49 protein-coding genes and 1 pseudogene (1 of these 50 running past the window's edge) are annotated in these 57,671 nt (G+C 71.2%); 31 read left to right on the top strand and 19 right to left on the bottom strand.

Going from position 1 to position 57,671, the window contains the following annotated elements; translation table 11 throughout:
* Positions 1-459: the 3' end of an imidazolonepropionase gene (gene hutI, locus Q8A52_RS03945; RefSeq protein ID WP_316748859.1), read on the top strand. The gene continues 717 nt to the left of window position 1, outside the view; 459 of the gene's 1,176 nt are visible here — the last part of the coding sequence; its start codon lies beyond the left edge, outside the window; it ends in the stop codon at positions 457-459.
* A gap of 44 nt (positions 460-503) precedes the next feature.
* Here hutI and Q8A52_RS03940 read toward each other — a convergent pair whose 3' ends face one another.
* Together Q8A52_RS03940 and Q8A52_RS03935 are read right to left on the bottom strand one after the other, a co-directional pair.
* Positions 504-2,048, bottom strand: coding sequence for an RICIN domain-containing protein (locus Q8A52_RS03940; RefSeq protein ID WP_316748857.1), 1,545 nt, complete (start codon positions 2,046-2,048; stop codon positions 504-506).
* Positions 2,049-2,263: 215 nt separating this feature from the next.
* Positions 2,264-3,139, bottom strand: a complete 876-nt coding sequence (locus Q8A52_RS03935; protein ID WP_316748855.1) for an RNA polymerase sigma factor SigF — start codon at positions 3,137-3,139, stop codon at positions 2,264-2,266.
* Between the two features lie 305 nt (positions 3,140-3,444).
* On the opposite strand from Q8A52_RS03935, the gene Q8A52_RS03930 reads away from it, so the two are divergent.
* From Q8A52_RS03930 to Q8A52_RS03905, 6 genes are all read left to right on the top strand, one after another.
* Positions 3,445-3,822 (top strand): STAS domain-containing protein, encoded by a 378-nt coding sequence (locus tag Q8A52_RS03930; RefSeq protein WP_316748853.1) that lies wholly within the window; start codon positions 3,445-3,447, stop codon positions 3,820-3,822.
* A 234-nt stretch (positions 3,823-4,056) separates the two neighbouring features.
* On the top strand, positions 4,057-4,662 hold the full coding sequence (locus Q8A52_RS03925) for an ATP-binding protein (RefSeq protein ID WP_316748851.1): 606 nt from the start codon (positions 4,057-4,059) through the stop codon (positions 4,660-4,662).
* A 150-nt stretch (positions 4,663-4,812) separates the two neighbouring features.
* The gene (locus Q8A52_RS03920; protein ID WP_316748850.1) at positions 4,813-5,505 is read left to right on the top strand and encodes an LPXTG cell wall anchor domain-containing protein; all 693 of its coding nucleotides are present in this window, start codon (positions 4,813-4,815) and stop codon (positions 5,503-5,505) included.
* Positions 5,506-5,534: 29 nt separating this feature from the next.
* Complete coding sequence (locus Q8A52_RS03915) at positions 5,535-6,464, top strand: hypothetical protein (RefSeq protein WP_316748848.1); 930 nt, start codon at positions 5,535-5,537, stop codon at positions 6,462-6,464.
* A complete protein-coding gene (locus tag Q8A52_RS03910; protein ID WP_316748846.1) occupies positions 6,461-7,543 on the top strand; it encodes a hypothetical protein in 1,083 nt (360 codons plus the stop codon). The genes Q8A52_RS03915 and Q8A52_RS03910 overlap by 4 nt, the downstream gene beginning before the upstream one ends.
* Entirely contained in the window at positions 7,540-8,850 is a 1,311-nt protein-coding gene (locus Q8A52_RS03905) for a hypothetical protein (protein ID WP_316748844.1), read from the top strand. The genes Q8A52_RS03910 and Q8A52_RS03905 overlap by 4 nt, the downstream gene beginning before the upstream one ends.
* An 84-nt stretch (positions 8,851-8,934) precedes the next feature.
* Here the strand turns inward: Q8A52_RS03905 and Q8A52_RS03900 are convergent, their stop codons facing one another.
* The gene (locus Q8A52_RS03900) at positions 8,935-10,431 is read right to left on the bottom strand and encodes an oligopeptide:H+ symporter (protein ID WP_316748842.1); all 1,497 of its coding nucleotides are present in this window, start codon (positions 10,429-10,431) and stop codon (positions 8,935-8,937) included.
* A 493-nt stretch (positions 10,432-10,924) separates the two neighbouring features.
* On the opposite strand from Q8A52_RS03900, the gene Q8A52_RS03895 reads away from it, so the two are divergent.
* A complete protein-coding gene (locus Q8A52_RS03895; protein WP_018566970.1) occupies positions 10,925-11,602 on the top strand; it encodes a response regulator transcription factor in 678 nt (225 codons plus the stop codon).
* 145 nt (positions 11,603-11,747) lie between these two features.
* On the top strand, positions 11,748-13,019 hold the full coding sequence (locus Q8A52_RS03890) for an ATP-binding protein (protein WP_316748840.1): 1,272 nt from the start codon (positions 11,748-11,750) through the stop codon (positions 13,017-13,019).
* A gap of 97 nt (positions 13,020-13,116) precedes the next feature.
* On the opposite strand, the gene Q8A52_RS03885 is transcribed toward Q8A52_RS03890, so the two are convergent.
* Positions 13,117-13,620, bottom strand: coding sequence for a GtrA family protein (locus Q8A52_RS03885; RefSeq protein WP_316748838.1), 504 nt, complete (start codon positions 13,618-13,620; stop codon positions 13,117-13,119).
* Positions 13,621-13,827: 207 nt separating this feature from the next.
* Here Q8A52_RS03885 and Q8A52_RS03880 point away from each other — a divergent pair, with 207 nt between their 5' ends.
* From Q8A52_RS03880 to Q8A52_RS03865, 4 genes are all read left to right on the top strand, one after another.
* Positions 13,828-14,967 (top strand): 5-(carboxyamino)imidazole ribonucleotide synthase, encoded by a 1,140-nt coding sequence (locus Q8A52_RS03880; RefSeq protein WP_316748836.1) that lies wholly within the window; start codon positions 13,828-13,830, stop codon positions 14,965-14,967.
* Positions 14,964-15,491: a 5-(carboxyamino)imidazole ribonucleotide mutase gene (gene purE / locus Q8A52_RS03875; protein ID WP_316748834.1), complete on the top strand. Its 528-nt coding sequence runs from the start codon at positions 14,964-14,966 to the stop codon at positions 15,489-15,491. Before Q8A52_RS03880 ends, purE begins: the two co-directional genes overlap by 4 nt.
* A gap of 5 nt (positions 15,492-15,496) precedes the next feature.
* Positions 15,497-16,675, top strand: coding sequence for a dipeptidase (locus Q8A52_RS03870; RefSeq protein WP_316748833.1), 1,179 nt, complete (start codon positions 15,497-15,499; stop codon positions 16,673-16,675).
* A 177-nt stretch (positions 16,676-16,852) separates the two neighbouring features.
* Positions 16,853-17,971 carry a dipeptidase gene (locus Q8A52_RS03865; protein ID WP_316748831.1) on the top strand — a complete coding sequence of 373 codons (1,119 nt, stop codon included), beginning with the start codon at positions 16,853-16,855 and terminating at the stop codon, positions 17,969-17,971.
* Between the two features lie 11 nt (positions 17,972-17,982).
* Here the strand turns inward: Q8A52_RS03865 and Q8A52_RS03860 are convergent, their stop codons facing one another.
* Positions 17,983-18,342: a VOC family protein gene (locus Q8A52_RS03860; RefSeq protein WP_316748829.1), complete on the bottom strand. Its 360-nt coding sequence runs from the start codon at positions 18,340-18,342 to the stop codon at positions 17,983-17,985.
* Positions 18,343-18,482: 140 nt separating this feature from the next.
* Between Q8A52_RS03860 and Q8A52_RS03855 the strand changes: the two genes are divergently transcribed.
* Entirely contained in the window at positions 18,483-19,004 is a 522-nt protein-coding gene (locus Q8A52_RS03855) for a CGNR zinc finger domain-containing protein (protein ID WP_316748827.1), read from the top strand.
* A 166-nt stretch (positions 19,005-19,170) separates the two neighbouring features.
* On the opposite strand, the gene Q8A52_RS03850 is transcribed toward Q8A52_RS03855, so the two are convergent.
* The gene (locus Q8A52_RS03850) at positions 19,171-20,514 is read right to left on the bottom strand and encodes a UDP-glucose dehydrogenase family protein (protein WP_316748825.1); all 1,344 of its coding nucleotides are present in this window, start codon (positions 20,512-20,514) and stop codon (positions 19,171-19,173) included.
* Positions 20,515-20,693: 179 nt separating this feature from the next.
* Between Q8A52_RS03850 and Q8A52_RS03845 the strand changes: the two genes are divergently transcribed.
* The 3 genes and pseudogenes from Q8A52_RS03845 to Q8A52_RS03835 all read left to right on the top strand — a co-directional run.
* Positions 20,694-21,851 carry an acyl-CoA dehydrogenase gene (locus Q8A52_RS03845; RefSeq protein WP_316748823.1) on the top strand — a complete coding sequence of 386 codons (1,158 nt, stop codon included), beginning with the start codon at positions 20,694-20,696 and terminating at the stop codon, positions 21,849-21,851.
* Between the two features lie 156 nt (positions 21,852-22,007).
* On the top strand, positions 22,008-22,370 hold the full coding sequence (locus Q8A52_RS03840) for a four-helix bundle copper-binding protein (RefSeq protein ID WP_316748820.1): 363 nt from the start codon (positions 22,008-22,010) through the stop codon (positions 22,368-22,370).
* A gap of 141 nt (positions 22,371-22,511) precedes the next feature.
* A pseudogene (locus tag Q8A52_RS03835) lies at positions 22,512-22,637 on the top strand (SAM-dependent methyltransferase); the annotation flags it as partial.
* A 379-nt stretch (positions 22,638-23,016) separates the two neighbouring features.
* Here the strand turns inward: Q8A52_RS03835 and Q8A52_RS03830 are convergent.
* Positions 23,017-24,333 carry an LCP family protein gene (locus Q8A52_RS03830; protein ID WP_316748819.1) on the bottom strand — a complete coding sequence of 439 codons (1,317 nt, stop codon included), beginning with the start codon at positions 24,331-24,333 and terminating at the stop codon, positions 23,017-23,019.
* 119 nt (positions 24,334-24,452) lie between these two features.
* Here Q8A52_RS03830 and Q8A52_RS03825 point away from each other — a divergent pair, with 119 nt between their 5' ends.
* Complete coding sequence (locus Q8A52_RS03825; protein WP_316748817.1) at positions 24,453-25,010, top strand: acyl-CoA thioesterase; 558 nt, start codon at positions 24,453-24,455, stop codon at positions 25,008-25,010.
* Positions 25,011-25,028: 18 nt separating this feature from the next.
* Here the strand turns inward: Q8A52_RS03825 and Q8A52_RS03820 are convergent, their stop codons facing one another.
* Complete coding sequence (locus tag Q8A52_RS03820) at positions 25,029-26,507, bottom strand: LCP family protein (RefSeq protein WP_316748814.1); 1,479 nt, start codon at positions 26,505-26,507, stop codon at positions 25,029-25,031.
* Positions 26,508-26,645: 138 nt separating this feature from the next.
* On the opposite strand from Q8A52_RS03820, the gene Q8A52_RS03815 reads away from it, so the two are divergent.
* Entirely contained in the window at positions 26,646-27,674 is a 1,029-nt protein-coding gene (locus Q8A52_RS03815; protein ID WP_316748812.1) for a glycosyltransferase family 2 protein, read from the top strand.
* Between the two features lie 27 nt (positions 27,675-27,701).
* Here the strand turns inward: Q8A52_RS03815 and Q8A52_RS03810 are convergent, their stop codons facing one another.
* The 5 genes from Q8A52_RS03810 to Q8A52_RS03790 form a co-directional block, all read right to left on the bottom strand.
* A complete protein-coding gene (locus tag Q8A52_RS03810) occupies positions 27,702-29,378 on the bottom strand; it encodes an LCP family protein (protein WP_316748810.1) in 1,677 nt (558 codons plus the stop codon).
* A gap of 165 nt (positions 29,379-29,543) precedes the next feature.
* Positions 29,544-31,136 carry an LCP family protein gene (locus Q8A52_RS03805; RefSeq protein ID WP_316748808.1) on the bottom strand — a complete coding sequence of 531 codons (1,593 nt, stop codon included), beginning with the start codon at positions 31,134-31,136 and terminating at the stop codon, positions 29,544-29,546.
* Positions 31,137-31,264: 128 nt separating this feature from the next.
* A complete protein-coding gene (locus Q8A52_RS03800; protein WP_316748806.1) occupies positions 31,265-32,995 on the bottom strand; it encodes an LCP family protein in 1,731 nt (576 codons plus the stop codon).
* A gap of 232 nt (positions 32,996-33,227) precedes the next feature.
* Entirely contained in the window at positions 33,228-34,421 is a 1,194-nt protein-coding gene (locus Q8A52_RS03795; protein WP_316748804.1) for an LCP family protein, read from the bottom strand.
* 652 nt (positions 34,422-35,073) lie between these two features.
* Positions 35,074-35,829 (bottom strand): TIGR03089 family protein, encoded by a 756-nt coding sequence (locus Q8A52_RS03790; RefSeq protein ID WP_316748802.1) that lies wholly within the window; start codon positions 35,827-35,829, stop codon positions 35,074-35,076.
* Between the two features lie 129 nt (positions 35,830-35,958).
* Here Q8A52_RS03790 and Q8A52_RS03785 point away from each other — a divergent pair, with 129 nt between their 5' ends.
* Together Q8A52_RS03785 and manB are read left to right on the top strand one after the other, a co-directional pair.
* On the top strand, positions 35,959-37,398 hold the full coding sequence (locus tag Q8A52_RS03785) for a peptidoglycan recognition protein family protein (RefSeq protein WP_316748800.1): 1,440 nt from the start codon (positions 35,959-35,961) through the stop codon (positions 37,396-37,398).
* 161 nt (positions 37,399-37,559) lie between these two features.
* Positions 37,560-38,642 (top strand): mannose-1-phosphate guanylyltransferase, encoded by a 1,083-nt coding sequence (manB, locus tag Q8A52_RS03780; protein WP_316748798.1) that lies wholly within the window; start codon positions 37,560-37,562, stop codon positions 38,640-38,642.
* Positions 38,643-38,789: 147 nt separating this feature from the next.
* Here the strand turns inward: manB and Q8A52_RS03775 are convergent, their stop codons facing one another.
* The 4 genes from Q8A52_RS03775 to Q8A52_RS03760 are packed head-to-tail and all read right to left on the bottom strand — an operon-like array spanning position 38,790 to position 42,733.
* A complete protein-coding gene (locus tag Q8A52_RS03775) occupies positions 38,790-39,800 on the bottom strand; it encodes a DNA-3-methyladenine glycosylase family protein (RefSeq protein WP_316748796.1) in 1,011 nt (336 codons plus the stop codon).
* A gap of 60 nt (positions 39,801-39,860) precedes the next feature.
* Complete coding sequence (locus tag Q8A52_RS03770; protein WP_316748794.1) at positions 39,861-41,186, bottom strand: coenzyme F420-0:L-glutamate ligase; 1,326 nt, start codon at positions 41,184-41,186, stop codon at positions 39,861-39,863.
* Positions 41,183-42,142, bottom strand: a complete 960-nt coding sequence (gene cofD / locus Q8A52_RS03765) for a 2-phospho-L-lactate transferase (protein WP_316748793.1) — start codon at positions 42,140-42,142, stop codon at positions 41,183-41,185. Before cofD ends, Q8A52_RS03770 begins: the two co-directional genes overlap by 4 nt.
* Positions 42,143-42,199: 57 nt before the next feature.
* Positions 42,200-42,733, bottom strand: coding sequence for a cysteine dioxygenase (locus Q8A52_RS03760; RefSeq protein WP_316748792.1), 534 nt, complete (start codon positions 42,731-42,733; stop codon positions 42,200-42,202).
* Between the two features lie 672 nt (positions 42,734-43,405).
* On the opposite strand from Q8A52_RS03760, the gene Q8A52_RS03755 reads away from it, so the two are divergent.
* From Q8A52_RS03755 to Q8A52_RS03745, 3 genes are all read left to right on the top strand, one after another.
* A complete protein-coding gene (locus Q8A52_RS03755; protein ID WP_003975777.1) occupies positions 43,406-43,669 on the top strand; it encodes a WhiB family transcriptional regulator in 264 nt (87 codons plus the stop codon).
* A 249-nt stretch (positions 43,670-43,918) separates the two neighbouring features.
* Positions 43,919-47,587: a glycosyltransferase gene (locus Q8A52_RS03750; protein ID WP_316748791.1), complete on the top strand. Its 3,669-nt coding sequence runs from the start codon at positions 43,919-43,921 to the stop codon at positions 47,585-47,587.
* Positions 47,584-49,089, top strand: a complete 1,506-nt coding sequence (locus Q8A52_RS03745) for a DUF5719 family protein (protein WP_316748789.1) — start codon at positions 47,584-47,586, stop codon at positions 49,087-49,089. Before Q8A52_RS03750 ends, Q8A52_RS03745 begins: the two co-directional genes overlap by 4 nt.
* A gap of 57 nt (positions 49,090-49,146) precedes the next feature.
* Here Q8A52_RS03745 and Q8A52_RS03740 read toward each other — a convergent pair whose 3' ends face one another.
* A complete protein-coding gene (locus Q8A52_RS03740) occupies positions 49,147-49,599 on the bottom strand; it encodes a metallopeptidase family protein (RefSeq protein WP_263216500.1) in 453 nt (150 codons plus the stop codon).
* A 306-nt stretch (positions 49,600-49,905) separates the two neighbouring features.
* Between Q8A52_RS03740 and Q8A52_RS03735 the strand changes: the two genes are divergently transcribed.
* The 6 genes from Q8A52_RS03735 (at position 49,906) to Q8A52_RS03710 (ending at position 55,821) form a co-directional block, all read left to right on the top strand.
* Positions 49,906-50,331: a DUF3499 domain-containing protein gene (locus Q8A52_RS03735; protein ID WP_316748788.1), complete on the top strand. Its 426-nt coding sequence runs from the start codon at positions 49,906-49,908 to the stop codon at positions 50,329-50,331.
* 163 nt (positions 50,332-50,494) lie between these two features.
* Positions 50,495-51,859, top strand: coding sequence for a phosphomannomutase/phosphoglucomutase (locus tag Q8A52_RS03730; RefSeq protein ID WP_316748787.1), 1,365 nt, complete (start codon positions 50,495-50,497; stop codon positions 51,857-51,859).
* A 195-nt stretch (positions 51,860-52,054) separates the two neighbouring features.
* Positions 52,055-52,225, top strand: coding sequence for a Trm112 family protein (locus Q8A52_RS03725; RefSeq protein WP_316748785.1), 171 nt, complete (start codon positions 52,055-52,057; stop codon positions 52,223-52,225).
* Between the two features lie 132 nt (positions 52,226-52,357).
* Complete coding sequence (locus Q8A52_RS03720) at positions 52,358-53,485, top strand: SIS domain-containing protein (protein WP_316748783.1); 1,128 nt, start codon at positions 52,358-52,360, stop codon at positions 53,483-53,485.
* Between the two features lie 68 nt (positions 53,486-53,553).
* Positions 53,554-54,705 (top strand): mannose-6-phosphate isomerase, class I, encoded by a 1,152-nt coding sequence (manA, locus tag Q8A52_RS03715; RefSeq protein WP_316748782.1) that lies wholly within the window; start codon positions 53,554-53,556, stop codon positions 54,703-54,705.
* Between the two features lie 135 nt (positions 54,706-54,840).
* Positions 54,841-55,821 carry a cation diffusion facilitator family transporter gene (locus Q8A52_RS03710; protein WP_316748780.1) on the top strand — a complete coding sequence of 327 codons (981 nt, stop codon included), beginning with the start codon at positions 54,841-54,843 and terminating at the stop codon, positions 55,819-55,821.
* Between the two features lie 16 nt (positions 55,822-55,837).
* On the opposite strand, the gene lepB is transcribed toward Q8A52_RS03710, so the two are convergent.
* Positions 55,838-56,521, bottom strand: coding sequence for a signal peptidase I (lepB, locus tag Q8A52_RS03705; RefSeq protein WP_316748778.1), 684 nt, complete (start codon positions 56,519-56,521; stop codon positions 55,838-55,840).
* 411 nt (positions 56,522-56,932) lie between these two features.
* On the opposite strand from lepB, the gene Q8A52_RS03700 reads away from it, so the two are divergent.
* Positions 56,933-57,671: adenosylhomocysteinase (locus Q8A52_RS03700; RefSeq protein WP_316748776.1), on the top strand; the 739-nt coding region annotated here is incomplete at its 3' end.

Raw genomic sequence — 57,671 nt, 5'->3', positions numbered from 1 at the left:
CGGCTCGCCGTCGAACTGGACGCGGCCAGCGCCGACCACTGCACCCACCTCACGGACGCGGACGTCGACGCCCTGGCGAGCGGCCGCACGGTCGCCACGCTGCTCCCCGGCGCAGAGTTCTCCACCCGCGCCGAGTGGCCCGACGCCCGGCGCCTCCTGGACGCCGGTGTCACGGTGGCGCTCTCGACGGACTGCAACCCGGGCTCGTCCTTCACGTCCTCGGTGCCCTTCTGCATCGCGCTGGCGGTACGGGACATGAGGATGACCCCGGACGAGGCGGTGTGGTCGGCGACGGCGGGCGGGGCCGCGGCCCTGCGCCGCGACGACATCGGCCGTCTCACCCCGGGCGCGTACGCCGACCTGACCCTGCTGGACGCGCCGAGCCATGTGCACCTGGCCTACCGGCCGGGCGTGCCCCTCGTCAGCGGTGTGTGGCAGCGCGGCGTGCGCGTCGTCTGACCGGAGAGCCGGTCCCGGGCCTGGGCCCGGGGCCCCGGCGGGCCTCAGCGGGCTCCGGCCTGCCACTGCTGGTCCGCGTCTCCGCTCAGCCACTCCAGCGACACCCCGTCACCCCAGTCCGGCGTGACCGCCGTCTCGACGGCGATCGCCGGGCGGATGACACCGTCCGAGTCGACCGTGAAGCGCAGGTTGTCACCGTTGCGGCCGTAGACCGAGTCGCACCCCCAGATACCGACGCCCCGGTCGACGTCACCCCGGCTGTCCAGGCAGAAGTCGGGGTCCGCGGCCGACTGGACGACACCGCGGTCGGTGTCGACGCGCCAGCGCTGTGTGGGGGAGCCGTCGCAGGAGGCGGTGATGACGTCCGTGCCGTTCTCGAAGTCGCCGTACCGGACGTCCAGACAGCGGCCGTTGGCGGCGTTCACCACCTGGGCGAAGGCGCTGCCCGGAGCCGACGGCGTGGGGGACGGAGTGGGCTTCGGCGTCGGCTTGGGCTTCGGCTTCGGCTTCGGTGTGGCGGACGGGCTCTTCGGGGGGTGTGAAGTCTTCGTCGGCGAGGGGGACTTGCTGGTCGGTGACGGGGCCGGTACGGAGACCGTCGCCGTCACCGTGACCGGCGGGCTCGAGGGCGGCAGCGTGGCCGCCGTCGGACGCCGGCCGGGCGAGCCGGACTGCGCCAGCGCGAAGACCAGCAGCGGTGCCATGGCCACGCCCAGCGCGACCGAGGTGAGGACCACGCGCCGGGACGCGGGCCGACTCCGCTTCTCCTGCGGTTGGTTCGCTTCGGCGGTCGGGGCGGCGTTGCGCGCGTACGTCGTCCCGGCCCAGGGCAGCAGTCCCTCCGCCAGCGCCGCCCGCGGGGCGTCGCGCAGGGCGGCGAGGTCCTCGTACGCGGCCGTGCAGTGGGCGCAGTGCGCCATGTGGGTGTGCAGATCGGAGCTGTAGCGGGGAGTGCCCGGCCGTACCGACTCCTCGATCAGCCGCCGGAAGTCCCCGCACTGCGGGTCGTCGGAGGCGGCCAGCCGGTGCTTCAGACAGGCCTGGGCCATGGCCTGGAGCGCCTGTGGGGTGCCGAACCGCACGTCCTCGTGGGTCAGGCCGAGGAGGGCGGCGGTGCTCTCCTCGGGTTCCTGTTCCACGATCCCGTACCAGATCAGTCCCTGGGTGCGGGAGGGGAGGGAGCGGAAGGGCGCCAGCAGGGGAGGGGTCGGGCCCCCGGGGGCGGCGGTCGTGTTCAGGACCAGGAGGAGGCCGGGGTCCAGGCCCGCCGAGCGCTCGTCACCGGCCCAGGACGCGGCCGACCGGCAGGTCAGCAGCAGGAGCTGATGGCGCAGCGGCACCTGCGGCTCCACCCCGCGTGCGGTCTCGCGCGCCAGCATGGTGAAGGTCTGCGCCGCCAGCTGCCGGGCCGACGACTCGCTCGACGCGCACAGCCGGGCGTAGCCGTGGACCGCGTCGTGGTGGCGCCGGCGGATCTCCCGCAGCGCCGGGTACGCGGCCGCGGGCCGGGCGCGCAGCAGCTCGGTCAGCCGAGCGTCCGGTACCCCCGCGTTCTCGTCCCGGTCGTCGGCCCGGTCCCCCTGAGCCATCGCTGCGCCTCCTCGCACCCGGTGTGGCCGAACACGCTGTCTTGACGTACTGGCCAGTTTGGGGGCCCATAGTGGTGGAGAGGGGGCTTGGGGGAAAGACGTTTCTCCGGGTAACCGGTGAGACCTCTGTGAGTCCTCCGGTCCGCGCGGTGCCGTAGTCCGGAAAACGAAGCGGTCCGGCACCCGGCCGGACCGCTCGAGGTGTGGACGGAGGCTCATTCCTCCACCGTCAGCCCCCTGCGCAGTCGCACCAGCGTCCGCGAGAGCAGCCGTGACACGTGCATCTGGGAGATACCGAGCTCGTCGCCGATCTCCGACTGGGTCATGCCGGCGACGAAGCGCAGGGAGAGGATCTGCCGGTCCCTGGACGGGAGTTCGGCGATCAGCGGCTTCAACGACTCGACGTACTCGATGCCTTCGAGCCCGTGGTCCTCGTAGCCGATGCGGTCCGCGAGCGCGCCCTCGGAGTCGTCCTCCTCGGGCTGGGCGTCCAGCGAGGAGGCGGTGTAGGCGTTGGAGGCCGCCATGCCCTCGAGCACCTCGTCGTTCGAGAGGCCCAGGCGCTCCGCCAGCTCCGCGACCGTCGGCGCGCGGTCCAGCCGCTGGGCCAGCTCGTCACCGGCCTTGGCCAGGTCGATCCGCAGCTCCTGCAGCCGGCGCGGGACGCGCACGGACCACGAGGTGTCCCGGAAGAACCGCTTGATCTCGCCGATGATGGTCGGCATCGCGAAGGTCGGGAACTCGACGCCGCGGCACAGTTCGAAGCGGTCGATCGCCTTGATCAGGCCGATGGTGCCGACCTGGATGATGTCCTCCATCGGCTCGCTGCGGGAGCGGAAGCGGGAGGCGGCGAACTTGACGAGCGCGAGGTTGAGTTCGACCAGCGTGTTGCGGACGTACGCGTATTCGTGCGTGCCTTCCTCCAGCGACTCGAGTCGCTCGAAGAGGGTCTTGGACAGGGCCCGTGCGTCCACCGGCCCGACCTCGTCGTACGGGGGGATCTCGGGGAGCCCGCCGATGGGATCCAGCTGTTCCGGTGGGGGTGTCGACGTCGCCGTCCAGGTGTGCGATGCGTCGAGCCGGGGTGACATGGGTGTCCTCCATCGTTCTCGGCATAAGGCTGCCGAAGCCATACGTGCACTACGGTGTGCGGCGCCTCCAAAGCCGGCCGTGTCGGTTTCTTGTCCCTACTAGCCCTACCGGCTCCCCCAAGCCCATGGCAAGTGCGGTATGAGGTGATATGACCAATACTGAGAGGTTGTTCGGGTGTCGGAGTGCGAATGGAAGGCGTAATGTTCGAGGGCACCGGCCGGATGTCGACAGGACACCGGCCGGAGTGCGGACAGCACATCCGCAGGAAGTCAGACAGCAGCCACGACCTCGGGAGACAGACGGCATGGACCGCGGGACGGTCGGCAGCGCACAGTCGGGCCGACTACTGGTGGAGGTGCGGGAAGAGGGCTCCAGCGCCGTCGTGACGCCGGCGGGTGAGCTCGATCACCACACCGCCGATCTCTTGCGCGAGCCGCTCGAGGATCTCCTCGCGAAGGGCTTCTCGCGACTCGTCGTGGACTGTTCACGGCTCGAGTTCTGCGATTCCACGGGCCTGAACGTGCTGCTAGGGGCCCGTCTGAAGGCGGAGGCCGCCGGTGGCGGGGTGCACCTGGCGGGGATGCTCCCCGTGGTGGCCCGTGTGTTCGAGATCACAGGGGCGGATGCGGTCTTCACCGTTCACGACTCCCTTGAGGCGGCCCTGGCCGACGAGGCCGGCTGAGCCGTCACCGGCCGTCCCCCGCCGCGGTCGTCCCGGTCGTCGCACCGGTCACACCGCAATGGGGGGTGTTCCGCCGGATCCGCCGGGCAGGAGACATGCTGGACCTGTTGGCCTCGGGGCGCCGTGGAACCGGCGAACACCCTGTGTACGACCTGCGTACCGACTGGTACCGACCGACCGAGAATTCTGAATCGTGTGAATCTTGAACTGGTGAATCGGTGAGGTGAAGCGCTGATGAGCACCACCCGGCCCTGCTCGCCGGGCGACCGCGGCCCGGAGCCAAGTGGCGCTTCCGGGGCGTCCGAGGGGGGAGCGCCGGCGGTCGGCGCGTCCACGGGGGAAACGGCCGCACCGTCCGCGCCGGCGGAGGACCGCCACAACGGCCAGGGTCATCGGGGCCAGGGTCCGGGGAGTGGCCAGGAGGGCCGGGGCCGTCAGGTCCGCAGGCTGCGCCTGGGCGGCGAGAGCGGGGTCGTCCCCCTCGCCCGTGACTTCACCCGCCAGGCGCTGTACGCGTGGGGCTGGCTGCCCGCCGCCGGCGCCGATCAGCGGGCCGCCGCCGAGGACGTCCTGCTGGTCGTCTCCGAGCTGGTCACCAACGCCTGTCTGCACGCCGAGGGCCCGGAGGACCTGTTCCTCGCTCGCGACAACAAGGTGATCCGCATCGAGGTCACCGACCGCGGCACCGGCCAGCCGGCCCCCCGTACCCCGCACCGCGCCGGCCGCCCCGGCGGCCACGGGATGTTCATCGTGCAGCGGCTGTGCCTGGACTGGGGGGTCGTCCGCACCCCGGGTGTGTCCGGCAAGACGGTGTGGGCCGAGCTGGGCGCACCGGCCTGACCCCGTTACCCGCGGTCACCCTCTCCACTCGAACCCCCTCCCGCGCACGCCGGATCGTCACAACTCCGGCGTGCGCCTTGTCTTCCCTCCTCACGGCCCCGGGCGTACCTTGACGGCCGATCTGATGTACCGTCAGGAATGGGGTGGACCGTGTCGTACCCGAAACGAACAGCCGCGCTCGTGTCCGCCGCGGCGCTGGCCGGGTCGGCGGTGCTGCTGGCCGCCCCCGCGGCCCACGCCGAGGTCGTCGACGTCAACTACCAGTGCAAGACACCCATCGGCGACAAGAGCGCCGTCTCGCCCATCGACATCAAGGGCGTCAGGAGCGGCAGCGGCTACAAGATCACCATGTCCTGGCAGAAGGGCGTCTCCTCCAGCCCCGTCGAGCTGGGCAAGGGTGCGATGAACCCGAGCGCCACCATCAAGCTGGGCGGCGCGGACAGCGGCACGCTGGCCGTGTCGGGTCCGGCCAACCAGAGCGCGATCCCGGCCAACACCCCCATCAAGATCAATGACTTGAGCGGCACCTACACACCGAGGAAGACCGGCAAGGTCACCTTCACCGCGGGCGTGCTCACCATCAAGGCGCTCGGCACGACGACGACCTGCACGCCGGCCAACAGCCCCAAGCCGTCCCTGACCCTGGACGTCACCGCGGCCGGCGGCTCCGCCGGATCCTCCTCCACGACGTCCGACAGCGGCACCGACTCCGGCGGCCCGCTCCCGAGGACCGGCCCCGAGGACTCGGTCGTCGCCCTCGGCACGCTCGGCGGCACCGTTCTTCTCGCCGGGGCGGCGGGCGCGCTGTGGCTGACGCGGCGGAATCAGGCCGTACGCCGCTGAACACCCGGGTCTGACCGCTGGAGCCGCCGATGCCGTCCGCCGCCCGTGTCCCCCGCCCGTCCCTCGTGCCCGCCCTTGCCGCGCTGGCCCTCCTGCCCCTGCTCGGCGCCGCGCCGGCCGAGGCGGCCAGGGCCTGTTGCGACGCCGCCGGGCCCGTCCTCCGGGCGAACGACGGGACTTTCGCAACAGGCCCCAGCGGCTGGTCCGTCGCGCCTTCGGGCGGCGGACGCCCGTCCTTCTACGCCGAGGGCGCGCCCGGGACGGTCCAGCAGGACACGGTGTCCGTGACCAACCGCGGTGCACGGCCGGTCACGGTACGGCTGAGCGGCACCGGAGTCCGGGTCACCTTCGCCGAGCCGCGGCTGAGCGTCCCCGCCCGCACCCGGGCCGACGTCCCCTTCACGGTGGCCGTCCCTGCGGGCGCCGCGCCCGGCGACCGGGCGGGCACGATCACCGCGCGGGACGGCGGCGGCCGTACGGCGACCGTCCCGGTCCGCCTGCGCGTCGCCGGTCCCGCACTGTCCGCGCTGACCGTCGAGCACCTGGCCGTGCACGCCGACCGCATCACGTACGAGCTGGTCAACCGGGGTACGACGGTCCTCGTACCGAAACTCGCGGTGCGCGCGGACGGGCTCTTCGGACCGGTCCTGGAACGCGCCCCGCACACTCTGCCGGTCCGGCTGCCCCCGGGCCGGCGCCTGCGGCTCGACGAGCCGTGGCCCGACCGGCCTGCGCTGGACGCGGTCGACGTACGGCTGACGGTGACCGCGTCGGGCGGGGCGCGGGACACGGCGAGCGCGTCGGTCCGGTTCGTGCCCTGGGGCGGCGTGGCGGCGGGATCGACCCTGGGGGCCGGGGCGGCCGCGGTGTTCGTCGTACGGCGGCGCACGCGTCGTACGACCGGCAGCGAGGCACAACCGCCGAGCCTGGAAGCCGAGTCGACGGGAGTGCTGACGTGAGCGGGAGAGTGCGGATTCCGGCGCTGGTGGCGGTGCTCGCACTGCTCCTGCTGCCGCTCGCGGGCGGGGCGAGGGCGGCGGACGGACCGACCGTCGAGCTCTCCGACTCCCAGGCGGGCACCGGTGGTTCGGTCACCGTCAGCGGCAGCGGCTGGCGCCCGCACGTGCTGCTGATGATGCTGATCTGCGGTCAGGCCACCCCGTCCCGTGGCGTGATCGGCGGCACCAACTCCTGCGCCAACGGCGACGGCAGGGCCGTCACCACCGACACCAGGGGCGGTTTCAGCAAGAAGCTGCCGGTCGCCGAGCCGCCGGTGCCGTGCCCGTGCGTGGTGCACGTGGCCACGGTGACCGGGGCGAAGGCCGACGCGGACGCGGTCCTCCAGGTCGCCGGGCACGCCGTCGAGCCGCTGCCCGCCGAGCCGTCCGGCGGGCGGCTGTCGATCCTCACCGACACCCGGCTGGAGGGAGCCGGCGGGCTGCTGACCTGGTTCGGCGCCCCGCCGTCGCGCACGCTGGTCTTCACCGTCGGCAACGTCGGTTCCTCCGCCGTCAGGAACCCCGTCTTCCAGGTCGGCACCGCGCACGGCGTGTTCGCCCCGGAGTGGGACGACCAGCAGTGGCGCGGCACCCTCGGGCCCGGCAGGAAGGCGCGGATCACACTGCCTGTCGAGCTCGCGGCCGGGGCGCACGGCGACTACACCGTCTCCCTCAAGTACGGCGGCAAGGTTCTCGCCGAGCAGCCGTGGGGCGTGGGGCGGCCGTGGGGCGTGACCCTGTTCTGGATCCTGGTCTGTCTCGTCGTACCGGCCGCGGTGTTCCGTGCCGGGATGGCGGTGGTGGACCGGGTGCGACCGCGCGGGACCGGCGGCGCGGCCCGCAACCGCGGACCCCGTCTCTCCCGGCCGGCCTGGCGGCTGCCGAGGTTCGGCACGCCGGACGGCGCACCCGACCAGTCTTCGACCCTGCCGTGGTTCACCCCGGACTCCGATCCGGGCACGGCGGCCGGTCGGCTCTCCGCACCGCACGACGACAGCCCGACGAGTCCTACGACTCCCACCACGAAGGGACCCACGTGAGCATGCGAAGGAGAGTCACACCGGTCGGCGGCGGCGTACGCAGAGCGGGCGCGGTGGGGGCCGCGCTGGCGCTCGGCGGGGCGGCGGTCCTGCTGGGTGTGGCCGCGACGCCGGCCCAGGCCGCCGAGGTGTCGTTCGCGACGCACTGCGTGCCGCCCGCGGGCATCGACCCCGTCGACGGCACCACCAAGGTCGAGATCACCGCGCCCGCCACCGCGAAGGTGGGCGACACCGTCGACGTGGTGTGGAAGTTCGTGCAGGCCGCGTCGAAGAACCCCGACATCATCGACCTGCCCGCGAACTCGGTCCAGCCGTCCGGGATCCTCAAGGCGGCCGGCGCCCAGAGTGCCGACATCGCGATGCAGGGGCCGCGGCAGAACCCGGCGATCCCCAAGGGCGGCGCCATGGTGCTGTCCGACATGAAGGGCACCCTGAAGCTGACGGCACCCGGTGCGGTGACGCTGACGCCGGACGCGTACACCGTCAACGCCATGTCGACCGACACCAAGTGCACGCCGAAGGAGACGGTGCAGAAGGCGGCGACCATCGAGGTGACGGCGGGCAGCGGCAGCTCGTCGAGTACGACGCCGGGGCCGACGACCTCGACCTCACAGTCGGCGACGCCCACCCAGTCGAGCACCTCCACCGCCTCGGCCTCGGCGAGCCCGAGCGACGGCACCGGCCAGACCGACTTCACCGGCAAGGAGGTCCAGGTTCCCTACGCCTGCAAGACGCCCATCGGCGACAAGAACGCGACCTCGCCGGTGCAGATCAACGCCAAGAAGAACGGCGGGAGTTTCGACCTCACCGTGCAGTTCAAGAAGTCGGTGATGGACAGCCCGGCCGACATCCCCAAGGACTCCGTGAAGCCGTCGATGGAGGTGGTCCTGGGCGGCGCCGACAAGGGCACGGTGCATGTGGAGGGCCCGACGAACTCCTCCGCCATCAAGTCCGGCGACCCGATCGAGATCCCCGATCTGACGGGCACCTACAAGCCGGGGGCGAGCGGCTCCTCGACCCTGTCCCCGGGTGTCCTGACCATCAAGGCCCTGGGTACGACCACGACCTGCACGCCGACCAGGTCGGAGGTCTCCCTCACGCTGGACACCTCGCAGCAGGCGAGCGGCGCCTCGGGCGGCACGTCCTCCGGCGGTTCGTCCTCCGGCGGGAGCAGCGGCAGCGGCGGCCTGGCCGAGACGGGCTCCGGCGACCACGGCGCCCTCAAGGCCCTCGGCCTGGTGGCGGGCACGGCGATCCTGCTGGGCGCGGCGGTGTTCACGTTCATGCCGGGCCGGCGGACCCGCTGAAAGACCTGCGGACCCGCCGGAAAACCTGGAGGGCCGCCGCATCCACAGGGATGCGGCGGCCCTCCGTCCAGCCTGGGACGTGCGTCAGTGCACGTCGCCCATGAGCTCCTTGACCTTCTTGCGGTACATCCACACCGCCGCACCGGCGAGCACGGCGAGGACGGCCTGCAGGGTCACGATGCCCGTCTTGTTCAGGTCGACACCGGCGATGGAGAGCAGACCGGTCGTGGCGTCACCGGCGGTGACGGCCAGGAACCAGACACCCATCATCTGGGAGGCGTACTTCGCGGGCGCCATCTTCGTGGTGACCGAGAGGCCGACCGGGGAGAGCAGCAGCTCACCGACGGTCTGCACGAAGTAGATGCCGACCAGCCACATCGCGGCCGCCTTGTGACCGCCGTCGGCGATCCCCAGCGGGGCGAGGAACAGGAAGAAGGACGCGCCGATCAGGACCAGACCGCCCGCGAACTTCACCGCGGTGCTCGGCTCCTTGCCACGACGGGCGAGCGCCAGCCACATCCAGGCGAAGACCGGCGCGAACGCCATGATCATGACCGGGTTGACGGACTGGTACCAGGAGACCGGGAAGTCCCAGCCGAAGATGGTGTTCTTCGCCGAGGAGTCGGCGAACAGGGACACCGTCGAGCCACCCTGGTCGTAGATCATCCAGAACACGGCGGCGGCGACGAAGAACCAGATGTAGGCGCTCATCTTGGACTGCTCGGCGCGGTCCAGGTCCTTGTCCCGCTTGATACGGGCGATGACGATGACCGGGATGACCAGACCCGCGATGGTGATCGGGACCAGCAGCCAGTTCAGCGTGTAGACGCCGGAGACGCCGACGACGAGGTAGAAGACGGCCGCGACGCCCGCCCACAGGGCGGCCTTGGCCAGGGTGGCCTTCTTCTCGGCGTCCGTGAGCGGCGTCGGGACGATGTCCGAGCGCGAGTTCAGGTGACGGGTGCCGAGCAGGAACTGGGTCAGGCCCAGCGCCATGCCGAGCGCGGCGAGCGCGAAGCCCAGGTGCCAGTTGTAGTTCTCACCGACGGTGCCGATGACCAGCGGAGCGGCGAAGGCACCCAGGTTGATGCCGATGTAGAAGAGGGTGAAGCCACCGTCACGCCGCGGGTCGTCCGGACCGTCGTAGAGGTGACCGACCATCGTGGAGATGTTGGCCTTCAGCAGACCGGAGCCGACGGCGACCAGGCCGAGGCCCGCGAAGAAGGTGCCCGCGGTCGGCAGGGCCAGGGTCAGGTGACCGAGCATGATGATCGTGCCCGCGACGGCGACCGTCTTGCGGGGGCCGAGGACACGGTCGGCGAACCAGCCGCCCGGAAGGGCGAGCAGGTACACGAGCGACAGGTACACCGAGTAGATCGCCGTCGCCGTGGCCGCGCTCATGTGCAGGCCGCCGGGAGCGACCAGGTACAGCGGGAGCAGGGCCTTCATGCCGTAGTAGGAGAACCGCTCCCACATCTCGGTCATGAAGAGGGTGGCCAGTCCGCGGGGGTGGCCGAAGAAGGTCTTCTCGGAACCGGGGGTGCCCGGGTGGACCGAGTCCTTCGTCAGGCTGGACGCCATGGTCGTTCCTTGCTGGTCGGGACGCGCGTTGGAGCGTTGCGCGCCCGGTGGGGGAGTGGCCGGCACCGGCGGGGTCGGCACGTCCACCCCCACGCCCGAGGGGAGTCCGCTCCGGATCGCGGAGCGGCGGACGGCGGCCACCGGGATCCACGCCCCATGACGCGTCATGCGTACGGAGCCCGGCCAGAGGTCGTTCCTTTCAAGGCCGGTGGAGGACCGGCCCGCACACAAAAGAGACCTTCAGCGTCAAGTGCCCGCCAAAGGTCATTGGTGTACTACAGGCGTTCCAGGTCACTGTACGTCAGGACAGTGCCGGATATGGAAGGACTTGAGACACGGATCACAGGTGTCGCAGGAACCCCGCACCTGATTTCGAAGGTCTCTCCTACGATCGCACCTCTCGGCCATAGGTTCGTACCACTGTGCCCCAAGGTAAGAATCCAGCCAGCCGATCACACCCCAGCACTACGGGCGGGCGGACTACCATCACCTCATGACCCGTGTACTGCTCGCCGAGGACGACGCGTCCATCTCGGAGCCGCTGGCCCGCGCCTTGCGCCGGGAAGGTTACGAGGTCGAGGTGCGCGAGGACGGACCCACCGCGCTCGACGCCGGAATGCAGGGCGGCGTCGACCTGGTCGTGCTGGATCTGGGCCTGCCCGGCATGGACGGCCTGGAGGTCGCCCGTCGGCTGCGTGCCGAGGGCCACACCGTGCCCATCCTCATCCTGACCGCGCGGGCCGACGAGGTGGACACCGTCGTCGGCCTCGACGCGGGCGCCGACGACTACGTCACCAAGCCCTTCCGGCTCGCCGAACTGCTCGCCCGTGTCCGGGCCCTGCTGCGGCGCGGCGCCGCCGAGCCGCAGCAGCCGCCGGCCACGCACGGCGTGCGGATCGACGTCGAGTCGCACCGCGCGTGGATGGGCGACGAGGAACTCCAGCTCACCGCCAAGGAGTTCGACCTGCTGCGGGTCCTGGTGCGCGACGCGGGCCGGGTCGTCACCCGGGACCAGCTCATGCGCGAGGTGTGGGACACGACGTGGTGGTCCTCGACCAAGACGCTGGACATGCACATCTCGTGGCTGCGGAAGAAGCTCGGCGACGATGCGGCCAATCCCCGGTACATCGCGACCGTGCGCGGGGTCGGGTTCCGTTTCGAAAAAAGCTGAGCGGGGTTGCCGGTTCGCCTTCGAGCCCGGGGGTCCGGGTCCGTCGGCGGCTGAGGGTCGTGTGTGGCTGGTCGCGCAGTTCCCCGCGCCCCTTTCGGGGCGCTGTACATACTGTTCGTTGTAAAGCCACCGGCCGGAGGGCCCCGTGCGTCGTCGTCTCATTCAGTCCACCCTTGCCGTCGTCCTCGTGGTGATCGCGGTCTTCGGCGTGTCCCTGGTGATCGTCGAGACCCGCACCATCAGCAACAGCGCCCAGGAACGGGTGGACTCCGAGGCGGTGCGCCTGGCCAGCATCGTCGACAGCCGGATCCTCGGCGCGGAGAACGTCAACGCCGAGATACTGCGCGACCAGGTCACCCAGGAGCAGTACGCGGTGATCCGCCTGCCCGGCCGGCCGCCGATCGAGGTGGGCACCAAGCCGGAGGGTGACGTCATCCACGCCACGCAGGCCGGCGAGGAGGGCGAGACGGTCACCGTGCAGGAGCCGCGCTCGTCGGTGACGCGCGAGGTCGGCCGTACGCTGCTGATCATCGGTGCGGTGGCGCTGCTCGCGGTGATCGCCGCGGTACTCCTGGCCGTACGCCAGGCCAACCGTCTCGCCTCCCCCCTCACCGACCTCGCGGAGACCGCCGAGCGCCTCGGCTCCGGCGACCCGCGTCCCCGGCACAAGCGGTACGGCGTGCCCGAGCTGGACCGCGTCGCCGACGTCCTCGACTCCTCGGCCGAGCGGATCGGCCGCATGCTGACGGCCGAACGCAGGCTCGCGGCCGACGCCTCCCACCAACTGCGTACGCCCCTCACGGCCCTCTCGATGCGGCTGGAGGAGATCACCCTCACCGACGACCCGGACACGGTGAAGGAGGAGGCGAACGTCGCGCTGACGCAGGTGGAGCGGCTGACGGACGTGGTGGAGCGGCTGCTGACGAACGCCCGCGACCCGCGGACCGGCTCCGCCGTCTCCTTCGACCTGGACGAGGTCATCCAGCAGCAGCTCGCCGAGTGGCGCCCCGCCTACCGCAGCGCGGGCCGCGCGATCGTCAGCTCCGGCAAGCGGCATCTGCGAGCCGTCGGCACTCCGGGCGCGGTGGCCCAGGTGCTGGCGGCGCTGATCGAGAACTCCCTCATGCACGGCGGCGGCACGGTCGCGCTGCGCACCCGGGTCACCGGCAACCAGGCCGTGGTCGAGGTCACCGACGAGGGCACCGGTGTGCCGGCCGACCTCGGCGCCCGTATCTTCGAGCGGACGATCAGCGGGCGGAACTCGACGGGGATCGGGCTCGCCGTCGCCCGCGACCTCGCGGAGGCGGACGGCGGCCGTCTGGAGCTGCTCCAGGCCCAGCCACCGGTCTTCGGTCTGTTCCTGTCCCGCACGCCCCCGCTCAGAAAGACGGACGAGGACCACCCGACGGTCCGCTAGGCGGGCCGTACGGGGGTGGGGCAGGCTGCAACGGGATTACGGACCGGGCCGTGCCCTGCGGGAGGACTACGGGACCGTGGCAGGCCCCGCGAAAGGCCTACGGGACCCGCTGGGTGGCCCGGCCGGCCGTGGATCCCTCTTCGAGGAACGATTCCGCGCTGGCGACGGCCTCGCGGGCCGGAAGCGTCTTGAAGACCCAGGACCGGTAGGACCAGAAGCGGAACAGCGTCGCCACGCCGATGCCGAGGAACTTGAAGATGTTGCTCTGCAGCGGGCTGTCCCAGCCGAAGCCGTACGTCGCCGCGTACAGCACGCCGTTCTCGATCACCAGGCCGACCACGCTGAACAGCAGGAACAGTGTGAGTTCCTTGGTGCGCCCGCTCTTGTCACGGTCCCGGTACGTCCAGTAACGGAAGCCGAGGTAGTTGAAGACGATCGCGACGACGGTCGCGATGACGCTCGCCCTGACGACCGGCAGGTCGGTGACGTGCCGTACCAGGTTGAACACACCGAGATTGACAAGGAGCCCGGCGCCACCGACGGCGCCGAACTTGGCCACCTCGCGCACGAGTCGTTGCAGCCCCGAGGAACGATGTTCCATGGTCGTGCAGGCCCCCGTCCGTAGGTTCACTCAACCCAGCCATGCTAACCGGCGCTCTTCGGGCTTTCCTGTGGACGGGCTCACGGGTCGGCAACAGATCGGAAAGAGCCATGGAAAAGCGGGGCAAGAGATGGCGAAACGCGGGGTAAGAAGCCTGCTCGGACGCGTGCAATCCGGCCGCGGCGGCGCGGCCGATACCCTAGGGGCGTGACGTTCCCGGTAGTCGGCATGGTCGGCGGGGGCCAGCTCGCTCGTATGACACACGAGGCGGGCATCCCGTTGGGCATCAGGTTCAAGCTCCTCAGTGACACCCCTCAGGATTCCGCGGCACAGGTCGTGAGCGATGTCGTCATCGGCGACTACCGCGACCTGGAGACGCTGCGTGCGTTCGCGCGGGGCTGCGATGTGATCACCTTCGATCACGAACATGTACCCACAGAGCATCTGCGGGCCCTGGAGGCGGACGGCATCCCCGTGCGCCCCGGCCCCGACGCGCTCGTGCACGCCCAGGACAAGGGCGTGATGCGCGCGAAGCTCGACGCGATCGGTGTGCCGTGTCCGCGGCACCGGATCGTGACGGACGCCGCGGACGTCGTCCGCTTCGCGGCCGAGGGCGACGGCTTCCCGGTCGTCCTCAAGACGGTCCGCGGTGGCTACGACGGCAAGGGCGTGTGGGTCGTGGAGTCGGCCGAGGAGGCCACCGACCCGTTCCGCGCGGGCGTCCCGGTCCTCGCCGAGGAGAAGGTCGACTACGTCCGCGAGCTCGCCGCCAATGTCGTACGGTCCCCGCACGGCCAGGCGGTCGCCTACCCGGTCGTCGAGTCCCAGCAGGTGAACGGCGTCTGCGACACCGTGATCGCGCCCGCCCCCGGCCTGGACGAGGCCCTCGCCCTGAAGGCCGAGGAGATGGCCCTGACCATCGCCAAGGAACTCGGCGTCGTCGGCCATCTCGCCGTCGAGCTGTTCGAGACCCGCGACGGCCGCATCCTCGTCAACGAACTGGCGATGCGCCCGCACAACTCGGGCCACTGGACCCAGGACGGCGCGGTCACCTCGCAGTTCGCCAACCACGTCCGCGCCGTCCTGGACCTGCCGCTGGGCGACCCGCGTCCGCGCGCCAGGTGGACGGTCATGGCGAACGTCCTCGGCGGCGACTATCCGGACATGTACTCCGCGTACCTGCACTGCATGGCCCGCGACCCCCAGCTCAAGATCCACATGTACGGCAAGGACGTGAAGCCCGGCCGAAAGGTCGGTCATGTCAACACCTACGGCGACGACCTGGACGACGTGCTGGAGCGCGCCCGTCACGCTGCCGGCTACCTGAGAGGCACCATCACCGAATGAGCCCAGTTGTAGGCATCGTCATGGGGTCGGACTCCGACTGGCCCGTCATGGAGGCCGCCGCCCAGGCGCTCGACGAGTTCGAGATCGCGTACGAGGTCGACGTCGTGTCCGCGCACCGCATGCCGCGCGAGATGATCGCGTACGGCGAGCACGCGGCGGAGCGCGGCCTGAAGGTGATCATCGCGGGCGCGGGCGGTGCCGCCCACCTGCCCGGCATGCTGGCCTCGGTGACCCCGCTGCCGGTCATCGGCGTCCCGGTCCCGCTGAAGTACCTCGACGGCATGGACTCCCTGATGTCGATCGTGCAGATGCCGGCCGGTGTCCCCGTCGCCACGGTCTCCGTGGGCGGCGCCCGCAATGCCGGTCTCCTCGCGGCCCGCATCCTCGCCGCGCACGACGAGGAACTCCTCACCCGCATGCGGGAGTTCCAGCAGGAACTGAACGACCAGGCGACCGAGAAGGGCAAGCGCCTGCGCTCCAAGGTCGAGGGCACGGGCGGCTTCGGCTTCGGCTCGGGGAAGTGACGGCGATGGCTTCACTGGAGGAAGCCCGGGAACTCCTGCGGGAGTTCCCCGTCGTCGACGGTCACAACGACCTCCCCTGGGCGCTGCGCGAACAGGTCCGCTACGACCTCGACGCCCGAGACATCGCCGCCCACCAGAACGCCCATCTGCACACCGACATCCCGCGGCTGCGCGAGGGCGGGGTCGGGGCGCAGTACTGGTCGGTGTACGTCCGCTCGGACCTGCCCGACGCCGTCCCGTCGACGCTGGAGCAGATCGACTGCGTACGGCAGTTGATCGCGCGCTACCCGAACGACCTGGCGCCCGCGCTGACCGCCGCCGACATGGAGTCCGCACGCGGTGAGGGCCGGATAGCGTCGCTCATGGGTGCGGAGGGCGGCCACTCGATCGCCAACTCGCTGGGCACGCTGCGCGGTCTGTACGGCCTCGGCGTCCGCTACATGACCCTCACCCACAACGACAACAACGCGTGGGCGGACTCGGCTACGGACGAGCCGAACGTCGGCGGCCTGTCGTCCTTCGGCCGTGAGGTCGTGCGGGAGATGAACCGCCTCGGCATGCTCGTGGACCTCTCCCACGTGGCGGCGACGACGATGCGCGCCGCGCTGGACACCTCCGTCGCCCCGGTGATCTTCTCCCACTCCTCGTCCCGCGCCGTCTGCGACCACCCGCGCAACATCCCGGACGACGTGCTGGAGCGCCTGCCGGTCAACGGCGGTGTCGCGATGGTGACGTTCGTACCGAAGTTCGTGCTCCAGGCGGCGGTCGACTGGACGGCCGCGGCGGACGAGAACATGCGCGCCCACGGCTTCCACCACCTCGCCACCACCGCCGAGGCGATGAAGGTGCACCGCGCCTTCGAGGAGAGCAATCCGCGTCCGGTCGCCACGGTGTCGACGGTCGCCGACCACCTCGACCACATGCGCGAGGTCGCCGGTATCGACCACCTCGGTATCGGCGGCGACTACGACGGCACGGCCTTCACGCCCGACGGCCTGAGCGACGTCTCCGGCTATCCGAACCTGATCGCGGAACTGCTCGACCGCGGCTGGTCGAAGTCCGACCTCGCCAAGCTGACCTGGCAGAACGCGGTACGGGTGCTGGGCGCGGCGGAGGACGTGGCCCGGGATCTCCAGGCCACGCGCGCTCCGTCCAACGCGACCATCGCGGAACTGGACGGCTGATCGCCGAGGGGCGTGGCGGCCCGGCGCGTCCGGCCGCCCGCCCCCTGCACACCGGGGTGCGGGCCCGAAGCCGGTACCCCCGAACGCCCCACCCACCAGGAAGGCCCCCCGGCTCCGTGCGACGGTGGCGATACCGCCTCACTACGACGTAGCTCACGACGACGTACGGAGCCCGCCATGGCCGACCTCCAGGACGAACTCCCCACCACGACCGAGGCCGGCGGGGTCGACGGCCTGCCCGAGGACCCCTTTGCGGGGACGTCGTACACCGCGGTCACCGACCCCGACGCCGAACCCCTGGAGCGCGCCCGCACCCTCCTCGCCGTCCACCCCGTCGCCGACGGCTGCAGCGGGCTGCCGTGGGCCCTCAGACATCTGCCCCGGTACGACCTGGAGATGGGGGAGACCGCCGTCGACACGGATGTGCCCCGGCTGCGCGAGGGCCATGTCGGCGCGCTGTTCTGGTCGCTGCATCTGCCGGAGGGGCCGGCCGGCGACCGGGCGGCGGGCGCCACGCTGGAGCAGCTGGACCTGGTGCGCAGGGTGATCGGGGCGCATCCCGAGGGGCTGCGGCTGGTGCGCGCCTCCGGGCAGATGATCGACGCCCGCCACTGCGGCCGGGTCGCCGTCGTCCTCGGCCCGGCCGATGCCGCGGCGCTCGACGACTCCCTCGGCATCCTGCGCATGCTGCACGCGCTCGGTGTGCGCCTGCTCACCCTGGCGGGCACGTCCTGGGCGAGCGAGGCGGGGCTGACCCGGTTCGGTGAGGAGGTGCTGCGCGAGATGAACCGGCTCGGCGTGCTCGCCGAGGTCTCGGGCGCCTCCGACGCCACGGTCGCCCGCGCCGTCGCGCTGTCCAGGACGCCGGTCCTGTGCACCCGCTCAGCCGCCCGCGCCCTGCGCCCGCACCCGGCCAACCTCCCCGACGACCTGCTCGCCGAGCTGGGCGCGGCCAAGGGCCTGTGCATGGTGCCGCTCACCGCCGAGCAGACCGGGCCGGGCGTCCGGGACGTCGCCGACCACCTCGACCACGTCCGTACGGTCGCCGGCCCCCAGAGCGTCGGGCTGTCCGGCACCTATGACTCCGGAGCCGCGCATCCACAGGACCTTCCCGACGCCTCCTGCTATCCCCTGCTGATCGCCGAGCTGCTCCGCCGCGGCTGGTCCGAGACCGAACTGTCCCTGCTGACCTGGGGAAATGTGCAGCGTGTGCTGCGCAGCGCCGAGTTCGTGGCGCGGGCCGCCCAGCGGCGCCGGGAGCCGTCGACGGCACGGATCGCCGAGCTGGACGGGTAAGCGGCCTCGCCTCAGCTGCTGCACAGACAGAAGGGGTGCCCGGCCGGGTCCGCGTACACCCGCCAGGTGCGCGAGCGGTCCGCCGCGTCCAGCGGCTTCGCGCCCAGTTCCAGCACCCCCTTCTCCGCCGCGTCCAGGTCCTCCACGACCAGGTCCAGATGGAACTGCTGCGAGGCGTCGGGCGCGGGCCACTTCGGCGGTACGAACCCGGACGACTCCTGGAAGGCCAGCGCCTGCCCGCCGGGCACCTTGAGGTCCACCCACTCCCCCTGGTCCTCGACGGTGCCGCCGAGCACCCCTGCGTAGAAACCGGCGAGCGCGTGCGGGTCGGGACAGTCCAGGACGACGACGCCCAGCTTGGCGAGAGCCATGACTTCCTCCTCGAAGCGAGTGACCAGGGAAAGGGGTCATCTGTGTTACCTGTAGAAGCGGGTAACCAGTAACCGTTACCCCATGCTCCCGCATTGGCGGTAACGTCGCAAGGGAATTCGTGAGAGGTAGCGTCACGGCCATGAGTGAGAGATCACCCGCCCCCGGGGGCCTGGCCCTGGTCGAGTCCCTGGTGAACACGCTCGACATCGAAACCGGCGGCGACTCGCTCGACACGCCGGAGGGTCGGGCCGGCTTCGGGCTCACACAGGACGAACTGCCCGGCGCGCGCGAACTGCGCGAGTCGCTGCGCGCCGCGCTGCTCGCCCATGCCGGACACCCGCCGCACCGCGCGGTCACCCCGCTGGGCGAGCTGCTGGCCCGTGCCCCGCTGTATGTGGCGGTCGACGAGCGGGACGGCTCCGCCACCCTCGCCCCCGCCGATGGCGCCCCGCTGCTGTCCCGGGTCGCCGCGGCCGTCGCCGAGGCGCTGGTGACGGGCACCTGGAACCGGCTGAAGGCCTGCGAGGCCGTGACCTGTCACTGGGCGTACTACGACCGCAGTCCGGCCGGCCGCGGCCGCTGGTGCTCGATGCAGGTGTGCGGGGCACGCGCGAAGATGCGCCGGTACCGCGCCAAGGAGCAGGAGCCGAGGGAGCAGTAGCAGGAGCCGTAACCAAGGGGCCGGTAACCAAGTGCCAAGTGGCAAAGGAGCGGCAACCCACAGGTGGTTCATCGGCCATCCAGTGGTCCTGTGGTGCAGAATGCAACAAGACGCCGGTTCGGCCGACTGAGCCTCGGCCGAACCGGCGTCACCTGCCTGTGGGGTCTCAGGCGGTCGGACGTCCCATCGCCCGGTACGTCCACCCGGCCCGCCGCCAGTGCTCCGGGTCGAGGGCGTTGCGCCCGTCGAGGATCACCCGGGCCGCCGCGACCTCGCCCAGCGCCGCGGGGTCCAGCTCACGGAACTCCCGCCACTCGGTGAGGTGGAGCACGACGTCGGCGCCCCGGACGGCGGTGACCGCGGAGTCGGCGTACCCCAGCGTCGGGAAGATGCGGCGGGCGTTGTCCATGCCCTTCGGGTCGTACACCGTGACCTGACCGCCCTGCAGATGGATCTGCCCTGCCACATTGAGCGCGGGTGAGTCCCGGACGTCGTCCGAGTCGGGCTTGAAGGTGGCGCCGAGGACCGCGACCCGCTTGCCGAGGAACGAACCCCCGCCGAGCGCATCCCGGGCCATCTCCACCATCTGCCCGCGCCGGCGCATGTTGATGGAGTCGATCTCCCGCAGGAAGGTCAGCGCCTGGTCAGCGCCGAGCTCACCGGCGCGCGCCATGAACGCCCGGATGTCCTTGGGCAGACAGCCGCCGCCGAACCCGATCCCGGCGCGCAGGAACTTCTTGCCGATCCGGTCGTCGTGCCCGATGGCCTCCGCCAGCTTGACGACGTCGCCGCCGGCCGCCTCGCACACCTCCGCCATCGCGTTGATGAAGGAGATCTTCGTGGCCAGGAAGGAGTTCGCCGAGGTCTTCACCAGCTCGGCGGTCGGGAAGTCGGTCACCACGAACGGCGTGCCCTCGCCCATCGGCGTGGCGTACACCTCCCGCAGCAGCTTCTCGGCCCGCTCGCTGCGCACGCCGACCACGATCCGGTCGGGGTGCAGGGTGTCCTCGACGGCGAGGCCCTCGCGCAGGAACTCCGGGTTCCAGGCCAGCTCGGCGTCGGCACCGGCGGGCGCGTGCTCGGCCAGGTAGGCGGCGAGCCGGTTTGCGGAGCCGACGGGCACGGTGGACTTTCCGACCACGAGCGCGGGGCCGGTCAGATGGGGGGCGAGGGAGGCGATGGCGGCGTCGACGTACGACATGTCCGCCGCGTACTCGCCGTGCTTCTGCGGGGTGTTCACACACACGAAGTGGACATCGCCGAACGCGGCCACCTCGGCCCAGTCCATGGTGAACCGGAGCCGCCCGGAGGAACCCTCGATGCCGGCCACATGCTTGCGCAACAGCTCCTCGAGCCCCGGCTCGTACATCGGGGTCTCGCCGCGCTCCAGCATCGCGATCTTCTCGGGTACGACGTCGAGTCCCAGCACCTCGAAACCGAGCTCGGCCATGGCCGCGGCGTGCGTGGCACCGAGATAGCCGGTGCCGATCACGGTGATCTTCAGGCTCATGGAGTGCTCCAGATCGGGTACGTCGGAGATGCGGAGCCGAGCATAGTCGGGCCGCCCACCGGGCAATTTCCCCGCTGTCGCCAAGCTCACGTAGGCGCGCTGTGGGCGGCCCTTTAAAATTTGAGTTACTTAACGGTAATTAGCGTCAGTATCACTGCGTCTTTGGAGCGTGAGAGACCGTGGCCGGATCGGCTGACTTCGACCTGTACCGCCCGTCCGAGGAGCACGACATGCTCCGCGACGCCGTCCGTTCGCTGGTCGAGGCGAAGATCGCGCCGTTCGCCGCCGCGGTGGACGAGGAGGCCCGCTTCCCGCAGGAGGCACTGGACGCCCTGGTCGCCAACGACCTGCACGCCGTGCATGTACCCGAGGAGTACGGCGGCGCGGGCGCGGACGCCCTGGCCACCGTGATCGTGATCGAGGAAGTGGCGCGCGCCTGTGTGTCCTCCTCCCTCATCCCGGCGGTGAACAAGCTGGGCTCGCTCCCGGTGATCCTCTCCGGGTCCGATGACCTGAAGAAGAGGTACCTGTCGCCGCTGGCCAAGGGTGAGGCGATGTTCTCGTACTGCCTCTCCGAGCCGGAGGCGGGCTCTGACGCGGGTGGCATGAAGACGAAGGCGGTCCGTGACGGCGACCACTACGTCCTCAACGGCGTCAAGCGCTGGATCACCAACGCCGGTGTCTCCGAGTACTACACGGTCATGGCGGTGACGGACCCGTCCCAGCGCACCAAGGGCATCTCGGCCTTCGTCGTCGAGAAGTCGGACGAGGGCGTCTCCTTCGGTGCCCCGGAGAAGAAGCTCGGCATCAAGGGCTCGCCGACCCGCGAGGTCTACTTCGACAACGTCCGCATCCCCGCCGACCGCATGATCGGCGAGGAGGGCACGGGCTTCGCCACCGCGATGAAGACCCTGGACCACACCCGCATCACGATCGCCGCCCAGGCACTCGGCGTGGCACAGGGCGCCTTCGACTACGCCAAGGGCTATGTCCAGGAGCGCAAGCAGTTCGGCAAGCCGATCGCCGACTTCCAGGGCATCCAGTTCATGCTCGCCGACATGGCCATGAAGATCGAGGCCGCCCGCCAGCTGACCTACGCGGCCGCCGCCAAGTCCGAGCGCGGCGACCGCGACCTCACCTTCCAGGGCGCGGCCGCCAAGTGCTTCGCCTCGGACGTCGCCATGGAGGTCACCACCGACGCCGTCCAGCTTCTCGGCGGCTACGGCTACACCCGCGACTACCCGGTGGAGCGCATGATGCGCGACGCCAAGATCACGCAGATTTATGAGGGCACGAACCAGGTCCAGCGGATCGTGATGGCGAGGAACCTGCCGTAAGCGGCAGTTGCCAGGAGTTCCAGGAAGGCGCCCCGTGGGGCGCCTTCTGCTCGTTGGGCGCAGTAGGCCGTAGCACGAATGGCACTACCCGGCGGTCGGGCGTAGGACGGAAGCACACGGGGCCCGCCCAGGGCCCTCTCCCTCTCAGGAGGAGCCATGTCCCAGCCCGGAACCATGAGCGCCATGAGCAAGGAGATGCAGGACTGCGTCGAGGCCTGCATGTCCTGCCACGCCACGTGCGAGGAGACGATGAGCTCCTGCATGCAGATGGGCGGCCAGGCCCAGATGCAGATCATGCGCGCGCTCATGGACTGCTCCGAGATGACCCGTATGTGCGCGGACATGATGATGCGCCGCTCGCCCATGTCCGCCGAGATGTGCGCGATGTGTGCCAAGGCGTGCGACATGTGCGCCGAGGCGTGTATGTCCATGCCCGACGACCCGCAGATGATGCGCTGCGCGGAGGCGTGTCGCCGCTGCGCCGAGATGTGCCGCACGATGGCGGGCGCGCGTATGTGACGACGGCCCGACACCGCCCAAGGGCGCCCCGCGCCGGGTGCCCTTGAGCATTTGCGCGGCAGGCTGTCCGCACGGGGAGCTCAGTGAACGCGACCGAAGCCTTCGACGCTGCCGAGCGGACCATGTGGGAAGGGCGGGTCGATGCGTACGCCGCTGGGGCGCGGGGCCCAGGTGCGGGCCGTGGACGCGGACGCCGGGATGGTGGCTGCGGCCCGGGAGCGCGGGGGCGACGCGCGAGTCGCGGTCCTTCCGGAACCGCCCTTCGCCGACGGCGGGCTCGACGCCGTCGTGGGCAACTTCGTACTCGACCACGTCGGCCGCCCGCGCACCTGCCCCGTCTGGACACCGCCGAGGACTTCACCCGGACTCCGGAAGGACTCGCGAAGCTCCTGGCGGAGGCCGGTTTCACCGACGCGGACGCCACCGAGCAGGCCTGGAACCACCGGACCACCGTGGAGGAGTGGTGGGGCGGAGCGGTCGGCGGGGTCGCCACCGTGGGGCTGGTCGTGACGTCGCAGGACGCCGGGACGTTCGAGCGGATCAGGCGGGAGTAGGAGCGACTGAGCGCCGAATACGCCGATGGGGAAGGGCGGTTGGCCCTTCCCCATGTGGCGGTCCTCGCGGCCGGTACGGCCCAGGACAGGTCCTAGTTGCCGGAGACGGTGACCGGGTCGTCGTTCTTCAGCTCGTTCACCAGCGTCTTCACCTTCGCCTTGTCCCAGACGAGGTTGCCGCCGGTGGAGCCGGAGACCGGCATGTTCATCGACTTGCCGTCACCGCCGCTGACGCCCTTCATGGCCCAGAACATGGAGGCCAGGTCCCACAGGCTCATGTCCTTGTCCACCGTGAGGGAGTCGAGGCCCGCGCCCATGGTCGGGTAGAACTTGAAGGGGTTCAGGACCGTCGACGGCGTGGCCACCTGGTGGGCCAGGGCCGACAGGAACTTCTGCTGGTTCTTCGTGCGCTGCAGGTCGGAGGTGGCGAAGGCGTGCCGGGTGCGCACGAAGGCCAGCGCCTCCTCGCCGTTCAGCGTCTGCTTGCCGGCCTTGAAGTCCGCGCCCGAGTACTTGTCCTTGAAGCCCTTGTCGATGTTGATCTCGACGCCGCCGACGGCGTCGACGATGTTCGCGAAGCCGGCGAAGCCGATCTCCACGTAGTGGTCGATGTGCAGGCCGGTGTTGTACTCGATCGTGCGGACCAGCAGCGTCGGGCCGTCCTCGGCGTAGGCCGCGTTCAGCTTCGTGTGCCGGCCCGTGGCCTTGTAGACCTTCCCGGACGCCGAGCCCTGGTACGACGGGATCTCCACGTCCGAGTCACGCGGCAGCGAGACCAGCGTGTCGCCGTTGTCGCCGACGTGCAGGATCATCATCGAGTCGGTGCGCTGGCCCTCGGCGGAGCCGGTGTGCAGCTTCTTCTTGTCCTGGGACGACATGCCCTTGCGGCTGTCGGAGCCGACGATCAGGTAGTTGGTGCCCTCGCCCGTCTCCGGCCGGTCGATGACCTTCGACAGGTCGACGTCGCGGTGGAGCTTGGAGTCGGCCCAGAAGTAGGTCGCCACGGATGTGACGACCAGCACAGTGGTGAGGGTGATCGCCGTCCACTTGAGGCGGCGCCGCCAGTTCGGCCGCGGCCGGTAGCGGCCGACGTCCGGGTCCATGTCGTTGTCGTTGGGAACGAAACCGCCGCCACCGCCGCCGTACACCTGGCCGGTGTTGTAGCCGCTGTCGTAGTCGCCGCCGTCGTATCCCTGGCCGTCGACGTACGACGGCTGCTGCGGGACGCCGGCGCCGTAGGGCGGCGCCGACGGGCCGCCGTTGCCGTACCCGCCCTGCCCGGGCGGGGCCGCCTGGCCGCGCCGGACCTGGCGCATCACGCGGGCGCCCTCGGGGTGCGCGCTGGCGCTACCGCGTCCGTACCGGTTGCCGCGGTTTTCGTCGGACCATGCCTCGGGCCAATCGCTCATGCGCCCCAGTGTGCAGGGCGTGGCCGTGTCTCTTACAAGGGGCATCGAAAAATCAGGGCAGTGCTGTTGCGAAGCTGACACAAACTCCCCGAATGTCGCTTCGGCATAAGGTGGGGCTCATGACAGACCAGGTTTCCATCGCGGATTCTGACGGAACGGACATACCGGGCAAGCCCACATCGGCGTCCCGCACCACCCTCAGCCACATCATGACCCACAACGACACCAACCTGCTGGGCACGGTGCACGGTGGCGTGATCATGAAGCTGGTGGACGACGCGGCGGGCGCCGTGGCCGGTCGCCACTCCGGCGGTCCCGCCGTCACCGCGTCCATGGACGAGATGGCGTTCCTGGAGCCGGTGCGCGTCGGCGATCTGGTCCATGTGAAGGCGCAGGTCAACTGGACCGGCCGGACCTCGATGGAGGTCGGCGTCCGGGTCCTCGCGGAACGCTGGAACGAGTCGACCCCGGCCACTCAGGTCGGCTCCGCGTATCTGGTCTTCGCGGCGGTCGACCAGGACGGCAAGCCCCGCCGGGTCCCCCCGGTCCTCCCGGAGACCGAGCGCGACAGGCGCCGCTACCAGGAGGCCCAGATCCGCCGTACCCACCGTCTGGCCCGCCGCTACGCCATCAAGGAACTGCGCGAGAAGCGCGCGGCCCAGGGGTACCAGGACTGACCGGCCCGCACACCGCCGCTACACCCCGCACACCACCTCGTCCCCCCGCACCGCCTGGGAGTCCGCCTGGGGCGGGTCCTCCGGCTTCACCTTGCGCACGTCCTTGAAGTCCGTCCCGGCGATCACCTTCAGGAGCGGCCCCTGCCCGGGTGCCGCCCGCAACTCGCTGCCCGGGAGGGCCGCCGCCAGGGATCTGGCCGAGCGGTCCCAGCGAGGGTCGTAGACGATCACCGTCCGCTGTACGGAGTGCTCCTTCGACGTCATGGGCCGGTGGGTGGTGGCGAAGCCGGTCGAGGCCAGGGCGGCGTCGACGCGCTTGGCCAGTCCGGCGGTGCCGGTGCCGTTCTCCACCTGCACGCGGATCTGCTGCGGGGCCACGGCCACCGTCGCGGCCCGGACGCGCGGCGGACGGTTCACGGCCAGCGGCTTGTCGTCGCGCAGCGACCGGAACAGCTGGTCCGCCTTGGGCTGGTCCCACTTCAGGGTCGAGCCGATGCCCGGCACGACGTATCCCATCCGGCCGATCGGGACCGTCATGAACTCGGAGGAGGACGGGGAGAAGTTCCGCATCGCACGGCCGAGATCCAGCAGCTCGTCGGTGCCGAAGCCCTGGTCCGCCCGCACCGACCCCAGCACCGCCCGTGTCACGTCACGGAACTTCAGCGGGTTCAGCAGCACCCCGGACGAGGTCGCCCGCTCGATCAGCGCCGCCAGGAACCGCTGCTGGCGCTTCATCCGGCCCAGGTCGCTCGCCCCGTCGATGTGCCGCGAGCGGACGTACTGCAGGGCCTCCCCGCCCATCAGCGTGTGTGTGCCGGCCGCGAGGTCGAGGCCGGTGTAGGAGTCCTTGAGCGGCTTCGTCGTGCAGATCCTGACCCCGCCGAGCACATCCACGGTCTTCATGAAGGTGGTGAAGTCGACCTCCAGATAGTGGTCGATCTTCACATGGGTCATGCTCTCGACCGTGCGCACGGTCAGCTGCGGCCCGCCCTCCGCGTACGCCGCGTTGATCCTGATCGGGTGCGGGCCGTGGCGCGCGCCGGTGGTCTCGTCGACATGCTCGGGCAGCTCGGCGTACGAGTCGCGCGGCAGGCTCACCACGCTCGCCCGCTCCCGGTCCTCCGAGATGTGCACGATCATGATGGTGTCGGTGCAGTGGCACGGCGCCCCGCCGAGCCGGTACTTCCGCCGCTCCCGCTCCGTGACCTTGTCGCGGCCGTCCGTGCCCACCAGCAGGACGTTCATACCGTGACCCGCCTGCGGGCGGTTCTTCATGTCCTTGAACGGATCGACCCGGGCGATGTCCGAGTCGAGGCTGGTGACCACCGCGTGCCCGATCCCGGCGGACGCGAGCACCACCACGGACAGGGTCGTCACCGCCCGCATGGCCCAGCGCGGCCGCTTCCGCCGTACGGGCCGCACCGGCGCACGCGCCGGCCGGGGCGGTTGTGGACGGCGCTGCGGCCGTGCCGGGGAGCGTGGCGGCGTTGCGGGCATGGGGAAACCTCCGCTGGGGCGCTGGCCCCTGGCCGTACGTGGGATCCTGAGCACCGTAGGCCCATACGATCTCCGGCCCGAGGCAGCGGACCGGTGGCGCGCAACGGTGTCCCCCGTTCGCGGTAACGTGAGCCCCCTATGAACGCCAAGCCCGACGTGCGGCTCCCCGCCGTTTCTGTGATCATGCCCGTCCTCGACGAGGAGCGGCATCTGCGCGGGGCCGTCCAAGCGATCCTCGCGCAGGAGTACGCCGGCGAGATGGAGGTCGTGATCGCCCTGGGTCCGTCCACGGACCGCACGGACGAGATCGCCGCCGAGCTCGTTCGCGAAGACCCGCGCGTGCACACCGTTCCGAACCCGACAGGCCGCACGCCCGCCGCACTCAACGCGGCGATCAAGGCCTCCAGCCACCCGATCGTGGTACGTGTCGACGGCCACGGCATGCTCTCGCCGAACTACATCGCGACCGCCGTGCGGCTCCTGGAGGAGACCGGCGCGCAGAACGTCGGCGGCATCATGCACGCCGAGGGCGAGAACGACTGGGAGCACGCCGTCGCGGCCGCGATGACCTCGAAGGTCGGCGTCGGCAACGCGGCCTTCCACACGGGTGGCGAGGCGGGTCCGGCCGAGACCGTCTACCTCGGCGTCTTCCGGCGCGAGGCCCTCGAGCGGCAGGGCGGCTACAACGAGGAGTTCATCCGCGCCCAGGACTGGGAGCTGAACTTCCGCATCCGCGAGGCCGGCGGGCTGATCTGGTTCTCGCCGGAGCTGAAGGTGTCGTACCGGCCGCGGCCCAGCGTGAAGGCGCTCGCCAAGCAGTACAAGGACTACGGCCGCTGGCGCCATGTCGTCGCCCGCTACCACGAGGGCTCCATCAACCTGCGCTACCTCGCCCCACCGACCGCCGTGTGCGCGATCGTGGCGGGCATCGTGGTCGGCGCGGCCCTGACCCCGCTGGGCTTCGTGATCCCCGGCGGCTATCTCGCGGCGATCGTCGCCGGGTCGGTGCCGGCGGGCAAGGGGCTGCCGCTGAAGGCCCGGCTGCAGATCCCCGTCGCCCTCGCCACTATGCACATGTCGTGGGGCTGGGGCTTTTTGACCAGCCCGAAGGCGCTGGCGCAGCGGGTCATCGCGTCGCGCCGGCCGGCCGTGCTCAGCGTCGACTGAGCAGCGCCGTACCCGCTCCGGCCCGGACTACCAGGTGTAGTCCGGGTCGACGTGCATGCACGCCTTGGTGTCCGCGCCGTTGAGGGCACTGGCCGACTCCGGAGTCCTGTCGTCCTCCTCCGCGGCGGTGTACTTGGTCCCCGAGCGCCAGTCCGCGCCCACCACAAGCGTGACACCGGACACATCCGTGGACTTCTTCACCTGACCGCTCGGGACACCGAGCGCCTTCGCGACCCGCTGCGCGTCCCCCTCCAGGTCGGCGCTCGGGTAGCGGACGACCGTCTTGTCCTCGCTCAGCAGCGTGGAGGTGTCCGCGACCGCCTGGTCGAAGCCCTTGCCGACCAGCAGTTGGGCGATCGTGCCCGCCCGGCCGGTGACCGCGGCCTCGGTGCCGCTCTGCGTGCCGTTCTGCACCTGCACCGCGATCCGGTCGTCCGCCGCGGCGGGGTCGGTGGACGTCCTGGTCTTCGTGCTCTTCTTCTTGTCCTTGCCGTCCAGTGCGATGTCCTCGCGGACCAGCCGGAACAGCTTCGCCGCGTCGGTGGCCCTGGGCAGCACCCGGTTGCCGTCCGAGGAGTACACCCACGGCATCGTCGTCATGGTGATGCGCTCGGTGGGGACCTTCTTCAACTCGCTGCTCAGGTCGTAGAGCTTCGCCACGGTCCCCAGCCCCTCGTCCACGGTCAGCGCCTGCGTGGCCGTCTCGGCCACTTTGCGCAGCTTGTCGGGGTTGCCGAGGGTGGCGTTGGCGCGCAGCCGGCGGACCATCGAGTTCATGTACATGTGCTGGGCCTTGGTACGGGCGATGTCGCTGCCGTCCTCGAAGCCGTACCGCGTGCGCAGCCACTGCAGGGCCTGCTTGCCCTTGACGGAGGTGATGCCCTTCTTCAGCCTCAGGCCCGAGCCGTGGCCGGAGGAGGTGTGCGAATAGATGTCGGCGTCCACGCAGACCGGGACGCCGCCGATCGCGTCCGCCATGGACACCACACCCGAGAAGTCGACCATCATGAAGTGGTCGATGTGGATGTCGGTCAGCTTCTCCCAGGTCGCCACCGTGCAGCCGGGGCCGCCGCGGCCCAGGGAGTCGTTCGTCATGGCCAGTGAGGTGCTCGCCGCGTACACCTTGCCGGTGTCGGGATCCGTGCACTTGGGGATCTGCAGCAGTGTGTCGCGCGGCATGCTGATCACCGACATGTCGGTGCGGTCCGCCGAGACATGGACCAGCATCTGGACGTCGGCGCGCGGCGCGGTGTTGAACGTGTCCTTGGCGCCGCCGAGTTTCTGGTTCTCCGTGGTGTTCCGCGCGTCGGATCCGATGAGCAGGATGTTCAGCGGCTTCTGGCCCGCCGCGTTCGCCTTGGACTCGGCCGCACGGTCCTTGGCGTCGCCGATGTTGAGCGGGTCCTTCTTGAGGTTGGCGTTGAGGTGCTGGTAGTAGAGGTATCCGGCGCATGCCGTGCCGAGGATCGCCACCGCCAGGACCACTGCCGTCCAGCGCAGCACACGCCGTCCGCGCGGCCTGCGGGCACCGTTGCCGCCGGCTTCGCGCCGCCCGCCGCCGTGCCGGCCGCCACCGCCCGGCACGTCCTGGCCCCGCGGTGCGTGGGACATCACGTCGTCGGCCGCTTCGACCGCGTCGTGCGCTTCGGCCACGTCGAGCGCTTCGACCGGGGGCACCTCCCCGCGCACACTGCTGCGCACCACTGCCTGCCCTCCCACCCGCTCCTGCCACCGGTGCCGGGCTTCAGCGCCCGAGCACGCCGCATTGTTCTGCAGACATGTATGAGTCACCTGTGCGTACGAGGACTGCGGTGCCGGCGCACCGCGACAGGGGCGGGCGCCGGCACCGGGTGATCTACGCGAAAGGCACTACCACTGGTAGACCTTGTAGACGTCCATGCACTGCTTGGTGTCCGAGCCGTTGATGGCGTCGGAGTTGCTGGGCAGGTCGCCGGCCTTCGGCGGAGACTGCTTCGGGTACGTCGAGCCCGTACGCCAGTCGGCGCCGACGACGACGGTGACACCCGACACGGCGGTCGACTTCTTCACCGCGCTCGGCGGAATCCCCAGCGACTTGGCGACGGCCTGGGCGTCACCCTCCAGATCCGCGCTCGGGTACTGCACGACCGTCTTGTCCGCGGACAGCGTCGCCGTCGTGTCCGCCGCGGACCTGGTGAAGCCCTTGCCCGCGAGCACCTGGGCGATCGCGCTCGCCCGCCGGCCGACCGGCGGCTCGGTGGAGGTGCGGGTGGCGTTCTGCACCTGCACGCCGAGCCGGCCCGGGTCGACCGAGGGAGTCTTGGCCGGCTTGCTCGAGCCGGTCTTCTTCTTCGCGCCCGGCGCCTTGCCGTTCTTGTCGAGCGGCACGTCGTCACGGAGCATCTGCCACACCTTGTCGGCGTTGGTGGCGTCCGGCACGACGTGGTCGGCGTTCTGCGGGTCCGCGACGTTCGGCATCGTCACCGAGGTGATGCGGTCCGTCGGCACCGACTTGAGCTCCATGCCCAGGTCGTACAGCTTCTTGACCGTGCCGATCTCCTCGGAGACCTGCAGGGACTTCGTTGCCGCCTCGGCCAGGTCCGTCAGCCGCCCGGTGTCGGTGAAGACGTTCTGGTCCTTCAGCGTGCGGATCATCGAGTTCAGGTACATGTGCTGGGCCCGGGCCCGCATCAGGTCACTGCCCCAGGCGTGCCGGGTGCGCAGCCACTGCAGGGCCTGCTTGCCCTTGACCTTGTGCGTGCCCGCCGTCAGCTTCAGGCCGGAACCTCCCGGTACCGAGGCCGTGGGGTGGTCCCACACGTTCTGCTTCACACAGACCTCGACGCCGCCGATGGCGTCGGCCATCCGCACCACACCCGCGAAGTCGATCGTCATCCAGTGGTCGATGTAGACCCCGGTGAGGTTCTCCCAGGTGGCCAGCGTGCAGCCGGCGCCGCCACGGGCCAGCGACTCGTTGATGATGCCGTTGGTCGCCGGGTACGTCTTGCCGGTGCCGGGGTCCGTGCACTTGGGGATGTCGACCCGGGTGTCCCGCGGAATGCTGACCATCGCGGCGCTCTTGCGGTCCGCGGAGAGGTGGATGAGCATCTGCACGTCGCCGAGTGGCGGATTGCCGCGGTTGTCCTTGCTGCCGCCGAGCTTCACGTTCTCGTCGGAGTTACGGCTGTCGGAGCCGATCAGCAGGATGTTCAGCGGTGTCTGGCCGGCCGCGTTGGGCTCGGTCTTCTGCGCCTTGGAGTCGCCGCTGCTGCGCTGGCCCTTGCGGATGTTGCCGTTGAGGTGCTGGTAGTACAGGTATCCGGCGCCGGCCGTGCCGAGTATCACCACCGCGAGGACCGTGGCCGACCAGCGCAGCACACGCCGTCTGCGCCGCGGCCCTCCGCCGTCCGGACCGCCTCTGCGCCGCCCTCCGCCGTGCCGTCCGCCACCGTCCGTGCTCGGCTCCTTCGGTGTGAGCGACATGGTGTCCTCCACCGCAGGAACCTCCCCCCGCACACTGCTCTGCGCCAACTGCCTGCCCTCCCCACCCTGCGCCTGACAACGGGTCCCTCCCGCGTCGGGTTAGACGCACGAGGGACCCGTAGGGTTACCTACTTGGCGCATGTCACCTTGTCCGCCGTGGACTTATCAACATCCGGCGCCTTTGCCGGAGTGGTGAGGGACACACCCGCACCCTTGAAGTCCTTGCCCAGGGTCAGAGTCATCGCGGGCAGCCCCTGGGAGTTGGTCACGCTCTTGCCGGGCTTCATCGCGGATCCGGAAAGACCCATGATGGCGGCCAGCCTGCGCGCCTGGGCCGCCTGGTCGGGAGCGTACTCGAGGGTGGTCCTGCTCAGCTCCGCCGGCGCGTTGCCCGCGTTCTCCGACTTGAGCACGCCCTCGTCGTTCTGCAGCCACTGCAGGGTCTCCTGCGCGCTGCCGGCCGCCGCCCCGCCGTTGAGGATGCGCACCCGCACCTCGGAGGCGGCGGCCTTGGTGCCCTTGAGCCGGGCGGCCTGGGCGTCCTTGGCGGCCTTCTGCTTCTTCTTCACGTCACTGAAGGAGATGTCGTCCTTGATCGCCTGGAAGACCGCGGGGGCCTTCGAGTTGTTGAGGACGACGGTCGCCTTCACCTTCTCGGCCGGGTTGTCCACGACCGGCACCGTCGTGAAGGTCAGGTTCTTCGGGTTGAGCTTGCCCAGCTCAAGACCGAGGTCCTTCAGCTTGCCGATGGTGTCCAGCTGGGAGTCGACGGTCAGTGCCTTGGTGCCGGTCTCCGCGAGCTTCAGCATCTTCGTCGGGCTGGTGAGCGTCGAATTGGAGCTGAGCTTGCGCATCAGCGCACTGAGGAACTGCTGCTGCAGCCCGATCCGGCTCAGGTCACCGCCGAAGCCGACGGCGTGCCGGGTCCGGACGAAGGCCAGCGCCTGCTCACCCGAGATGTTGTGGGTGCCCTTCGACAGCTTCAGGTGCGAGTCCGGGTCGTTGATGTTCTTGCCCAGGCAGACCTCGACCCCACCGACCGCCTCGGTCAGCGTCTTGACCGCGTTGAAGTCGGCGACCATGAAGTTGTCCGGCTTGATCCCGGTCAGCGCCGTCACCGTGCGCACGGTGCAGCTGGGCGTCCGCCCGTCCTGCCCGAGGCTGGTGTTGAAGCGGACGTTGTCGGTGCCCGGGATGACCTTCTCGGAGCCGTCGGGCTGCTTCGTCGGGCAGTCCGGGATGTTCACGATCAGGTCGCGCGGGATGCTCAGCGCGGTGGCGTTCGACCGGTCCTTGGACAGGTGCAGCAGGATGTTGGTGTCGGCGTGGCCGACGCTGCCCGCATCGCCGTAGCCCTCGTTGCCCTTGCCGGTGCGTTTGTCGGTGCCGATCAGCAGGATGTTGATCGCCTTGTCCTTGCTGAAGCCACCGGTGCTCGCGCCGTCGTCGGAGACGGAGGTGATGTTGTCGTTGAGGTGCTGGATGTAGAGGTAGGCGGCGGCCGATACGGCGACCAGGACGAAGGCCATCGCCCCGCCGGTCCACAGCAGTATCTTCTTCGCCTTCGACTTCTTCTTCACCGGCCGCCTGTTGCGCCGCCCCGGCGGCGGCTCGGGCTCGCCCCGGCGCCTGCGCTGCGCCGGAACTTCCCGGCTCGCCTCGGACTCCTCGCGCCTCGGGGCGGGTGTCCGGCCGCGCGCCGCCCCGGCGGAAGTGCCGCGTGGTCTACGCGGGCCGGGGACCGCCGATTGCGGTGCGGAATTATTCAGTCGCAGTTCGTATTCACCGGTGCTCGGATTGAGTACCCACTGGTCTGCGGGGTCGATGTTGTCCGCCCGCCCACGGCCTTGCGCGTCCACGGTTGTCCGAATCCTCCGTTGGGGCCACGCGGCGCCTTCCCCCCTCAAGGCGCTCGGGTCTCGGTCAATCAGTGCACGACCCCAGTACGGAGCTCGCGGCGTGGTGCACCGGATCGCTCACACTATCCGCCCAGTTCAGCGTTGGGTGACGCCGGTGACAAATTCCACGTCCCTACAACCGGGCAATCCGCCTCATTCTTCGGAACAAAAGTTCGTCGTCTTGGCGCACGTTTTACCCGCAGGTGTTCTCGGCGGCCGTGGTCCCGCGGAATGTGGGCTCGGCGGAGGGATCGCTCTTCTCGTCGCCGTTGCTGTCCGAATTGCCACTCTTCGTTGCTGATTTCGAGGAAACGGTCACCGGCTTGTCGGTGCGCAGTCGCGCAAAGAGCCGCTCGGCCGCGGGCTCGATCAGCTGGTCGCGATTGGAGTCGTGGACATACGACTCGCGTGGAACGGTCAGGAACTGCACATGTTCGGTGGGAATGTTCCGCAGCCCGCGCACCAATTGGTACAAACCGCGCAAGCTGGCCAGCTCCGGGTCGGTGGTGAGCGCCGAGGTCGCCGCGTCCAGCACGGGGTAGAGCTTCACTGGATTCAGCAGTACGTCGTTGCTCCGCACCTTGTTGACCAGCGCTCCGAGGAAGCGTTGCTGGCGGTCCATGCGGTCGGTGTCGCTTCCGTTGCCGAGCGACTTGCGGGCCCGCACATAGCCCAGCGCCTGCTCGCCGTCGAGCGTGACCTTTCCGGCGGGCAGCTTCAGCTTGGCGGCCTTGTCGTTGATGGGCTTCTTCAGGCACACCTGCACGCCGTCGACGGCGTCGACCATCTCCTTGAACCCGCTGAAGTCGACGACGACGTGATGGTCGATCCGGATGTCCGTGAGGTTCTCCACGGTGCGGATGCTGCAGGCGGAACCGCCCACGGCGAAGGCGTAGTTGAACATCGCCCAGGTGGGCTCGCTGCGGCTGCCGTCCGCCCGCCGGCAGCTCGGCACGCGCACCATCAGGTCGCGGGGGAGGGACACCGCGGTGGCGCTCTTCCGGTCGGCCGCCAGGTGCAGCAGGATCGCGGTGTCGGACCGCGCCGTCCCCAGATCCCGCCCGTACTTTTGGTTGCCCGCCCCCGAGCGGGTGTCGGACCCGATCAGCAGGATGTTCTGCGCGCCGCGCACCAGCGGGGTGGGCCGCTCCCGCTCGTAGCGGGCCAGCTCGGCCGCGGCGGCCTCGTCGGGCGTGATGTTGGCGCTGAGCTTCGCGTACACGGCCCATCCGGCCCCGCCCGCCGCGAGCACCAGGAAGGCGGCCCCCAGTGCGGCACCCTGCGTCCAGCGCCGACGGCGCCGGCGTATGAGCCCGTCGCCGGTGGCGGAGGCACCCGTACCGGGACCGAGGGTGCCCGAGGAAGGCGTACCTGCGGTGTCGGTCACGGGCGGGCCACCCCTCATGGCGTACGAGCGTGTCGTCCTGCTCTTACGACGATGGCCCGGGGTGGGGCGCCGAGGCGGCCGGTACTACTCCATACGGGTGACTGCGACTCCCTCAGGGGCGCGGGGAACCGCCCGACCGGCCACGAGGGTCCGGAGGCCGTTGTGCGGCGGCCGTTCCTGGTTCGGTACGGGTGACTGTGGCTCCCTCAGGGGCGCGGGGAACTGCGCGACCGGCCACGAGGGTCCGGAGGCCGTTGTGCGGCGGCCGTTCCTGGTTCGGTACGGGTGACTGTGGCTCCCTCAGGGGCGCGGGGAACCGCCCGATCGGCCACGAGGGTCCGTCGGCCGTTGTGCGGCGGCCGTACCTGTTTCAATACGGGTGACTGCGACTCCTTCAGGGGCGTGGGGAACTGCGCGATCGGCCACGAGGGTCCGGAGGCCGTTGTGCGGCGGCCGTTCCTGGTTCGGTACGGGTGACTGTGGCTCCCTCAGGGGCGCGGGGAACTGCGCGATCGGCCACGAGGGTCCGGAGGCCGTTGTGCGGCGGCCGTTCCTGGTTCGGTACGGGTGACTGTGGCTCCCTCAGGGGCGCGGGGAACTGCGCGATCGGCCACGACGGACCCGCAGCCGCCACACGACCTCCGCCACCCCCTCAGTGACGCGACGCAGTCACCCGCTCGCTCTCGATCCGCTTGGCCAGCGCATCCTCGCCCAGCCGCTCCAGATGCCGGCACAGCACCACGGACCCGCCGACGGCCAACGGCGCGTACAGCCCCGCGCTCAGTCCCTCCCACGTGTCGTACGACAGCCCCGAGAGCAGCCTGGACCCGGGCCCGGTCAGGTCCAGCGACGGCGCGTCCGTCCGGGCCCGGTCCACGACCTCGGCCCCGGTGTACTCCGCCCCGGCCACGATCAGCGCCGGCGCCTCGGGGTCCACCGGCGCGAACGGAGCGAACCGGTCGCCCTGGCTCGGCACCTCGACGGCGTAGTCGGCGAAGCCCTCCGGCGGCTGCGGGAAGCGCCCGCCCAGCGGCCGCAGCGCGAGGGCGACCCGCTCCCCGCGGCAGGCGCGTGCCGCCTCCAGCGAGTCGGGCCCGCTCACGACGGCGTCGGCCGCCGCCGGGTCACCGGCCACGTCCGCGATCGCGCCCACCGACGCACACGCCAGCAGCCACACCGCCGTCTGCCAGTGCGCGGGCAGCAGCAGCGCGACCCGGTCGCCGGGTCCGGCGGCGAGATCGCCTTGGAGCAGATTCGCCGTCTTGGCCACCCAATTGGCGAAGGTGGCCACGGACAGTTCGACGCGTTCGCCCGTGGCGTCGTCGTAGAAGGTCACCAGGGGGCGTCCGGGATCCGCGGCGAGCGCGGAACGCAGCAGGTCGGCAGGGGTGCGATCGGTGGCGTTCACCCGCGCAAGCGTACGCGGCACGGCTGCCGCGCACCGGGCGGCGGGGCCACCGGTTCGGAGGAACGGAACCCGACGACCCGTCAAGTTCCAAATAGACAGGATTATATGGGTATATCCAGGATGAGGGGCATGCATGGATTCCTCGCCTCCTCGATCGGTGTCTCCTCGGCCGGTGTCACCTGCGCGGCCGCCCTCGCCCTCCCGTCGACACTGCCCGCGGCTGCCGCCGCACCCATGGGACTACCGGCACCGTCCGCGCAGACGGCCGCCGCACCGGCCGTCTCCGGCAGCACCCGGTCGCTCCGGCTCGTACCTCTCACCCGCGACCGCGTCCACGGTGTGGCCCCCGAACAGGGCCTGTACCGCCGGGTCGTACGCCACTTCTCCCTGGTCGGTGTCGTCTGGGACAACCCGGACACCGAACTCCGCGGCCTGGTCCAGGTCCGCACCCGAGACGCGGGCGACGGCGCCTGGTCGGGCTGGCAGGACGTCGAGACGCACAACGAGGACCACGGCGCCGACCCGGGCACGGCGGAGCGCACCTCCGGCCGGGTGCGCGGCGCGACGGCACCGCTGTGGGTGGGGGACTCGGACGGTGTGGAGGTGCGCGTGCGCGCGGACGCCGAAGTCGTGGCGGGCACCGGCCGCGACGGGGCCGCCGCCGGCCGGCCCCCTCTCCCCTCGGGACTGCGCCTGGAACTCGTCGACCCCGGCACGGGGCCGTCGCCCGTGGGCCGTCCGGCCGCCGGACCCCGGGCCGACTCCCCGGAGACCGACGTCCCCCCGGGCGAGCTCGCCCGCGCCGACAACCTGGGTGACATCGCCGCCTCCGCCGTCAACACCGACCTGGCGCTGACCCGCCTGGGAGCCGCCGAGATCCCCGCCCTGAACCGGCGGGACACCGAGATCGAACTGCTGGCCCTGCGGTCGGGCGAACTGACGCAGGCCCAGAGCGCGAAGCCGTACATCGGACCGCGCCCGCGGATCGTCACGCGGCACGGCTGGGGCGCGGACGAGAGCCTGCGCGAACGGGGCTTCGTCTACACCAAGAAGATCAAGGCGGCCTTCGTGCACCACAGCGCGTCGGGCAACAAGTACACCTGCTCACAGGCCCCGTCCGTCATTCGCAGTATCTACCGCTATCACGTCAAGAGCATGGGCTGGCGGGACATCGGCTACAACTTCCTCGTCGACAAGTGCGGAAAGATCTACGAGGGCCGGGCCGGGGGTGCGGCCAAGGCCGTCATGGGCGCCCACACCCGCGGTTTCAACACAAACACCATGGGCATCGCGGTCCTCGGCAGTTTCGGCTCGACCAAGCCGGCCTCCGCAGCGGTGAAGGCCATCGCCAAACTCACCGCGTGGAAGCTCGGGCTCTACGGGGTCAATCCGCGCGGAAAGACATACCTGACGTCGGGTGGTGGCAATCTCTACCCAAAGGGGAAGAACGTACGACTGAACGTGATCTCCGGCCATCGGGACGGGTTCGCCACGGAGTGCCCAGGAAAGCAGCTCTACTCCAAGCTCGGCACCGCCCGTTCCGACGCGGCGCGCTATCAGGGGCGCTGAGGCCGGGGCGCGCGTGCATCGCCGTCGGGGACGGTCGGGGGAAACCGCATGCCGATGTCGCGGAACACCGCGCGGCCATCGAGGGCGCCGTCGCACGGTCTGCATACACTGGCCGGCCGAAACACAGTTCGGCCGGTCCCGGCAGGAAGCAGAGACGACAGGTGACAGAAGCGATCCTCCTGGTCGGCGGCAAAGGCACCCGGCTCCGTCCGCTCACGGTGCACACTCCCAAGCCCATGGTCCCGGCGGCCGGAGTCCCGTTCCTCACACACCAGTTGGCCCGGGCGAGAGCGGCGGGCGTCGAGCACATCGTGCTGGCGACGAGCTATCTGGCCGAGGTGTTCGAGCCGTACTTCGGTGACGGCGCCGCACTCGGCCTGCACATCGAGTACGTCACCGAGGAGGAGCCCCTCGGCACGGGCGGAGCGATCCGCAACGCGGCCGCGCACCTCCACTCGGGCCCCGACGACCCGGTGCTGGTGTTCAACGGCGACATCCTGACGGGCCTGGACATCAGGGCGCTGGTGCGCACGCACGAGTCGACGGGCGCGGACGTGTCCCTGCACCTGACGAAGGTGACCGACCCTCGCGCCTACGGCCTGGTCCCCACGGACGGGACGGGCAGGGTCCTCGCCTTCCTGGAGAAGCCGCAGACGCCGGAGGAGATCGTCACCGACCAGATCAACGCGGGGGCGTACGTCTTCCGCCGCTCGGTCATCGACACGATCCCGGTGGGCCGCCCCGTCTCGGTGGAACGCGAGACGTTCCCGAACCTCCTCTCTGCCGGAGCCCACCTCCAGGGCCTGGTGGACTCCACGTACTGGCTCGACCTGGGCACCCCCGCCGCCTTCGTCCGCGGCTCGGCGGACCTGGTCCTGGGCCGGGCACCGTCCCCCGCTGTCCCCGGCCGCTGCGGTGACCGGCTGGTCCTGCCGACGGCGCGGGTGGCGCCGGACGCGAAGCTGACCGGCGGCACGGTGGTGGGTGAGGGCGCGTTCGTCGCGGAGGGCGCACGGGTCTTCGGCAGCACGATCCTCCCCGGCGCGGTCATCGAACCCGGCGCCGTCATCACCGACTCCCTCATCGGCACCCGGGCCCGGGTCGGCGAACGCTCGGTCCTCACCGGCACGGTCATCGGCGACGGCGCGGTCGTGGGCCCCGACAACGAACTCCGCGAAGGTGTACGGGTGTGGTGCGACGCGCAAATCCCGGCGGGGGCGCTCCGCTTCTCTTCCGATCAATGAGAGTCCGGGTGGGCAGGGGCGCCGTCCTCGGGGGCTGCGCCCCAACCCCCTTGCCGGCCTGAGCAGCCTCGTCCTCAAACGCCGGACGGGCTCAGTGATGCCGACCGGCGCCGGCGGCCCGTCCCCCGGCACCGGCCGACGCCCGCCTCACAAGCGGCCGATATCGCCGCGAGGCATCTTCGGAGCCCTCCGCGCCGGCGTCTTCCCGCTCAGCAGAATCAACCGAGCCGCCCGATGCCGCTGCCCGGCATACGGCTCCAACAACTCCAGCATCACGGAGTCGTCCGCATACCGGTCCCCCGCCAGCGCCCACCCCACGATCCCCGGCAGATGCAGATCCCCGACGGTCACCGCATCCGGCGCCCCATGGCTGCGCTGCACGGTCTCCGCCGACGTCCAGGGCCCGATCCCCGGCACGACCTCCAACCGCGTCTGCGCAGCCGCCGGCTCCATCCCGACCGCTTCCTCGAGCCGCGCAGCGACCCGTACGGCCCGCAGAATCGTCGACGCCCGCTTGTTGTCGACCCCGGCCCGATGCCACTCCCAGGACGGAATCAGCGCCCACGTCCGAGGCTCGGGCATCACCCACAGCCGTGAGCCCGCCGCGGGCCCCGGCGCCGGCTCCCCGAACTTCCGCACCAGCAGCCGCCACGCCCGGTACGCCTCGTCGGTCGTGACCTTCTGCTCCAGAATCGACGGGATCAGCGACTCCAGCACCAGCCCGGTCCGCGTCAGCCTGAGCCCGGGCCGCCGGTGGCGGGCCAGCGCCACCAGCCGGTGCCGCGGCGCGAAGGCCTCGGGGTCGTCGGCGGCGCCCAGCAGCTCCGGCAATCGCTCCAGCAGCCAGTCGGCTCCCGGCCCCCATGCCTCCCCGCGCACCTCCCCGCCGTACGCCGCCACCCGCAGGGTCCCCGGCCCGACGGGTGTCCGGCTGGCGCGCCACACGGACCCGTCCGGCATGGCCCGGAACGTCGGGTCGGCCGGTCCGCGCCGCAGCGGCCCGAGCACCAGCCCAAGATCGAGCGCGCCCTCCGGCACCCACCTGCGCACCCGCCCGGCCCCGCCGGTCTGCCGCGGCACCCCCGTCCCGGCGGGCACGGCGACATGCCCACCGCGCACGGTCGTACGCGTGGGCCGCGGAGCGAAGCGTCCTGCCACGAGTGGGATCCCCTGAGCTGCCGGAGCTGTCCTATGAGACTAGGCGGTCGTACGGCACGGTCACCGGACCTCGATGAACGCCCCTGCCTCCCGCTCCGGCCGGGGCCGCGGCGCCTCGGCCGGATGTCCGACCGCCACCGCCCCCATGGGATCCCAGTCGTGCGGAAGCCCGAGCACCTTGCGCACCACGTCCCGGCAGAACATCGTCGACGACACCCAGGCCGAACCGAGCCGCTCCCCGGCCAGCGCGACCAGGAGGTTCTGCACGCCCGCGCCCGTGGCGACCACGAACATCTCCCGCTCGGCCGTGTCCCGCCGCGGGTCGCCGTATGTGTGCGAGCCGTCCATGACGAGACAGGGCACGACCAGGTACGGCGCGTTGCGCAGCACGTCCCCGCGCCGCACCCGCTTGGCGATCGACTCCTCCGTCTTGCCGTCCCGCGCGAGGTCGGCGATCCACGCGTCACGCATGGCGTCGAGCAGCCGGGTCCGGGACTCCTCCGACTCCAGCAGGACGAAGCGCCACGGTGTGGTGTGGTGCGGGGCCGGCGCGGTCACCGCCGCGGCCACCGCTCGCCGTACCGCCCCCGGGTCGACGGGCTCGTCGGTGAAGGCCCGTACGGTACGCCGCTGGGTCACCGCCTCCCGTACCGCCTCGGAGGTGCCGAGCCGGAACATGTCGTCGCGCGCGTCGCGCACCATCGCCCGTGTCCCTTCCTCCGCCCGTGCCCCGTCCTCGTGGTCCCCGCTCACCACGTGCGGCAGCCCGCGCACCACGGCGACCGGCAGGCCGGCCGCCTTGCCCTTGACGAGGTCGCCCGCGGCGGCGAGCTCGTCCGCCGTGGCCACGACCGTCGCGCTGAGCGGATTGCCGTACGCGTCCGTGCCCCCACGCAGATCGTCCAGCACGCGCACACCCGCCGCGCCGATCGCGACGTCCGTCAGCCCCGCGCGCCACGGTCGCCCGAAGGTGTCGGTGACCAGGACTCCGACGTTGACGCCGAGGGCGTCGCGCAGCCCGTCCCGGATCGCCCGCGCGGACGCGTCCGGATCCTCCGGCAGCAACAGCACCGTCCCCGAAGGGGTGTTGGAGGCATCGACCCCGGCGGCCGCCATGACCAGACCCTGCCGGTTCTCGACGATCCGCAGCGGTCCGCGCCGGGCCACGACCCGCACGGTCTCCGCGTCGATCGCCGCCTCCCGGTCGGCCGCCTCGACGACCCGGCCCTCCGCCTTCGACACGATCTTGGAGGTGACAAGGAGCACATCCCCGTCGAGCAGCCCGGGTTCGGCGGCGGCGATCAGCTTGCCGAGGTCGTCGCCCAGCTGGACCTCGGGAATACCGCCGACGGCCCAGACCCGGTACTCGGGTGCTTCCTCGCTCAAACTCCCCGCACCTCCTCGGCCAGCGCCAGTGCCTCCCGGACCATCTGAGCGGTCGCGTCCGCATCGGTCATCATCAGAGGTACGGCCCGGCAGCGGATGCCGGCCGCCTCGATCCGCTCCACCGAGCCGGCGTCCACGGTGTCGACGAGCCAGCCGTCGAGGAGCCCCGAGCCATAGTGCTCGGCCACCGCCGCCGCGGTGGACTCCACACCGACCGCCGCGAGCACCTTGTCGGCCATCCCGCGCACGGGCGCGTCCCCGACGATGGGGGAGAGGCCCACCACCGGCACTCCGGCTTCGGCGATCGCCTCCCGGATGCCGGGCACGGCCAGGATCGTGCCGACGGACACGACGGGGTTGGACGGCGGGAAGAGGATGACGTCCGCCTCCGCGATCGCCTCCAGCACGCCGGGCGCGGGCTTCGCCTGCTCGGCCCCGACCGGCACGACCGCCTCCGCCGGGACCGACGCCCGCAGCCGCACCCAGTACTCCTGGAAATGGACCGCCTTGCGCTCGCCATCGACCTCGACCGCGACATGCGTCTCGACGCGGTCGTCGGTCATCGGGATCAGCCGTACGCCCGGCTTCCAGCGGTCGCACAGCGCCTCGGTCACCGCGCTCAGCGGATAACCGGCGCTCAGCATCTGCGTCCGCACGATGTGCGTGGCGAAGTCCCGGTCGCCGAGCCCGAACCAGCCGGGCCCGGCCCCGTACGCCGCGAGCTCCTCCTTGAGGTGGAAGGTCTCATCGGCCCGCCCCCAGCCCTGCTCCTCGTTGATGCCGCCGCCGAGCGTGTACATCACCGTGTCGAGGTCCGGGCAGACCTTGAGCCCGAAGAGGTGGATGTCGTCCCCGGTGTTGCCGATGACCGTGACGTCCGCGTCCGGCACGGCTCGCTTCAGACCGCGCAGGAACCGGGCACCACCGATGCCGCCTGCCAGAACCACAATGCGCATGGGAGCAAGTCTGGCAGGCCGGTACGACAACGCGTCAGGCAGCCGAACGTCAGGCAGTCACCCGACGGGGCTGCGCCCCCGCCTCGCAGTGGGGGGCGACGCGGGTCCCCCGGTCGAACGAAGCTGAGACTGGGGGAGCATGGGCATCTCGGTCAGGCCCGGGTAATAGACGTGCAGGCTGACCGCCGGCTCCAACGCGTCGTTGACGACCTCGTGCGCATACCCCGGCGCGAACACCCGCTGCGCGCCCGCCTCCAACGCGCGCGTGCCCCGCTCGGTCCGCTCGGTCAGCGTGCCCTCCAGGACGGTCAGCACGCCGGAGGACCGGCCGTGGTCGTGCAGCCCGCTGCCCTGTCCCGGCACCCAGGACAGCAGCCACACCTCGTAGCCGGGGCCGGTGCGCAGCCGGTGGTACCAGCGCGTCGTGGCGTCGTACCGGACGAGGTGCTCCCACTGGGAGCGGTCGGCGGCGATGGTGCGGGCCAGGCCGACGAACTCGGCGACGGTGGCCGGGTGCTCGCGCGGGGGCTGCAGCAGGTGCGGGACTTCGAGGATGTCGCCGGCGATCTGGAGGTCGTTGTCGCTGTTCATGGGGGTGCGGTGGGTCCTCGGCGGAAGAGTGGGGGCTGGGGTCTCGCGTGCCGTCCGCCCGGGTCACGGACGGAAGGGGTGGCCCTGGATCAGGGTCGGGAAAGGGGACAGCAGCCGAGTCGGGATGGACTCAAGGACAGCCGGAGCGCGTTGGGCTCAACAGCTGGAACAGCAACAACAGCTACAGCGAACGTGGGCAGCACCGTGGGACCCGGCGGTGCGGGTCGAGGTGAGAGCCAAGTTCGCGAGCATGCCCCCAAGGACATCGGTTCACACCCGCACTGTCAACTCGGCGCCCGGTATGTGGGACACGTTTCACCTCATCCGGTTCATCTCCAGGGTGAAAGGTTTGTTCTGTGGGGCACCCGGACACATGGCGCACATCCGGGCGCACGAGTCCCGTCGGAACGCGATCGAACTCCTGGGCGTCCTTCTCCGTACAAGTGTCTGTGTGGGGTCGGCGTCCCTCCCGGGCCTCGTCTGCGTGTCAAGGTTTATGGCGATTTGAACACTTTCCGCATGGCCTTGGTTCCGCAGAGTGAATAACGGGCCCAATAGCAGATCTCGGCTTGACTCGCCCGGAGCAGCACACTTGTAATTTCACTCGTGTCGTTCAGCCGAAATCGGTAACGGCTACATCACGGGGACGCGAAAGACAGACGAGGGGCGCACATGACCGAGCTGGTGCAGCAACTGCTGGTCGACGACGCGGACGAGGAACTCGGCTGGCAGGAGCGCGCACTGTGCGCCCAGACCGACCCCGAGTCCTTCTTCCCCGAGAAGGGCGGCTCGACCAGAGAGGCCAAGAAGGTCTGCCTCGCCTGCGAGGTGCGCTCCGAGTGTCTCGAGTACGCCCTGGCCAACGACGAGCGCTTCGGGATCTGGGGCGGTCTGTCCGAGCGCGAGCGGCGCCGGCTGAAGAAGGCCGCCGTCTGAAAAGGCCGCCGTCCGAAGGGGACACCAGCCTGAAAAGGACCGAAGGCCGCCGCCCGACCGAACGGCACGGACCCTTCACCAGTACACGTCTCGTACACGTCACGAACGGCCCGTCGCCGGTGGGTTATCCACAGGCGGCGGGCCGTCTTCTTGGCCAGCCGATAGTGTGGTCGCTCGTCCGAGACGCCCCGCTGCCCCCTCGGGGCACAGGCGTCCACCGCAGTCCATCGAACCGGGGCCCGTACCTCGATGTCCGTGCACAGCCAGACGGCAGCCCAACACGACGCTGCCACCGCAGTGTTTGACCCGGCCCACCAGCCCGAGTCTCCGCGTCATGTGGTGACCGCGGTCCTCGTCTCCCACGACGGCGCCCGCTGGCTGCCCGACGCGCTCGCCGGGCTGCTCGGCCAGGAGCGCCCCGTTCAGTACGCGATCGCGGCCGACACCGGCAGCGCGGACGACTCCGCCCAGCTGGTCACCGACGCCCTCGGCGCCGACCGCGTGCTCCACCTCGCCCGGCGCACCGGCTTCGGCCAGGCCGTCGAGGAGGCCAACCGCAGCGCCCCCGTGCTCACCCCGGAGGAGCTGCCGTATCTGAAGCGCCCCAGCGGCTGGGACCCCGTCACGCGCACCTGGCGCGACGACGCCTACGACCTGCCCGAGCTCCCGCACGGGGAGCCGATCCAGTGGCTCTGGCTGCTGCACGACGACTGCGCCCCCGACCCCGACGCCCTCGCCCAGCTGCTGCGCGTCGTGGACAACGAAATGGAGCTGGGCCGCGACGACGTGGCCGTCGTGGGCCCCAAGCTGCGCGGCTGGTACGACCGCCGGCAGCTCCTGGAGGTCGGCGTCACCATCGCCAACTCCGGCCGCCGCTGGACCGGCCTCGACCGCCGCGAACAGGACCAGGGCCAGCACGACCACGTACGGCCCGTGCTGTCGGTGTCCACCGCCGGCATGCTGATCCGGCGCGACGTCTTCGAGGAACTCGGCGGCTTCGACCGTCGGCTGCCCCTGATGCGCGACGACGTCGACCTGTGCTGGCGCGCACACTCGGCCGGCCACCGCGTCCTCGTCGCCCCCGACGCCGTCGTACGGCACGCCGAGGCCGCCTCCCGCGAGCGCCGCACCGTCGACTGTGTGAGCCGCACCGCGGCCTCCCCGCACAAGGTCGACAAGGCGGGCGCCGTCTACACCCTCCTCGTCAACACCCGCACGGCAGTGCTGCCCTGGGTACTGCTGCGCGTGGTGCTCGGCACACTCCTGAGGACCGTCGCCTATCTCGTCGGCAAGGTCCCCGGACAGGCCGTCGACGAGATCCGTGGCCTCCTCGGCACCCTGCTGCGCCCCGAGCGGATCATCGCCGGACGGCGCAGGCGCGGCCGTCCGCAGATCGACAAGGGCGAGCTGCGACCGCTGTTCCCGCCCCCGGGCGCGACCGTGCGGGCCACCGTGGAGCAGGTCGCCGGCGACTTCTTCGGCGGCTCCGACACCGAGGCCTCCTCGGCCGGTCGGCACGGTGGCGCGGTCGAGTCCGGGCCGGGCGGCGACGACGCCGACTTCCTGGAGGTCGAGCAGTTCGCCCGCATCAAGCGCATCGCCCGCAAGCCCGGTCCGGTGCTCTTCCTGGTGCTGCTGCTCGTCTCGCTCATCGCCTGCCGCGCACTCCTGGGCGGCGGCGCGCTCGCGGGCGGCGCCCTGCTGCCCGCCCCGGCCGACTCCGGCGAGCTGTGGTCCCGCTACCTGGACGCCTGGCACGCGGTGGGCGCGGGCGGCACCCCCGCCGCCCCGCCGTACCTCGCCCTCGTCGCGATGCTGGCCTCCACGCTGTTCGGCTCGACCGGCCTCGCGGTGACGGTGCTGCTCGTCGGCTCGGTGCCGCTGGCCGGGTTCACCGCCTACTTCGCCTCGCGCCCGCTCGTCGAGTCCCGCCTGCTGCGCGCGTGGGCGGCCGTCGCCTACGCCATCCTTCCCGCAGCCACCGGCGCCCTGGCCGGCGGCCGCATCGGCACCGCCGTCCTCGCCGTCCTGCTGCCCCTCCTGGCCCGCGCGGGCACCGCCGCGGCCGGACTGGCCAACTCCTCCGGCGCGCGTGGCAGTTGGCGTGCCACCTGGGCGTATGCGCTGCTGCTGACCATGGCCACCGCTTTCACACCGATCGTATGGCCGATCGCACTGATCCTGGGGATCGGCGTTCTGGCCGTGCGCCGCCGCGACCCCGTCGCCCACGGTCTGCGCTTCCTGGTCCAGCTGGGCACCCCGCTGCTGGTCCTCGCGCCCTGGTCGCTGACGCTGCTCCCGTTCGGCTTCTTCAAGGAGGCCGGACTGGAGTACGGCTCCTCGGCCGCCTCCGCCCTCGACCTGCTCGGAGCCAGCCCCGGCGGCCCCGGCACCGTGGACGGCCTGATGCTCCTCGGCATCGTCCTGGCCGCGCTGGCCGCCCTGATGCGCTCCGAGCGCCGACTGGGCATCCGGACAGCCTGGGCGGCCGCGCTGGTGGGCCTCGTCTTCGCGGTCCTGTCCAACAGCTCCACCTGGGCCGGACCCGCGACCCTCGTCTACGGCATCGCGCTGCTGGCCGCCGCCGCGCTCGGCGCCGACGGGGCACGCGCACGCGTGGCCGAGCAGAACTTCGGCTGGCGCCAGCCGGTGGCAGCGCTGATCGCGTTCGCCTCGGCCGCGGGCCCGCTGCTCGTCGCCGCCGGCTGGATGATCCGCGGCGCCGACGGTCCCGTGGAGCGACGCGACCCGGTGCAGGTGCCCGCGTTCGTCGCCGAGGAGAGCGGCACCCGCGACCAGGCCCGCACCCTGGTCCTCGACAGCGACTCCACCGCCCGCGTCCGCTACACCCTGGTCCGCGGCTCCGGCGCCCGCATGGGGGATGCCGAACTGGCCGCGGCCGACGGTGAGAACGGCAAGCTCGACAAGGTCGTCGCCAACCTCGTCGCCGGCTCCGGCGCCGACCAGGCGAACCAGCTCGGCGGCTTCGCCGTGCGCTACGTCCTGGTCCACAAGGGCGCGCCCCGCGAGGTCACCCGCGTCCTGGACGCCACGCCCGGCCTGACCCGGCTCAGCGAGCAGAGCGGCAGCGGCCTGTGGCGCGTCGACCAGCAGGTCTCACGGGCCGCGATCGTGCCCGCCTCGGGCTCGGGCACCGCACAGCCGGTCGCCGCCGGACCCGTCGAGATCCACACCACCATCCCCACTGGCTCCGACGGCCGTGTCCTGCGCCTGGCCGACTCCGCCGCGGAGGGCTGGACCGCCACCCTGGACGGCAGGCCGCTCACCCGCACCACGGTCGACGGCTGGGCCCAGGGCTTCGAACTCCCCTCCACCGGGGGACGGCTGGACGTCACCTACGACGCCCCCGTCAGCCACACCGGCTGGCTGTGGGCCCAGGGCTCGCTCGCCGTCGTGCTCGTCGTGCTCGCCCTGCCGGGCCGTCGCCGCGACATCGACGACGACCTCCCCGAGGAGGAGACCGTCCCCGCCCAGCCCGCCGCAGGCGAGGGCCGCCGCGCCCGCCGTCTGCGGGCCCAGGCGGAGGCCGAGGGGACCACCGACACGGACGAGTCCGACCCCGACAGCGTGCCTCCGCCCCCGGAGGAGGCCCCCGCCGTGCCGCACCAGCAGTCCTACGGCGACTGGGACGCGTCGGGCTACGCGGGCGACGGCTACCCCGCCTACGGCGACCAGTACCAGGGCGCCGGGCAGTACCAGCCGGGCGGCTACGACCAGCAGGCGTACCAGGCCGACCCGTACCAGAGCGGCCAGTACGACCCGTACGCCTACGGCGGACAGGGCGGACAGATGCCGTACGACCCGACGTACCAGCAGGGCTACGACCAGGCCTATGACCCGGCGCAGCCCCACCCCCACGGCACCGGTAGCGAGCGCCCCGACGGGAGCCAGCAGTGAAGCGCACCACCCTGTCCCTGATCGCCGGCACCGCCGCGCTGGCTGCCGTCACCGGGTTCGCCGCGCTCAAGACGCCCGACGCGTCCGGCGCGCCGACCGCCGAGGCAGCGGCCCAGCTGCCCGTCGAGCGCACCAGCCTGCTGTGCCCGACCCCGAGCATCTCCGACATCGCCGAGACCTCGTACACGTCGTTCACCCCCGTCACGAAGGGCACGGCGAGCGGCGGCAAGGCCGAACTTCGGTCGGCCACGGAGGAGTCGGCGGACGGGACGAGCGGCTCCACGAAGGGCAAGGAAAAGAAGAAGACCGCCAAGCCCGTCCTGACCCCCAAGGAGCCCGGCACCCCGGCCACCGGTGACACCTCCGGCGCCGACTCGCCCGCGCTCATCGGCACGGCCGACGGGAAGTTCGCGCCGGGCTGGACCGTCCAGGAGACCACGGAGGTCGCCGCGGGCACCGGACGCGGGCTCCAGGGCGTCAATTGCACGGCCCCGGACACGGAGTTCTGGTTCCCCGGCGCCAGCACCGCCGCCGACCGCACCGACTACGTGCACCTCACCAACCCCGACGACGGCCCGGCCGTCGTCGACATCGAGCTCTACGGCAAGGACGGCGCGATCAAGTCCACGGTCGGGGAGGGGATCACGGTCCAGCCGCACTCCAGCGAGCCGGTCCTGTTGTCCACGCTCAGCAACGAGCGGCAGACCAACGTGACCGTGCACGTCAGCGTGCGCAGCGGACGGGTCGGCGCGGCCGTACAGGCCCTGGACGACAAGATCGGCGGCGACTGGCTGGCCGCGTCCGCCGACCCGGCGGGCACCCTGGTCCTGCCCGGCATCCCGAAGGACGCCACCTCCGTGCGCCTGATCGCCTTCACTCCCGGCGACGCCGACGCCGACCTGAAGGTGCGCCTGGCTTCTCCCGGCGGCCTGATCACGCCTGCGGGGAACGAGACCCTGCATGTGAAGTCGGGCATGACCTCGGCGATCGACCTGGGCGACGTCACGCGCGGTGAGGCGGGCTCCCTGGTCCTGACCCCGACGGACAGGTCTGTCCCGGTGGTCGCCGCCCTCCGGGTGACCCGGGGCAAGGGCGACAAGCAGGAGACGGCGTTCATCCCGGCCACCAGCCCGGTCGGCACGCGCGCGACGTCCGCCGACAACAGCGGCAAGGGCACGACGCTGTCCCTCTCCGCGCCCACCGCCGCCGCGAAGGTGAAGGTCACGGCTTCGGCGGGCAGCGGTGGCGGCACGCCGGTGACGAAGACGTACACGATCAAGGCGGGCACCACCCAGGACGTCGACGCCCCGGTCCCGGCCGGTCTGAAGGGCACGTACGCGCTGACGGTGGAGCCCGTGTCCGGTGGCCCGGTCTACGCCGCCCGCACCCTGGCGGCCACGGAGGAGGGCGTCGCCGGCTTCACCGTGCAGACCCTCCCGGACGACCGGGGGTCGGTGGCCGTACCGGAGGCGGACCAGGATCTGTCGGTGCTGCAGAAGTAGCGGTCCGACCGGGGTCCACCGGGCGTCCGGTTCACCGGCCGTCCGGCGAACCCCGGCTCAGTCCTCGCCGTAGCGGGGATCCACCGTCTCGGGAGTCAGCCCCAGCAGCTCCGCCACCTGCTCCACGACCACCTCGTGCACCAGTGCGGCCCGCTCGTCCCGCCCCTTCGTCCGGATCTCGACCGGCCGCCGGTAGACCACGACCCGGGCCCGGCGGCCCTCGCGCGCGGGGATCGTCCCGCCGAGCGGCACCGCGTCGTCGCTCCAGCCCTCGCCGGGCCGCCCGTCCAGCCGGGGTACCTCGAGTACCAGGAAATCGATGTCGGCGAGCTGCGGCCACCGTCGCTCGAGTCGCTCCACGGAGTCCTGCACCAGGTCCGCGAACGCCTCGGCACGGCTCGCCGCGAGCGGCACCTGGGGTGGCGCGATCGGCCCGCGCATGCCCCGACCGTGGCGATCACGACGACGGGGCCCGGGGCCGGCGGCACGGGGCGGTACACGGTTGTCCATCACTGGTGAAGCGTAGTCCCCGCGCGGTCCGCCCGCCCCGCCTCCACGCGGCAAGGGGGCCGCCGACCGGACGGCAACCGGCCACCCGTACGGCTTGTCTCCACATGACCATTCCAGCCAAGGTTGGGCTCGTTTCCATATCTCTCCGAGACCGTCAAACTCAAGGCATTTGACGCTGTTTGTGCCTACCGATGACCGGACGGGGACCCGTCCATGACGCCGGAGTGGTCCGTCCCCGCAGGTCAGCAGGGCGTGTTCAGAGGGGTGTGTGGGACGTCTCACAGCACGACACGGTGGAGTGACCTGGTGGAGAGTCGTCGCGGCCCGCTCAAGAGTGCGGTACCGTCCAACGTCGTGAGCCCTGTACGTCGCTGTTCGCGCACCGCTTGCGGCCGACCCGCCGTCGCGACGCTGACGTACGTCTACGCCGACTCGACCGCGGTCCTCGGCCCGCTCGCCACCTACGCCGAACCCCACTGCTACGACCTGTGCGCCGAGCACTCCGAGCGCCTCACCGCCCCGCGCGGCTGGGAGGTCGTACGGCTCCTCGACGGCTCCGCACCCGCCCGCCCCACCGGGGACGACCTGGAAGCCCTCGCCAACGCCGTGCGCGAGGCGGCCCGCCCCCAGGAGCGCGCGGCCGAGGCCGGCGGCTCAGGCGCGCGCGCGGCGGACCCGATGGAGGTCGCCCGCCGCGGCCATCTGCGGGTGCTGCGCTCCCCGGACAACTGACCCCTCCTCGCACGGGCGTTGCGCCGACCGGCGCCTGCCCGCCGAAAAGGGCGACGGCCTGACCTGAGGTTACGTCTGGGGGTCCGCTGGGCGTTCCCACATCGGAGCCTTACCCGGGACGGGTAGTTTGGGGCGACCGATAGGACTTTCAGGAGGGTTGGCCGTGGCTGCTGATCTGTCGCAGATCGTGAAGGCGTACGACGTACGCGGGGTGGTCCCGGACCAGTGGGACGAGACGCTGGCCGAACTCTTCGGCGCCGCCTTCGTCCAGGTGACCGCCGCGGACGCGATCGTGATCGGCCACGACATGCGCCCGTCGTCGCCGGGTCTGTCCCGTGCCTTCGCGCGCGGCGCCGCTGCATGCGGAGCGGACGTCACGGAGATCGGCCTCTGCTCGACGGACCAGCTGTACTACGCCTCGGGTGCCCTGAACCTCCCGGGCGCGATGTTCACGGCCTCGCACAACCCGGCGCAGTACAACGGCATCAAGATGTGCCGGGCGGGCGCGGCCCCGGTCGGCCAGGACACGGGCCTCGCCGAGATCCGTCAACTGGCCGAGCGGTGGCTCGAGTCGGGCGCCCCGGAACCGGCCCCGACGCCGGGAACGATCACCCGGAGCGACACGTTGGAGGATTACGCCGCGTACCTCCGCTCCCTCGTCGACCTGACCGTGATCCGCCCCCTGAAGGTCGTCGTCGACGCGGGCAACGGCATGGGCGGCCACACCGTGCCCACGGTCTTCGCCGGCCTGCCCCTGACCCTCGTCCCGATGTACTTCGAGCTGGACGGCACGTTCCCCAACCACGAGGCCAATCCCCTCGACCCGGCCAACATCGTCGACCTCCAAAAGCGCGTCCGCGAGGAGGGCGCCGACCTCGGCATCGCCTTCGACGGCGACGCCGACCGCTGCTTCGTCGTCGACGAGAACGGAGACCCGGTGTCCCCGTCGGCGATCACCGCCCTGGTGGCCGGGCGTGAGCTGGCCAAGAACGGCGGCGAGGGCACGATCATCCACAACCTGATCACGTCGTGGTCGGTCCCCGAGGTGGTCCGGGAGAACGGCGGCACACCGGCCCGCACCCGCGTCGGCCACTCCTTCATCAAGGCCGAGATGGCGAGGACGGGCGCGATCTTCGGCGGCGAGCACTCCGCCCACTACTACTTCAAGGACTTCTGGAACGCCGACACGGGCATGCTCGCGGCCCTCCACGTCCTCGCTGCCCTCGGCGGCCAGGACGGCCCGCTGTCCGCCCTGGTCTCCCAGTACGACCGCTACGCCGGCTCCGGGGAGATCAACTCCACGGTCGACGACCAGGTGTCCCGCATCGCCGCGATCCGCTCCGCGTACGAGGGCCGCGACGACATCACCCTCGACGACCTCGACGGCCTCACGGTCTCCGCCGCCGACTGGTGGTTCAACGTCCGCCCCTCCAACACCGAGCCACTGCTCCGCCTGAACGCCGAGGCCCGCGACGAGGCGACGATGATCAAGGTGAGGGACGAGGCGCTGGCGATCATCAGGGGCTGACCACGGCTGTCGGGGGACCGGCCTCGGCGGTCGTCAGGGGGCCGACCTCAGCCGTTGCCGCGGCCCGACCTCGGCGATCTTCCGGCAGGCCGGACCGGCGGAGTGGTCGGCGCAACCCACTCCGCCGGGCGCCGCACGGCGGTACCCTGACCAGGCACATCACTGCACATCCGCACCTGCCCGAAGGGACACCCCATGCCGCTCGAAGCCGGCCTCCTGGAGATCCTCGCCTGCCCGGCCTGCCACGCCCCGCTCCAGGAGCAGGACACCGAGCTGATCTGCACCGGTCAGGACTGCGGCCTGGCGTACCCCGTCCGTGACGGCATCCCCGTCCTCCTGGTGGACGAGGCCCGCCGCCCGGCATGACGCCGGGGGCCCGCCGTAACCACGGGCCCGCCACCACCCACAGCCAGGCCCCGCGCGCGGACACCCGCGCACGCGCCCCTCATACAGACGAGCCGCCCCTCTCAGGACCCCGGCGACCGGAGGCTGCCGCCCATGCTCGACGAATCGCTGCTCGACTCCCCGGAGGGCCTCGCCGAGGCCGACCAACGAGGCCTTCTGCGCGGCGCCGCGGAGGCAGGCGCCCGCGTCCGCACCGCGGCCCGGCACGCCGTCGAGGCGGGCATCAACGACCTCAAGCCGGACGGCCGTCCCCGCGCCGTCCTGATCGCCGGCCCCGGCGCCGCCGCCACCCATGCGGCCGATCTCCTCGGCGCACTCGCCGGCGCGGGCAGCCCCGTCACCCGACTGGCCCCCACCGGCGTCGCCCCCGCGGCCGGCGCGCTGCGCTGGGAGCTCCCGGGCTGGGCCGGCTCCGTGGACCTGCTTCTGATCGCCACCCCCGACGGCACCGAACCCAGCCTCTCGCTGCTCGCCGAGCAGGCCTACCGCCGTGGCTGCTCGGTCGCCGCCGTCGCCCCCGGCCACACCCCGCTCCACGAGGCGGTCACCGGCGCCCACGGCCTGTTCGTCCCGATGGCCACGGCGCCGTACGACCACGACGAACCCCTCGCCGCGTCCTCTCCGGGCGTCCTGTGGGCCCTGCTCACCCCGCTGCTCGTGCTCCTCGACCGCATCGGCCTGCTCAGTGCCCCGCCCGAGGCCCTGGAGCAGGTCGCCGACCGGCTCGACCACATCGCCGAGCGCTGCGGCCCGGCCATCGCCACCTACAGCAACCCCGCCAAGACCCTCGCCGCGGAACTCGCCGACGCGCTCCCGGTGATCTGGACGGAGGGCGCCTCGGCCGGCCCGGCGGGCCGCCGTTTCTCCGCCGCGCTCGCCGAACTCGCCGGACGCCCCGCCCTGGTCGAGGAACTCCCCGAGGCACTCGCCGCGCACAGCGCCCTGCTCGCCGGACCGCTGGCCGCCAGCGCCGACCCCGACGACTTCTTCCGGGACCGTGTGGAGGAGGCCCCCGCGCTGCACGCGCGCGTGGTGCTGCTCCGTGACCGCCCGATCGGTGGCCTCACTGCCGCTCCGGCCGCGCGTGACCTGGCGCTCAGCCATGACACGCCGATCAGCGAGCTGGAACCGGAGCCGGGTGACGACATCGAGTCCCTCGCGGAACTGATCGCCGTCACGGATTTCGCCGCCGTTTACCTGGCGCTCGCTTTGAGGGCCTGATCTTGACCCCGACGCCCTGACCGCCGTACGCGCGACAACCCCTGAGCAGAGAAGAAGCAGAGACGTTGATGGACCGCCTCGACAACACCATCCGCCCCTACGCCTGGGGCTCCACCACCGCCGTCCCGAAGCTGCTCGGCGTGGAGCCGACCGGTGAACCGCAGGCGGAGATGTGGATGGGCGCGCACCCGGGCGCACCCTCGCGCACCGCTCGCGGCACTCTCGTCGAGATCATCGACGCGGACCCGGAGAAGGAGCTCGGACCGCGTGCGGTCGCGAAGTTCGGCCCGCACCTGCCCTTCCTGCTGAAGATCCTCGCGGCCGGTGCCCCGCTCTCCCTCCAGGTGCACCCGAACCTGGAGCAGGCCAAGGAGGGGTACGCCGACGAGGAGCGCCGCGGCGTCCCGGTCGACGCCCCGCACCGCAACTACAAGGACGCCAACCACAAGCCCGAACTGATCTGCGCGCTCACCGAGTTCGACGGCCTGTGCGGCTTTCGCGACCCGCTCCGGGCCGCGGAACTGATCGACGGCCTCGGCGTCGACTCCCTCAAGCCGTACGTCGACCTGCTGCACGCCCATCCGGAAGAGGCGGCGCTGCGCGAGGTCCTCACCGCGATCCTCACCGCCGACCCCGAGGAGATGGCCCACACGGTCGACGAGACCACGGCCGCCTGCTCCCGCCTCGGCGGCGACTACGCGCCCTACGCCGACCTCGCCCACCACTACCCGGGCGACCCGGGCGTCATCGCCGCGATGCTGCTCAACCATGTCCGGCTCCAGCCGGGCGAGGCCCTCTTCCTCGGCGCCGGCATCCCGCACGCCTACCTGAGCGGCCTCGGCGTCGAGATCATGGCCAATTCCGACAACGTCCTGCGCTGTGGCCTGACCCCCAAGCACGTCGACGTCCCCGAGCTCCTGCGCATCGTCCGCTTCGAGTCGCGCGACGCCGGCGTCCTGCGCCCGGAGGCGGCCCCCGACGGCGAGGAGGTCTACGAGACCCCCATCGACGAGTTCCGGCTGTCCCGCTACGTCCTCCCCGAGGGCGGCACCGCCCACGACCTCACCCTCCCGACCCCGCAGATCCTCCTCTGCACCGCCGGTTCCGTACGGGTGGGCGAGCACGAACTGGGCCCGGGCCAGTCCGTCTTCGTGCCGGCGGGCGAAGAGGCCGAGGCGTCCGGGACGGGCACCGTCTTCCGGGCCACTGTGATTGTCTGATCGTGCCTGTGGATACCTGACGCGTCGCCGGTGGGCAGGGCTGCAAGAATGGCCCACCGGCAAAGGACGGGCAAAGGCGAAGGGCTGGGCCCTGGCCGGCGCAGACGGACGAAGGCGAAGGGACAACGCGGACACATGAGCGCGTCAGGCGGCACCAGGGCGATCGTGGCGGCACTCGGCGCCAACCTCGCGATCGCGGCATCGAAGTTCGTGGCGTTCGCGTTCAGCGGTTCGTCGTCGATGCTCGCCGAGGGCGTGCACTCGATGGCCGACTCCGGCAACCAGTTCCTGCTGCTCATCGGCGGTAAGAAGGCTCAGCGCGAGGCGACCCCCCAGCACCCCTTCGGCTACGGCCGCGAGCGCTACATCTACGCCTTCCTGGTCTCGATCGTCCTCTTCTCCGTCGGCGGCATGTTCGCCATCTACGAGGGCTACGAGAAGATCAGTCACCCGCACGAGATCGAGCACTGGTACTGGCCGGTCGGCGTCCTGGTCTTCGCGATCATCGCCGAGGGCTTCTCCTTCCGCACGGCCATCAAGGAGTCCAACGAGCTGCGTGGCAAGCTCTCCTGGTCGCAGTTCATCCGGCGCGCCAAGGCCCCCGAGCTGCCGGTCGTCCTGCTGGAGGACTTCGGCGCGCTGATCGGTCTGGTCCTCGCCCTCGGCGGTGTCGGTCTGGCGCTGCTCACCGGCGACGGCGTCTGGGACGGCATCGGCACCGTCTGCATCGGCGTCCTGCTCGTGCTGATCGCCCTCGTCCTGGCCGCCGAGACCAAGTCGCTGCTGCTCGGTGAGGCCGCGGGCCTCGACGTGGTCAAGCAGATCGAGGACGCGACGGTCGACGGCGACACGGTCACCGGCATCATCCACATGCGCACGCTCCACCTCGGCCCCGAGGAACTGCTCATCGCCGCCAAGATCGCCGTCCGGCACGACGACACGGCCGCCGAGGTCGCGGGCGCGATCGACGCCGCCGAGGCCCGGATCCGCGCCGCCGTCCCGATCGCCCGCGTGATCTACCTCGAGCCCGACATCTACAGCGAGGCCGAGGCGGCCAAGGGCCCGGACCCGGAGGCGACCCCGGGTGGCCCGACGCCGCACGCGGCCGGTCACTGAGTTCGTCCTGTAGTCGTCAGATCTGCTGCACGGGCCACGGCGGGGGCGGCGGCACCAGCCTCCGCGCCCTGCGCCGTACCGCCCAGGCCCCGATCCCCAGTCCGATGCCGACCAGGACGAGGACACCCCCGAGGAGCAGGGCCGTACCGAACAGGGCGGGGCCCGTACGGTCGTCCGTCACCCGGCCCCGCACGGCGTCCACGGGGATCGTCCCGCCGTGATCCGAGGCGAAGGCGCGCGAGTCCCTCGCGGCCGCCCGGTGGTCGCCCAGCAGGAACAGCCGCCCGTCGGGGACCTTGACGTCGTACGGCACATGCATCCCGTCGGCGTCACCGTGGTCCACGTACGGCTCCTCGAGGGGCTTCCCGTTCACGGTGACCCGCGCCTGCGACCCCACGGTCGTGCAGCACGCCACACGGTCGCCGCCGACCCCGATGACCCGCTCCAGCACGACGACGCCGGGCCCGTAGCGCTCCGGCGCCGAGAACACGACAACGTCACCGCGCCGTACCTCGCTCCCGTCGACACGCTCCCAGATGATCCGGTCACCCGGCGCGTAGTTCGGCGACATGCTCTCGCTGGACACGGTGGACGCCCCGAACATCTTCTTTCCGTAGGCGAAGGCGCCGACCGCCAACATCACTCCCAGCACCCCCACCACGAGCGCCGCGACCCCAAGTCCCCGCCCCTTGCCCGCCATCGCATCCTTCCCGTGCGGCCCATCCGCAGCCGGGAGGATAGCGAGCCCCTGTGAACACCCTGTGCGGGGTACGTCGCGTTTCCCTTCCCGGTGCAACCCCCGGGAACGGTGTCTCGAAACACCCCCCGCGCGGCCGCTCCGGCCGCCGATCACATCCCGTGATCGGCGCGATGTGTTCGAAGGCGGACTGGGGGCGTCAGGGTCCTCCGGTGTAGCTTGGGACGGAGCCAGACGTCGCTGCTGATGGCGGTCGGGCGGTCCCGCAGCGGACCGACCGAGGGAGAGAGGGCCTCCGACGGACTGCGCTGCGCGCACGTGGGCATGCCTGTGTCCTCCTTCGGGCACCCCTGTGTCCGCCGCCGCGCAGACCAGCCGTAACCACCTCGACCCAACCCCGAGGAGCAGCTCGCAATGACGACTGTCGACAACCGACAGGACTTCAAGGTCGCAGACCTCTCCCTGGCCGAGTTCGGCCGCAAGGAGATCACCCTCGCCGAGCACGAGATGCCGGGCCTGATGGCGATCCGCAAGGAGTACGCCGAGGCTCAGCCGCTGGCCGGCGCCCGTGTCACCGGCTCCCTGCACATGACCGTGCAGACCGCCGTGCTCATCGAGACCCTGGTCGCCCTGGGCGCGCAGGTCCGCTGGGCCTCCTGCAACATCTTCTCCACCCAGGACCACGCCGCGGCCGCCATCGCCGTCGGCCCGAACGGCACGCCGGACAACCCGCAGGGCATCCCGGTCTTCGCCTGGAAGGGCGAGACCCTTCAGGAGTACTGGTGGTGCACGGAGCAGGCGCTGACCTGGCCGGACAGCCCCACCGGCGGCCCGAACATGATCCTGGACGACGGCGGTGACGCCACCCTCCTCGTCCACAAGGGCGTCGAGTACGAGAAGGACGGCAAGGTCCCCGCCCTGGAGACCGCCGAGTCCGACGAGCACCGCGTCATCCTCCAGCTGCTCCACCGCACCCTGGGCGAGAACCCCCAGAAGTGGACCCAGCTCTCCTCCGAGATCCGTGGCGTGACCGAGGAGACCACGACGGGCGTGCACCGCCTGTACGAGATGCAGCGCGACGGCGTTCTCCTGTTCCCGGCGATCAACGTCAACGACGCGGTGACGAAGTCCAAGTTCGACAACAAGTACGGCT

Source organism: Streptomyces herbicida, from assembly GCF_032656585.1.
Classification (GTDB): Bacteria; Actinomycetota; Actinomycetes; order Streptomycetales; family Streptomycetaceae; genus Streptomyces; species Streptomyces herbicida.
Note: the sequence above shows the minus strand (reverse complement) of the source record. Positions and strands in the feature narration are given on the sequence as shown.

Bases quoted from the DNA above. Each gene is read 5' to 3' on its own strand.
- Q8A52_RS03870 (WP_316748833.1), top strand. From the start codon at position 15,497: ATGGCTTCACTGGAGGAAGCCCGGGAACTCCTGCGGGAGTTCCCCGTC.
- lepB (WP_316748778.1), bottom strand. From the start codon at position 56,521: ATGGCGGGCAAGGGGCGGGGACTTGGGGTCGCGGCGCTCGTGGTGGGG.
- Q8A52_RS03740 (WP_263216500.1), bottom strand. From the start codon at position 49,599: ATGGACAACCGTGTACCGCCCCGTGCCGCCGGCCCCGGGCCCCGTCGT.
- Q8A52_RS03895 (WP_018566970.1), top strand. From the start codon at position 10,925: ATGACCCGTGTACTGCTCGCCGAGGACGACGCGTCCATCTCGGAGCCG.
- Q8A52_RS03840 (WP_316748820.1), top strand. From the start codon at position 22,008: ATGTCCCAGCCCGGAACCATGAGCGCCATGAGCAAGGAGATGCAGGAC.
- manA (WP_316748782.1), top strand. From the start codon at position 53,554: ATGGACCGCCTCGACAACACCATCCGCCCCTACGCCTGGGGCTCCACC.
- Q8A52_RS03935 (WP_316748855.1), bottom strand. From the start codon at position 3,139: ATGTCACCCCGGCTCGACGCATCGCACACCTGGACGGCGACGTCGACA.
- Q8A52_RS03855 (WP_316748827.1), top strand. From the start codon at position 18,483: ATGAGTGAGAGATCACCCGCCCCCGGGGGCCTGGCCCTGGTCGAGTCC.
- Q8A52_RS03865 (WP_316748831.1), top strand. From the start codon at position 16,853: ATGGCCGACCTCCAGGACGAACTCCCCACCACGACCGAGGCCGGCGGG.
- Q8A52_RS03900 (WP_316748842.1), bottom strand. From the start codon at position 10,431: ATGGCGTCCAGCCTGACGAAGGACTCGGTCCACCCGGGCACCCCCGGT.
- Q8A52_RS03830 (WP_316748819.1), bottom strand. From the start codon at position 24,333: ATGAGCGATTGGCCCGAGGCATGGTCCGACGAAAACCGCGGCAACCGG.
- Q8A52_RS03755 (WP_003975777.1), top strand. From the start codon at position 43,406: ATGACCGAGCTGGTGCAGCAACTGCTGGTCGACGACGCGGACGAGGAA.
- Q8A52_RS03760 (WP_316748792.1), bottom strand. From the start codon at position 42,733: ATGAACAGCGACAACGACCTCCAGATCGCCGGCGACATCCTCGAAGTC.
- Q8A52_RS03930 (WP_316748853.1), top strand. From the start codon at position 3,445: ATGGACCGCGGGACGGTCGGCAGCGCACAGTCGGGCCGACTACTGGTG.
- Q8A52_RS03720 (WP_316748783.1), top strand. From the start codon at position 52,358: ATGCTCGACGAATCGCTGCTCGACTCCCCGGAGGGCCTCGCCGAGGCC.
- Q8A52_RS03825 (WP_316748817.1), top strand. From the start codon at position 24,453: ATGACAGACCAGGTTTCCATCGCGGATTCTGACGGAACGGACATACCG.
- Q8A52_RS03860 (WP_316748829.1), bottom strand. From the start codon at position 18,342: ATGGCTCTCGCCAAGCTGGGCGTCGTCGTCCTGGACTGTCCCGACCCG.
- Q8A52_RS03710 (WP_316748780.1), top strand. From the start codon at position 54,841: ATGAGCGCGTCAGGCGGCACCAGGGCGATCGTGGCGGCACTCGGCGCC.
- Q8A52_RS03885 (WP_316748838.1), bottom strand. From the start codon at position 13,620: ATGGAACATCGTTCCTCGGGGCTGCAACGACTCGTGCGCGAGGTGGCC.
- Q8A52_RS03820 (WP_316748814.1), bottom strand. From the start codon at position 26,507: ATGCCCGCAACGCCGCCACGCTCCCCGGCACGGCCGCAGCGCCGTCCA.
- Q8A52_RS03940 (WP_316748857.1), bottom strand. From the start codon at position 2,048: ATGGCTCAGGGGGACCGGGCCGACGACCGGGACGAGAACGCGGGGGTA.
- Q8A52_RS03915 (WP_316748848.1), top strand. From the start codon at position 5,535: ATGCCGTCCGCCGCCCGTGTCCCCCGCCCGTCCCTCGTGCCCGCCCTT.
- Q8A52_RS03785 (WP_316748800.1), top strand. From the start codon at position 35,959: ATGCATGGATTCCTCGCCTCCTCGATCGGTGTCTCCTCGGCCGGTGTC.
- Q8A52_RS03815 (WP_316748812.1), top strand. From the start codon at position 26,646: ATGAACGCCAAGCCCGACGTGCGGCTCCCCGCCGTTTCTGTGATCATG.
- Q8A52_RS03725 (WP_316748785.1), top strand. From the start codon at position 52,055: ATGCCGCTCGAAGCCGGCCTCCTGGAGATCCTCGCCTGCCCGGCCTGC.
- Q8A52_RS03925 (WP_316748851.1), top strand. From the start codon at position 4,057: ATGAGCACCACCCGGCCCTGCTCGCCGGGCGACCGCGGCCCGGAGCCA.
- Q8A52_RS03850 (WP_316748825.1), bottom strand. From the start codon at position 20,514: ATGAGCCTGAAGATCACCGTGATCGGCACCGGCTATCTCGGTGCCACG.
- cofD (WP_316748793.1), bottom strand. From the start codon at position 42,142: ATGCGCATTGTGGTTCTGGCAGGCGGCATCGGTGGTGCCCGGTTCCTG.
- Q8A52_RS03750 (WP_316748791.1), top strand. From the start codon at position 43,919: ATGTCCGTGCACAGCCAGACGGCAGCCCAACACGACGCTGCCACCGCA.
- Q8A52_RS03805 (WP_316748808.1), bottom strand. From the start codon at position 31,136: ATGTCGCTCACACCGAAGGAGCCGAGCACGGACGGTGGCGGACGGCAC.
- purE (WP_316748834.1), top strand. From the start codon at position 14,964: ATGAGCCCAGTTGTAGGCATCGTCATGGGGTCGGACTCCGACTGGCCC.